Genomic DNA, 57,671 nt, shown 5'->3' on the forward strand with positions numbered 1-57,671 from the left:
AGTTTCTCGCTTACTGGTGGAGATTCACCGCTCTTTTAGTTTCTCACTTACTGGTGGAGATTCACCGCTCTTTATACTGATTTATAATCATTATATTCTATATAATATATTATACCATTCTGCATATAAATATTCAACTACATTGTACTTTTATTTATGCCTTTATATAAAGATAACCAATGATCCTAATAACTAATGATTTTTGTATAAGATTAATTTATCTCTCTTTTTCTTTCTCTTTAGTTAAGTCGATTTTTTCTTGTATTATATTTTCTATTTTACTATTAGCCTTTCTTATACTTTCTAATCTTTTTTCTATATTTTTAAATTCATTACCTAATAATGAAATTTCTTCTTTTTGTTCAATTATTTTTTCTTTTAACTTATCTATACTAACGTTTGTATTTATACCCAAGTTTTCTAGTTTTTCTTTAGCATGAAGGAACATTAATATCTCATTTTCATGTTTTTTATATCCCCCAAATATAGTTTTCTTATTTCCATGTTTCTCGTAAATTTCTTTATAATTATTGTATGTTATCAAATATTTAGATACTTGATTAAATTTAGCGTTCTTATTTTCTAATTCTTTAATAATATTAATTAATTCATCTTTCTTATTTAATACTTCTTGTACTTTACCATCAAATTCATTTCTATTTGATATATTTTCTTTTCTTAATAGAACTATTGCATTTGCAAGCTCTTTAACATCTCTTATCTTATTTCTTCTGATAGTAAATACATTTTCATCAATTTTAACATCTTCAACTTTAATATCATTAGATTTTTTATCTTGACTAGTAAAGTAATTATTTATTTCTTTACCAGTTAATATTTCTTCTTTTTCCCCTGAAGAATCTATAAATTTATATTCATTTTTTGATAATGTTACTTTACATTCAAACTCATTAATCCAATTACATTCTGATTTATTTATAAATATATAGTTTTCACTTCCTGGCACTCTAACAAAATAATTATTTTCATTTTGATTAATAATAATATCTTTATTAATTATTATCTCTTTAGCCTTGTGATTTTCATTAATTCTATTTTCTATAGCTTCTTTAGTATATTCTTCACCTATAGTTTTTCCTCTGCAAAATCTTTGCTGATTAGGTGCTTTAAATGCTATATATTTTCCTTCCTTTATTTCAAAACCTCTATTAATCATTTCAGTTTTTAATTCATCAAATGACTTAACTTTATCTATTAATTCATCAAGAGTATCTTTAATGTAAGCTTTCCAACTTGTACCCTTTTTATTCTCCAACCATTCTTTATAATGCTTACCTTTTCCTTTAGGATTTTCTACAATACTTAATCCATTTTCTTTACATAGTTCATCACTTATTTCTCTAATTTCTTTAAAAGTATCTTTATTGCAATTAAACTTTCTATAGGTCGCATAACTATAAGCATTAAAAATAATATGATTATGAATATGCCCTTTATCTATATGCGTTGCAACTACATACTCATATTTTTCATCTGTTAATTTCTTTGCTAATTCTTCACCAATTCTATGAGCTTCTTCAGGAGTTATTTTATCTTTTCTATCAAAAGATTGTATCATATGATAAGCTAAATTGTTTGATTTTTTACTATAATCTCCTATCACTTCTTTACAAGTTTCTTCTGTCATTTTAAACTCTAAATATGCAGTTTCAGGGGCACAATTTCCCCCACTTACTAATAATTTTCCATCAGTTTTGCTTTCATCCATTATATAATCTAATGCTTTTTTTAATGTTGACTTGATAGATTTGATTTTAGTAACTGCCATACCTGTTCAAGCTCTCCTTTTAACTCTTTTATATCATCTTCATAAATTCTATTTGTTTCATTTGTTCTTTTAGCAATTTGATTTATATTAACCCCAATTTTATTAATCTCTTTAATTAAATTTTTTATTGTAGTATAATCCGTTTTAACTACATAACCATCTATTAACATCTTTCTTGCATATGCCCCAAAGTTATCTGTTCCTAACTGTTTCATTTTTTCTTTTATCATTTTATCTTCTTCTTCGTTCACTCGAAAAAATTTCTGTATATCTCTTTTTCTATTAACCATAATTTATAATTCCTTTCTAAAAAATAAATCATATATGATTTATTCTATTCGGGGGTTTGGGGGTATCCCTCAACAAGTAATTTTAAAATTAAGGTTTCCTTATATTTTAAAATTAAAGTGATGTGGCTATCCACTCACTATGCTTGCTACCCTTCTCTATATCTCTTATTATACTTTTTAGGAAAAAGCATTTCAACAAAAAAGACTAGTAATTTTTTTACCAGTCTTTATCTTTATATTTATACTAATTGCCATACTCCTCGTTCTATATTTACGAAAATATTAGGATATATCTGCAATGTTTGTCTTATCTTAGCTTTCCAATTTGGATTATTATATGTCTTCTTATATCCTTCTAAACTCTTATATAACTTCTCTAAATTTACCCTTCCCCCTAAACTTTCAATTGTTGAAGCAACAAGGTCTTTCCAAGTAACCTTTAAACTATCTCTTAAATCCATTTTTCCCCTTTTTGTAATCATATAATCTAAAATTAAAGGCTCATCTTTTCTAAGTATTAAACAATATTCATGTGATATTTTTATAAAATTTTCATTAAAATATTTTCTATGATTGCTCATACAATTATGTTGTTCTTTAATTACTATTTGCTCTACAGTTCCTAATTTATTCATATCCAAAAGCATTGAATATAATTTATGATTCTTTTTTACATCAGCCATCAATATTGCCATTCTTCCTCCAACTTTCAAACTCGCATATTGTTTTGATAGGCAATAATTAATAGCTTTTATAAACTCTTGATAATCTTTAATATGAGATAAATCATTTTTCAAAGGTGTATCTCCATACATATGACCACTATACTTAATAATATCCCAATAAGGTGGATGCCAATATATAAAATTATTTCTTTCTTTAATATCATTTTCTATTAAATCAAATTTTGTTTCTTCTCCTTTCAATCCATTTAAATCATAACAATTAGTTATTATTCCTAGTTTTTTTCCTACATCAGCAGTTGTAAAACTTCCACTCATATAATCACTTATTTCATCAAATTTATAAATTTTATGTAGGTCAATTAATAATTTTCCTGTTGCATTTCCCCTATATTTATTATCTCCATATTCCCCTCTAGTTGGATAAGAAACTATACTATTCATTTTTAAAATCTCCTTTTATTTTTTTATTATTTAAGAAAAGGTGTTCCCGAGGAACACCTTTTTAAATTTAGTATTCTTCAGGAAGTAAGATAGTTATTAATAAACTCTTTATTGAATAATCATACTCACTCATAATCCAAATTTTATGTCCATTTATCATATAGACTCCCATAAATCTATCTTCATATTTTGAATTAGGATTTTTTAATAATTCATTTTGAAATTCTTTATCCTCATTACATAAAATTCCCCAATCATCAGAATGGAATTTTAATAAAGCTGACATTAAATCTTTGTCTTTAAATTCCCCACTTTCAATTAAATAATTAACTCCATTTGTCATAACTACTCTCAATTTCATAAATAGCACCTTTCCTTTCTTGTTGTTTGTTTTTTTTGTTGAGCCTAAGACTACATATTGGAGTGAGTTGTAAAGGAAAATGGAATAAAAAATTTTGGCTGCTATTCCTGGTAAGGATCATAGCCGACAAAAATTTTTATGGAATGGCTTTACAACTTGAACGGAAATATGATAGGCTGGTGCTTCAAAAAAAACATAAAAATAAAAAAGAAGTCCCTAAGGACTTCTTACCTTTTTGATTTATTAGACTAATAATTTAAAATCAATCCAATCACCAAACATATTACTTATATCGTCTATAGCTTCATTAATAGAATTATATTTATAACTTCTTTCATTTTTAAAATTTATATACCACCAACTGCTCTTATAATATTCAACTTCTATAAATACAAGTTCATTTTTAATAGAATTTCTTGCTCTAAATTCACAAATTTTTTTTCTCATAATATTACCTTCCTTAACTATACTTAATCTCTCCAATATTTTTTCTTATATCTATGAAGTCCTTCAAAAGTCATTGTTTCATTTACTTTATCACAATATTCTTTATAGGTTAAAAGTACATATATACTCATTTCTATTCTCCTTTACTTTAGGCAAACAATGAGTTATAATCTTATTGTGAGTAAGGGTGTAACTTCATTGTTATGCCTTTTTTTATTTATACAATTCCTTTTTCTTTTAAACTTGTATAATCATCACCAATTATTAAATGGTCTAATAATTTAATTCCTAATAAATCCCCTCCGTCCTTAATTCTTCGTGTTATTGAAATATCTTCTTTACTTGGTGTAGTGTCGCCACTTGGGTGATTATGTGCCAGTATTATACTTGCAGCATTACTTAGAATAGCAGGTTTAAAAACTTCTCTTGGGTGAACCACACTAGCATTTAATGAACCTATACATATAGTGCTTATAGATGTTATTTTATTTTTAGTATCTAGTGTTAATAATACTAAATGCTCTCTATCAACTCCATCTAAGTATTCAGATACTATTTTATAAACATCTTTAGGTGAACCAATATTCTTATTATCCACAAGCATACTTTTTACTTTTTCCATCTTGATAGTTACAATATTAATTCTGTTCAAAAAATCAATTCCTTTCTTTTTAAATTAACACCCTGGTTTAAAATCCCATGTGTTGTTGTTTTTTTGTTGAGCCTAAGACTACATATTGGAGTGAGTTGTAAAGGAAAATGGAATAAAAATTTTTGGCTGCTAACTGCAGATCCAGTTGGCCGACAAAAAATTTTATGGAATGGCTTTACAACTTGAACGGAAATATGATAGGCTGGTGCTTCAAAAAAACAATATAAAAAAAGAAGTCCCAAAGGACTTCTTACCTATTTGGATGCACTCCATCGGGTACCCGCTTATAGTAAAAATAAGTTTAGTTATTCTTTGCTTTAGCTTGGTCGCTCGGTAGATGGAACAAGCTAAGGCAATAGAATATCTTAACTTATTGAAACGTTATAAGTGGGTGATGGGATTAGTGCCAGGATATTTAAATCAAATAAAATAAAGTTGTTGCTCTTATTATACTTTATATTCGCTTGAATCTTCACTTTTAATAATGAACTGCTTTTCATCATTCTCAATTTTATATTCAAATTTCTCCATATCATCTTTAATTTCTTCTTTAGTTGAATTTCTCATATCTTCATTTTTATTAATCATAAATATTTCCCTCCATATTTTCATTTAAAATTGTGATGTTAATGCTAATTCTTGTGTTAATAACTCTCCTGATACAATGTGATTGAATAATGCAAAATTACTTTTTCCTTTTTTATCTTGAATCATCACAAATCTATTATCTTTATTTAAAGTTTTATCATAAGCTTTGTGGAATATATTTTTAACTATAGGACTATCAAAATTCATATCGCTATATTTCAATTCCAATCTTTCCAATAATGATTTATTTTCAACTTTTATATAATCTAACCATATTACACTTTCATCTATTTCTGATTTATTATATAACCTTAAATAGTTTCTAGGCTCATTATCTTTTACTGTAAATACTATTCTATCTACAGATCTTCCCTTTTTAATTTTTTCTTTTATCTTTATTTCCATGATTCCTGTAGAATTTATTTCATCAATACTTCTCTTTAGTATATTGGTTTCAAAAGAATTAAATGTTTTATTTTTATCTCCTAACTGCAACATATCTCTTAATTCTTGAACTGAAAATTCAATATCTCTTTTTGCTCCAGTCCAACTTCTCAATATTATGTAAAACCTTTGAGCATAAATACCTTTTAATCTATATATAACTTGTAAAGCATTTTGAGTATGACCTAATCCTAAGTCAAAAAGATATTTATATAGTTTAGCTGGAACAACAACTTGATAATTTCCAGTTTCTTTTTCTATATAAAAGTGGCTTATTAATGAAGCTATCATCTTAGCCCTAACTCCATCTCGTGTAACTGTGTCAAATGTAATACTACAATTACTTAATGCTGAAAAGGTTTCTTTTAAGGAGTTTTCAGTTCTATCATTTTTTCGTTTAAAAATTTCGTTAAAATCTTCAGGAGTTAATTTACATATTAAAGTTTCTATCTCACATAGACTTTTCCATTTTAATATATCATCTTCACTAAGTTCAGTTTTCCTATTTTCAGCTATTATATATTCTTTATTATCTCTTTGTATTGCATACATCAACTTTAAAAATAAGTTATTCTCTTTTTCTCCTATTGAATATCTACCCCTAGCAATACTATTAGGCGTTGCTAATATCTCATAAGACATTTATTACACCTCTTTCTATTATTTTACTTATTAATATAATTATATATATACAACATCACATTTGCAATATTAATGTTGTGTTTTGTGTTTTAAGGTATCAATTTGATGTGGTATCAATTTGATGTGGTTTAAGTATCAATTTGATGTGGTATTATATTGAGGGAGTATCAATTTGATGTGCTTTAAGTATCAATTTGAAGTGTTTTATCTTCCACAACTTACTAAAATAGCCATCTTTGAACACTCTAAATACTATACATAAATACTATACATAAATACTATAATCTTTAAATTCTGATGAAAGGATAACCTTTCATCAGAATTTTTATTTATTTTATTTCATCTTTCAAAGTTCTAAGAATTGAAGTAGCCATCATAGTTTTGTCAAGTTGTTCTAATATATCATCAGTTATAACAATTTTATTATCTTTCATTTTTCTATGTTGTTTAAGGATAGATACTAAACCTTGATATACGCTTTTTAAATCTGCTACTAATTTATAATTTTCTTTAAATTCATCAGATTTATCTTTATTCTCCTTAGACTTTGCTTTCATTTCTTCTAATTCTTTTCTATAACGTTCCTTTTCTTCTTTATTAGAATTAGCTTCATTTTTTATATTTTCAATTTCTGATAAATATTTATTATCTAAATCTTTTTTAAGTTCTTCTCTTAATTGATTTTCAAGTTCCTTTATTTCTTCCTCCGATTTATTTTCACTTTTATCTAATTCACTTTTTAATCTTAAAACTTCATCACTTATAAGTTTCTTACTTCTAAGAGCTTCGTCTTTCTCATTTTCTATTCTTCTTATCTCAACTGATTTTTCATTTTCTATTTTTCTTATTTCAACTAACTTTTCATTTTCTAACCTTTTAAGTTCATCAGCTTTTTCTTGTTCAAGTTTCTTTAGCTTTACTTTTAACTCTGTAGCTTCTTCCTTACTAATTTCAACTTTATTATTTATTATTTCTAAGATAACTTTTTGATTATCTTCACTTAAACTTGAAAATTCACTTGCATTAGCAATAGTTAAATTACCATTTTCAAGTATTTCTTTTAACTCTGGAATAAGATTTTTATTTATTCTTTCATATCTTCCTACTTGTGTTGGAGATAATTTTAAATCATTAGCAATTATTTCTCTTATCTTTCCTGGAACTTTCTCACCATTTTTCTTTTTAGTTTTATATAGTTCAGTAAGCCTTTTTACTTGTTCAAGCTTTTCTATTTCTGTTAACTCTCTAGTTTGAGCATTAGCTTGAATAAGAATTATTTCACTATCAATATCATTCGCTTCAATAACCTTACAAGGAACTAAAGCAAATATTTCGTTTCCTTGTTCAACTAATTGTGTAAGAGCAGTATATCTTCTTTCACCACTTATTAACTCATATTTTCCATTATCTAATTTTCTAACAACTAAATTATGATTTAATCCATTCATCTTAATATCTTCTGCCAGTTCATCTACATTCACTATTTCATAGAAATTTTTCTTATTTCTTTCAATATCTTTTATATCTATATATTGAACATTGAAGTTATTTTTAGCTTCAATTTCATTAGCTTTCTTAACATTTTGTGATACACTATTTAACATTCCTTGGCTTATTGAAAATTTCTTACTCATATCTATAACAACCTTTCTTTATTTAACTATTTTTTATTGGGGGTGTCCCCGAGGGACACCTACATTTTTAAAATACTTCTTTACATAAATCTCTATAATTTATACTTGCCCTAGCTTTCTTATTACCAAATACTACAGGACATTCATCAAATGTACTTTCTATTACTTTTACATTTTGCTTTATTGTAGTATTAAACATCTTATTACCTAATAAATTTTTAAGTTCCTTCTTTATAAGCTTATTTACTGTTGTTGCACTATCCATTGTTATAAAACAACCTTTAAAATTAAGATTAGGGTTAAATTCATCTTTCATATCTTCAATACTTTCAAGTAAATATTCAAGTCCATCAAGAGCGAATTTGTCTATTTTTATTGGGACAAAAACTTCATCACTAGCACATAAAGCATTAGTAGTAATCATATTTAAACTAGGAGGACAATCTATTAAACAATAATCATATTCATTATTTAGATTTTTAAGAGCCTTTGATAATCTATTTTGTTGACTTCTTGTATTATCAATAAGAATATTTCTATCAGCAAAAGTTAAATTTATATTAGCGGGTAAAATATCTATATTCTCAAAATCTGTTTTCTTTATTACCTTATGTATATCTAAATGTTTATCTAATAAAACATCTGATACAGTTAAATCGTCCATACTATAGGCTTTAAATAGCTTTGTAAGGTTACTTTGAGGGTCTAGGTCTACCAATAATACCTTTTTACCTTCTTGGCTTAAACAAGCCCCTAAATTAGCTGTAGAAGTTGTTTTTGCAACTCCACCTTTTATATTAAAAATTGATACTTTTTTCATAATTAATTCCTCCATTTTCTAATTAATATTTATTTAAAATCTCATTATATTTGTTATTGGTAGGTGTCCTTTGGGGACACCTTTTGGCTTATCTAAAAATTAGAACAAATGATGTTGCTAGGGTAACTAGTAGGTTTAATATAACTATTATTATTGAAGCAATATTTAATTTTTTTTCTGTCATTTTTATTGATACCTCCTTAATAATTTGTTATCATTAAAGAAGAATGATTTTGGAACAGGAGGGGGGTAAACCCTCCCTTGACTAGCCTACTTGCTAAGTAGTGAGATTAGATTAATAATTGCAATAACTAAATTGAGCAATGCAGTTAAAAGAATTATTAATTTGTCAGTTCCGATTTTGTTCTTCTTTTTTTTCTTTTTTTTCACCAAATCACCCCCTTTCAATAAATGAAACTATCTTTTGAAAACTTGTATATATCTAACTTTACGAGGTACTTCTTTACCTTTGATAGATACTAAATCTTCATGCCCTTGGGAAACATATAAAATCTTAAAATCTTTTAATTCTTCAATATCTTTAATTTTCATATCCCCAAAAAGGTCAACTCTCATTTTTGATTTATCAGCTATCTCTTTATCAGTAGCAGATAAGAAAATTTTGTATTGGCACATACTATCAACTCCTAAAATATAAACTTTAAATTAGCACTCCTACCGTCGTGTTGTTGTTTTTTTGTTGAGCCTAAGACTACATATTGGAGTGAGTTGTAAAGGAAAATGGAATAAAAATTTTTGACTGCTAACTGCAGATCCAGTTGGCCGACAAAAAATTTTATGGAATGGCTTTACAACTTGAACGGAAATATGATAGGCTAGTGCTTCAAAAAAACAAGATAAAAAAAGAAGTCCCTAAGGACTTCTTACCTATTTGGATGCACTCCATCGGGTACCCGCTTATAGTAAAAATAAGTTTAGTTATTCTTTGCTTTAGCTTGGTCGCTCGGTAGATGGAACAAGCTAAGGCAATAGAATATCTTAACTTATTGAAACGTTATAAGTGGGTGATGGGATTAGTGCCAATTTGTTTATTATTTTTGAATTGTTACCTATGTTAATTTTCTTTATTTTTATACTCTTCACGACATTTATTAGTACAAAAATAGCCTTCGTCATAAAAATATGTTAATTTACCACAATTTAAACACTTTCCTTTTTTATCTTTAAACTCTGGAATTCTAATTTTATCTGTATCCATAAAAATAGTTCCTCCTAAGAATATTTTTTAAATTATGCATTAAACTTTTCTTACTGTTATCGTATAACTGTTATCATAATGTATCTTTTCAAACTTTATTACTTCATATTCCACTCTTTCATAATTACAATCACTTGCATTACCTTCATATAATGTTTTGTTACCTAATTCTATAATAGTTATTTGTTTGCCTTGAAGTAGCAATATTAAATAATATAAATCTAATCCATTAATAATCATTGGCATTTTCCCTGAAAAAGTTGAACCTATTATTAAATTTTCAGTATCTATAATTGATTGGTTACTATTCTCTATTTTATTTTTTTTCTTAAACATTTTTCCCCCTTTATTTATTAGATATTTTCTCTATTATATTTGCATCAATATAAACATTAGAATATTGGCTATTTCCACGCCCTTTATATTCTCTACTTATATTTAAAACTTCAAAACTCCCTTTAATTTTTTCTATAGCAATATCTTTTTCTTCATCATCAGCATAAGTTAATCTAATTTTAATCATCTTTATTACCTCCCTTAACATTTCTATAATACAAAGCACAATAACCATTTCTTACCCTAAGAAAAGCATAAATTTCTTCACCTTCACGAACTGGCTTCTTAATTTCTTTACATCTAGTTTGAGATAATAAAACATCTTTAAATGCCCTATATTCACTTGGCTGGATCATTGGCTTTTTAGTAGTTCTGCAATATTCAGCAGTATAAAAACCATAGCTATTAAAAACTGGTACTTTCTTTTTTTCCTTCAATACTAGACCTAGTTTTTCCTTCATCTTATTTATTTTTTTCTCTAATTTAACAACCTTCTCATTTGCTTCTGTATATAACTTATAATTTTCATATCTAGCATTTCTTAATTTCTTAGTTTCTTCTTCTAATTCAGAGTTTTGTTTCTTTAATTTTTCTACTTCTTTTTGTAGTAAATCATAATCACCTTGTAAAAAACTATCAACATAAATAGATAAATATCTAGGGGTAGTATAGCTTACTTCATGTATTTTACAATCTAATAGCTCATTGTATTTAACATCTTCATAAGCTTTAATTTCACCGTAAAAATACCAATTTTTACGTTTTGCTCCTATTGGATAGATATGTAACGTAATAGATTTATTATTAACTTTTATCCATGATTCATCTAAAAATTCTTTAACTGTTTTTCCGACATATTCTTTTCCATCATATCTATCTTCTTTATTTATTACCTTGTTATAACAGTATAAAGTTGCTTTGCAATCTTCTAAACTATTGTGAGCATTATCTAAATAATAACCATAATATAAGCAACAATCATCTAAAGACTTCCAAGTATAGTTACCATAATACTCATTCCATTGCCCATAGACTTCTGCAAATTCATACATCAAATCATAAATGTTAGTATTAAACTCAACTCCATACTTCTTTAAAAAACCTACTTCAAAATCTGCATTATAAATAATAATTTCAGCAGCATTAGTTAATATATCAGTTAAAATTTCTACATAATCTTCAAAAGGCTTTTTATCAAAAACCATAGCTGGACTAATTTTATGTATTGCTTCTGCTTCTTCCCAGGTGCTAATACTTTTAGGCTTACAATACTCATTTATTAAAACATTTCCGTCCTGATCTATGGCACTTACTTGTAATATTTCATCATATTTAGAACTTAAACCAGTAGTTTCAAAATCTAAAACGACTTTTTCATACTTCATTATAAATTCCTCACCCCTTTAAATTTGACATCTATTTTAATTTTTTAGATTGTTTATTCTCTTTAATTAAAGTTTTTATTTCTAAATCTTTAGAAGATATTACATTATTTAATGATTTCAATTCAGATTCTTTTGATTCAATATCTTTTTCTAAAGATACTATATTATTATTAAGTTTAGATACTTCATTTTCAAATTCAGCTTTTAACTTATCTATCTTTAATTGATTTATTGTAGCTTCATTATCTTTAATAGCTTCAATTTCAGTTTTCTTTATAGAATTAAAAGTGTTAATAGTTCCTTGTAGCATTTCAACATTAACTTGTAAACTTGCATTTTTCCCTTCTAAAATTACTTTCTGCTCTTTTATCAACGCTATTTCTTTTTCCATATTATCAATAGTCTTAGAACTATTGATAATTTCCTTATTTTTATCTTGTATAATCTTATCCTTTTCTTTTATATCATTATTTAATTCAATTACAGTTTTATTAAGGTTTTCTATTTTTGAATCCAGTTCACCTTTTACTGTATTAAATCCAGTAACAATAGCATTAGAATTTTTTAGCTGCTCTTCGAGATCTTTATTTTTTAATTCTAATTCCTTAACCCTATTAGCTAATTCAATATTAGCTAATTCAATCTTTTTATCTGAAGCTTCTTTAATATTTTCAACTTCTCTATTTTTAGACATAAGTTCAAGTTGAGCCTTATTAACAATTTTTTCAATAGCTTTTACCAATGTTGCTGAAGCTCCACTAATAGATTGCAACTCAACACTACAATCTAATGCTTGTAGTTTTAATGCATCTTTAGAGTTCCTGGTAAACTCCCAAAACATTCTTTCAAATAATTTAGTTTGAGATATTCCTTCTTTCTCAACAAGTTCTCTAAATTTTATATCAATATAATCATCAGGTCTAATTCCTAATGGTGCTTTTTGTTTCTTTTTTTCTTTTATATTTTCTTCTTTCATCATAAATCCTCCAACATTTTTATCTATACTTATATTATACCACCATTTGTAAGAATAATATACTATTTTATAAAATTAATATACTAAAATAAATTAGTATATTAATAGTATATTTATTTTTATAATATACTATTAATAAATATTAGTATATTAATTAAATTTAACGTGTATTTAGTTTTGTTTTGCTATAAATTGAATGGAAAATAAAAAAAGGTGTTCCCCAGGAACACCTTTTTATTTTAGTTTAATTATTATTCTAAATATATTTGCTTAATAAATAAAAATTTAATATAATTTTTAACCACAATATCTATTATACCAAAAATCCTTGTCAAATTATAGACTATTATGTAAATGTTTACTGTGATAAAATTTAATCATAGATTTCAATACTTTTATTTACTTCCAAAGGAGGATTCATTTATGAGGTTTATTTTATTATCATTATTGCTCATCCCGACAATTATTGGAGTAATTTATTGCATTTATGAATTCTCCAATACACCACAAGATTTTATATCTTATGATGACTTTTGATATATATGTAAAGAATAATAATAAGAAAGTGTTCCCGAGGAACACTTTCTTATTTATACTAATTATTTATTTTTTCTAACTTACGTTTATTATTTTCTCTCTTTAATGTACTTACACTAATACCTATTAATCTCTCAACCTCATTATAACTTTTATCTCCACCATTTACAGACAACATAGATAAAGCTAAGTCTATTTGATCTTTAGTAAACTTTTTAGGTCTACCCTCCTTATACCCAGCTTTTGTCTTTGCTATCTCCTTACCTTCCCTTGTTCTTTCTAAAATCATATCTCTTTCAAATTCAGCAAAAGATAAAAATATATTTCTTATTAATTTACTAGCTGGCGTATTATCCATTACCCCTATATTTAATATATTTATCTTTATTCCTCTATCAAGTAATTCTTGTACTAGTTTAGTTCCATCTATTAAGCTCCTGGCAAATCTGTCGAGCTTAGTAACTGTGAAAGTATCTCCTTCTTTCAACTTATCCAATAATAATTTTAATTGTGGTCGATCGTTAGTTTTTCCTGAAAACTTTTCTTCTATGACTTCATCACAACCTGAAGAAAATAATTCAGATAATTGTTCTTCTAAAGAATTTCCACGACCTTGCTTTATTGTACTAACTCTTGCATATCCATAATTCATATTTTCCCTCCATTAAGGTCAAAACTTGTCCCAAAACACCAAAATTTATACCATTACTTTTGACCATGATTTTTGACCCCTTATTAAGTATTATTTTATCGTTGATTAAAAATATATGTCAAGCCAAAAATACCCTTAGTCCAAAAGTGTTAAGTTTTGACACTCTACAATAATATTAAAATAAAAAATTATCTCTACTGTACTTATGCTGTATAGTAATTCTATCTATTTTGTATATAAATGATAGAACATTAAAATCTTACTTTATCCTTACAAAAAATTTAATTAGTAATTTCTCCTAAAAAATATTTTGTTTTTGCCATTTCAATATTTTATCATTAAATTGCAAGTTATGGCGGTACCTACATATGAACAAGTTGTTTCTTTAATCAAAATCAAAGGTTTTAATTAAGTGAACCTACTGTTCTACTGGAATATAATATACAAATACCATCAATCACTCTCTACGATAACTATCTTCCTCAATATAATCTCTTAATAATTCTTTCGACAAACTTGACATATAAAAACTCCTCCTTGTAATAATTATTTATCTCAATTATTTCCAAGGAGGAGTAGTTTTTATTTAGTTTACACATTTTTTTACACTGTCTCTCTTTTAGATCGTTATATTTCCATAACTTTTATTAAAGTCATTATTTATTCTCCATTCTAAACAATTCACCCATTTTAGCCATCAACTCTTTATATGTTCCACGCTCTATTATCTTTCCATTTTTTAAAACATTTATTTCATCACACTTTTTTATTGTAGATAATCTATGTGCAATTATGATAACTACTTTATTTTCAAATTGAGAATATAAATTTTCCATAATAAGTTCTTGACAGTTATTATCCAAAGAAGATGTTGCCTCATCAAAAATTATAACCTTTGAGTCACGTAATAGTGCCCTTCCAATTGCAATTCTCTGTCGTTGCCCACCTGATAACTTAACCCCTCCTTCTCCTATTTCTGTATCTAGACCATTAGGTAATGTTTTAATAAAATCAGACATTTGAATAACATCTAATATATCATCAACTTGTTGTTTTTTTATTTTACTATTTAACATTGTAAGATTATTATAAATCGTATCATTTAAAAGTACTATTTCTTGAGTAACTATTGAAATATTCTCTCTAATACTTTTTAATGTATAGTTATTAATATCATTTTCATCTATTTTGATACTACCACTATCTTCTGTCCAATTTCTTAGTAATAAATTTATAATTGTAGATTTTCCCCCACCACTTTCACCTACAATTCCTGTTATAGCTCCTTTTGGAAATGATATTGAAAAGTTATCTAGGACAGAAGTTACTCCATTGTAACTAAATGTTATATTATTAAAGCTAACACCTTTAGTTACTGATAATAAACTTTTTTTACCATTCCTAACTTCATACTCGGTTCTTTCATTTAATATATTCATTATTTTATAAATAGAAATCTTAGCTTTTTTAAATGTGATGGTATTTTCAACAATACGTATAATTGGAGAAAACAACTTTTGAGAATATTGATTAAATGTTATTAATGCTCCTATAGTTAAATTTCCATAAATTATCTGCAATCCCCCAATTCCGTAAATAATTATAGTACTTATTCCATTTAAAAAATTAATTATATTCATTTCCTTTGAATACTCTTTATTTATTTTGATAGAATTAAGGCTATACTCTCTTTCATGATTAAAATATTTCTTCCAAAAATACTCAGAAAATCCTAATGATTTACCATATAATAACATGCGAAAAAATTCATTTACATTTTTGACCATATTAGATAGACATATTCTAGTTTCTTCTGTTAACTTAACAATTCGCTTATTGAAATGCTTTTGAGTAAAAAATACTAAAGGCTGAATTATTACTACTAAAAAAAATAATGATGGTTGTAAAAATAATAAATAGCTACACATAAAAATTGATGTAACAACTTGTATTATAGTTGTAAATAATAATTTAGATGATATACTTTCAACATTATCAATATCTCTATCATATATAGTAAATAATTCTCCCATATTTATATCAGCTTTATAGCTCCCTGGTAATCTTTCAATATGTTTTAATAAATCAATTCTTAGAGTCCTAGTAAAATTTTTACCTATTACGGCATAAAGATAACTAGTAAAGTAATCCAGTATACACTCTACTACTAATAACAATATATAAAAGATAATATATTTTAAAATAAAATTTATATCACCTTTGGCTATACCATAATCTACTATTTTCATTAATAATACTGGCTGTATTAAAATACAAATAGAATATATCACTGAGCAGATAGCAGCACCTATATGGTGATATTTGTATTTAAATATTCTATGTATAAATTCCTTAATAACAGTTTTTTCTATCATACTAATTCTCCAATGATGAAATTATACAATGTTGATAAAGATTCCACTCTGTTCATTCTTACTTCTTTCTTACTAAAATCTAAATTAAATTTAATCTCTATATTATTAAATATTTCACCAGCCTTTTCTTTTGTCATACCCCAAGTTGGATTAAAAAGACTATGTGTAAGAAGCTTTCCGTTCTCTGAATTTGTAATTTTTAATACATCAATAACAATATCCTTTAACTCCTTAAAAACGATATCCTCCTCAATAGGATGATATATTTTATCTATTTTTATAGTATAATCAAATTCACTTGTTTCCCAAAAAGATTTCTTTGAATTTTTTTCTATAATATCAATTACACTTTCATATTTGTTGTTGCTATTAATAAGATTTATTAATATATTAGTAAACTTTGCACTAGCTTTACTGTTCCCACCAAAAAATGTATATAGACCATTTTTATTTTTTACTAAAACAGGCATACAATCAGATACTATTTGAATTTTTTTATTAGGTGAGTACCAATATTCATTGCTGTGTTTTAATATATTTCCTACAACCCCTATTACCGATGGTAATCTAGCAGGATAACTTAATTTCATTGAATTACTCAAAGAAGAAATAATAATTACTCCCTTTTCTTTTAGTTTTTCACATATATGATTTAACTCTAGTAAATATTTATCTGAAACTGTTGCTAAACTAAGATTTATAATATCAATTTTTTTCTTATATAAATATCTTAGTGCTTGTATTAATCCCAGTGAATGTCCTTCATTTTTTTTATTTAAAATCTTTATAATAATGTATTCTATAGGGATATGCTCTTCATTAATAACCTGATAACAAAATGTACCGTGATAACTTTCGTCAATAACATTATCATTTATTTCTATTTTTTTATTTTTGTATAAGAAGGATTTAGAGTCAATAACCTCATTATTTTTTAGTATATCCCAATCAATCCCACTATCTATAATTGCTACTTTTAACATATTTATACTCCTCTATGCTAGTGCATTTTTAACGGTAATTTATTTGTGGTTTATTTAAATATAGATTTAGCTTTAGCTCTTCTTATATAATTGATTTCTGAAACATTTATGTATAGCTCCTTGCTGTCATTGTTATAATTGAATTCTCATACAACAATGACAGCAAGGAGCTATAATAAATGTTTGTTTATTTTATTCATTTGTAAAATTATTTTTGGTACTCTTATAGTACCCTACATATATATTGAAAGTATTGGTAATATAATGATTAAGTTAAAATATATTTATATAACTTATAATAAGTAAACTTCATTTATATTTCTTAGAACTGAATAGATTCAGCAGTATTTTAGATGTCTAAACTTAACTATAACTTATATATATTTAATTAATCTAAATCTTAGCTAAACCAATTGTTGTAAGCTGTTTTATCAAATTCACATTTAGGTGTTGTAGTATTGTTTTTCCAAATTTGACAATCATCCCAACACCCTTGTCCCTTAATATCTAATGAATCTACCTTATCCTTAATTTTCTCAATTCTTAATTCATTATTTTCTTTCATAAATAAATCCCCCTTAAAATATTAATTTCATTCTATTACCAATAGCTAACAATGGCTTAATTAGTATATTTTTTTAAAATTTTATATTTTATATTTTCAATATTACAAACAACCGGATCAGCTTCTAAGAAGTTTCCAGTCAGTGATTTATTTATTAATTTACACCTATTGCTAGTGCAAAACTCCTTATAACTACACTCATAGCATGTACTATTTTCTTTAGAGTATATCTTTTTTAAAGTTTCAACTTTTAAATAGTCTATACCTGTATAAATATCTCCAATCATTAATTTAGAATCACCAACAATTACAGAACATGGATATATATCTCCATTAACATCTATATTAAATGCTCCATATCCTCCATTGCATAATCCTGATTTTTGCTTCATAAACAAATCTTTATCTACAAGACCTACTTTTATCTTAGAATATATATTTTCTTTTCTATTTATAAATTTATCAATCTTCTTCATTTCATTTTCAATAATTTTAATTTTTTCTAAACTCCACTTCTTATCATAGTAATCAAAGGCTGGAGCTATATAATTAAAACCATTTTCTATTAAAGATAAAATATTTTCATATAATGAATCTACCGTTTCTGTGTTAATAGTCATTCTAACTCTCAAATCTGGACGTACTTTCAATAGTTTTACTGCTGTTCTTATTGCTTCATCATAACTTCCATTTCCATTAATATATTTCCGATTTAAATCATGTGTTAATTTATTTCCATCAATACTAATTGTTAATGAATACTTAAAATCATTTACTAAGGTTTTATAAATTTCATCATTTATAATTGTTCCATTTGTAGTAATCCCAAAATTAATACGCCTAGTATCGATATTTTCTTTTAATGATTTAATAAAATACTTTATTAAATCATATTCTAACAAAGGCTCTCCCCCATGAAATATTACATTTATATTTTCATCTACCTTCTTTATTGTTTTACATATAAATTCAATAGTCTTATCTGCAGTTTTTATATCCATAGATGCAGCTAACTTATTATTGCCCTCATAGCAATACTTACAAGATAAATTACATCTTCTGGTAACCCAAATTGTAAAATCCATATTATTATACCTATTCATCCCATAATATTTTTTCTAATACTTTTTTATGATTTATACATCTTTCCTTAAATTCTCTTTCATTATTTTGAAGTCTTGCAATTTCTTCAACACAACTCCAACAAAACAAATTAACATCACATTCCTTACACTTTTCATAATGATCTGGTTGTATACTTCTTAAACTGTTCCCTATTAAATACTCATCTCTAGTTCTTTTCATAGCATCCTCAAGCGTTGTAATTTCTAAAATATTAAATAATTTAAATTTTTCACTTATCAAATTGCCACACGGGTATACCCAGCCATCATAATTAATTGCTAAGTCTGAAACTCCAGCTCCACATCTAATGCTACGTAAATTCATTCTTGCATCAGATAAATCATCTATCTCAATATTATTATCTATTTCTTTATTAATCTTAATAAACTTATCTGAATTTTTTAATCCACGCCCTACCGGTGCAAATATTCTTATAACCGCCTGAGTACCAAGTTCTTTATTTAATTCTAAAAAACCTTTTTTTAACTCTTTATTATAATCACTAATAACCATAGATAAGTAAATTTCATCAAATCCTCGCTCTTTTAATAAGTTAATACTTCGAATAACTTTATTAAATACACCTTTTCCCCTAATTTCACTACATGAATCTTCATCTATACCATCTATACTAATATCTAAACGATTTACATTAGCAATAAGTCTATCTACATTAGCTTCATTAATTAATGTAGCATTTGTTGCAATATCAATTTTTCCTTTATAATTTTTTCGTGTATAATCTAAAATTTCCCAGAAATCACTTCTAACCATAGGTTCTCCACCAGAGAACACTAATTTAGGAATACCATACACCTCTATTTTATCTATTACTTTTTTTAGTTCTTCAAAACTTAATATTCTTTTATACTCGCTAATAAAATCAGCATCTACACAACAATGCTTACATTTCAAATTGCATTGATTTGTCAAATTTATATAAATAGTATCTACTTTTTCATCAATATTTAAATTGTTATCTAACAATTTCATTTTATATAATATTCTTATCAAGTTATCTATATAGACTCTATCTTCTCTATCCTCTATACACTTCAATAATTCCTCTGAATTTAATTTATTATAAATGCCTCGCTCTATTATACTAATACATTCTTTTGAAATTTTAATCCATTCTCCAGAATCTCTATTGGTCAATATTACTCTATTTCCTCGTTCTAGTTTCCTATAGTTTTCACTAAATTTCAAACATATCCCCATATATTCTCCCTCTAATCACTTATATTTATAAATATGAGTTTACCAGTGTATCTTCTACCTTGTGTATAAATTGCACTAGACTTATCCTTAGAAATAATTTTAGTTATAATGATTCCATTCACATATTATTTAGATACTATAACTATTATTTCTCCTAATTCAATAAGATTTTTCCCCTATTTTAATTAAATAATCTCAAATACTTATTTCTGCCATCTGTAATAATTCATATACATATACATTTCCATTTAATCTTTTGTCTTTATTGTCATAATTTTCACCTCAGTATTCCTATAAGTTAATATAAATATTCCTATATATAAGTATTTATATTTTAATGTAAATAAACTTTTCCAACTCCCAATTTGTTTATTTCTTATATTGTACCAAAATTTATATTTATTGTAAATAAATACCTTATTTAATTTTTAAACGATTAAAGTATTCTTTTAATATTACTTATTTAATACATCTTCATCATATATAAATAAGCATCCTCTAGTGTTACTTCTGCTCTTATACAATCTATTCTAGGTTTTTCTTCTGATATAATTTTAGTCATTATCTTACCATCTACATATTGTTTAGACGATATTGTTGCATATCTAGATAACTCTAATATTTCTTTTTCATTTGTTATTAAACAATTCCATACATGATTTTCTGCATTATTTAACAATTCGCTTATTTCTCCATTAAATATTAAATTACCTTTCTGCATAATCCCTAATTTATTGCATGTAGATGCTATATCTTCAATTACATGTGTTGAAAAGATAACAGTTCTTGTTTCTCCAAAATCAACTAATAAGTTCCTAATTTTTATCCTTTCTTCTGGATCTAATCCTGTTGTAGGTTCATCTACAATTAGAATTGGTGGTTCATTTAATAAAGCTTGAACTAAACCAACTCTTCTTTTCATTCCACCAGAAAGTTGTTTATTCTTCTTATTCTGTTTATCTATCAACCCTGTTTTTTCTAAATAATAATCTATTCTATCTTTGCATATGTTTTTTGGTATTCCTGACATTCTCCCTAAATATTCAAGTGAATCTCTAACTGTCAAGCTTGGGTATACTTCTAACTCCTGAGGTAGATATCCAATTTGTTTCTGTATCATTTCATAATTATTTTTTTCTAAGTTAATTCCATTAATTAAAATATTTCCTTTTGATACTGGCAATATTGTTGTTAAAACTCTCATTAACGTAGTTTTCCCTGCTCCATTTTCTCCTAATAAGCCATATATTCCTTTTTCAATATTTAGGTTTAGATTATCTATAGCTTTAGTACCATTATTAAATTCTACAGTTAACCCTTTTATATTAATTGTCATATCTCTTCACCTCATTTTTATAATAAATTAAGCTGCTTTTAAATACAGTCATTCCAAATAATACAATAATAGCTCCTATTAATTTTCCAATTACCCAACTATAATCTAAATCCTTAGTAAAGAACTCACAGAAAGCAAATATATTAGCACTTTTAAAAATATTCATTCCAATAGTTGAATTTAATAAGAACCAAATAAGTACAGCTATTCCTACGCCAATACCAATTTTCTTTGTAATATTCACTAATACTACAGTTAAATATCCGAAAAATGCGATACTTACTCCTGTTGCAATTAAAGTAATTATAAGCATTGATAAGTTATCCATTTTCCCTATATTATTATTGACTTTCATTAAATACAAACTATATTGAACTAATGCTAATAATTCTACAAATAACCAAGCTATAAAAAACCTTCTTTTTACTAGCCCTATTAAAACGTCTTTAGACTTTAACTTAATAACTTCATACCTTTTTTCTAAAATCTCTAAATAAAATAAATCTGAAAAGAAAAGAATAGACAAAAGTGAACTATATGGATCAATAACGCCTCCTATTTCATCAGCATATGCTAATGGAAAAATTATAGATAATAGCATTACATATATTATACAAATCCATAACTTATATTTACTAACTACAATTACTAAATCCTGCTTCATCAAAAACGTCTCCTTTTCCAAACAACAGTTGCTATCATAAAAATAAGTATTGAAACTATTAATAATGATATTTGATTAATATACATTCCTAAAGATATTTTAGTTTCAAAAAATATTTCAGGGAATCTAATAAATATACTTAAAGGATGTGTCTTATAATGAATATTACCCTCTAATATTTCTGCACCTATATTAGAATAAAGAATATATAAAATCATAATAGGTATTGTTGGCAGTGGATTTTTAAATATAACTGTTACTAAACTATGAATTGCAAGTGCCATCACTACACTTGGTAAAATAAATATTATTACATATTTAAAAATATCAAACATGGAAGAATTAAATCCCCACTTATATGCAATCTTCATAGCTAAAAAATTATAAAAAAGAGTTATCACAAATATTACTGGAATCATAGCTAAAAGCCCTGCTATAGCTTTCCCCCCAATATACTTTATAGATGATATGGATTTGGTATGAATCAATTCATATATATCTCTTTTACAATCCTTCATATATAATATTGGAAATAACGCTATCATAAAGAATATTAAGCATACTCCAAAATAATCTACAAACTTTTTAGAAAACCACTCAGTATAATTTTCTTCTCCTAGTTTTTCTCTAATATAATTATTTGCTTCTTCTATAGTTGCTTGTTTCATATTAGCATCATAAAAAGCATACTCTGCACTCTTATAGCCATAATTTTCATCTAAATATTTAGCAAAATCCTCTATACTAATTCCTCGTTTATACTCTTTAATTACCTCTTGAGCTTCATTAGGTTCTACATCTAATTCTTCAACTAAATTCTTATAAATTGTACTTAACGCCAGTTGTTCTTTTTCTTTATTATTTACAGGAATATATCCATTCATTATATCTGCATCTGAAATGCTATTTTCATCTAAGGTAACAATTTGGCTGTCATTCTCAAAATATTTTACATCTAAATATTGACATAGATTCACATATACATAGAAACAGCATAGTATTAATCCAATATAATAAAAGGGTTGTTTTATTATATCTTTAATAGTCATTTTTATTATTCCTCTCATATCCTTTGCCTCCATTCTTTATTTTAAATTTTACCCTAAACTCCAAATCCCATTTATATATTTTGCCTTCACTACTTATCTTTAAGTTTATTTTAAATTCTAAATATCAAAAAAAAATCAACTTTTGTAATTTTACAAAAAAAATTCCACCCTATTATTTAGGTGAAATTTTTTACAAATATAAAGTTATACTAACTATTGCTCCTCCATCTGCTGCATTATAAACTTTTAAATCTCCATCATATTTATCACAAAGCAGTTTAGTTATATAAAGCCCCATTCCCATATGTCCTGAAGCATAATTTCTGTTTTTTCTTATCTTTTCACTGTCTATTTCATTAATTATTTTACTTTCAAAGCCACAACCATCATCCTTAACAATTAATATAACCTGTTCATCTTCTATATTGATATTTATAGAAACTTCACTGTTAGCAAACCTAATTGCATTGGTAATAATATTTTCATAAATCTCTAAAAATATGAACTTATCAATATTAATTTCAAAATCTTCTTTAAATTGATTATGTTGAACCTTTATATCAATTCCATTTTTCTTATAAAACACTTTGTTTTCTTCTTCAATATCATAAATTATTTTTAGTGCACTTACCTTTTCATCTTTTCTATCTCGTAGTTTTACCTCATCTGCTCTTCTCATATATTCCACAAATTCTTTCAATCTTGCAATTTGAACATTACATTTATTAAGTTCCGCTAGCACCTCTTCTTTGGATATGTTGTCTTCTGGATAAAACTCTAAAATAGTTTCTACATACCCCTCTAATACCATTAGTGGAACTCTTATATCATGAGCTATTGATGCATGAAACTCCTTTTCTTCTATAATTCTATTCCACATTTTCTGATTATTATCTATCAATTGAATTCTCATCTTATCAAAAGATTTACACAGCTTACCAAACTCATCCATATAATCATACTCAATTTCAAAATCTAAATTATTGTTAAATATTTCATTTGCCCCTTTTTCTAGCAACGCTAATGGTTTTTTAAGCTTTCTCTTAAAAAATAAATATGATGTTATGCTATTTAAAGTTATCGTTATTATTAATAATGTCCATGTTTCTAAAAAGTCACATATCTCTACTATAATATTATCTGATTGACTCATAAAGCTTGAGCTAATCCTCGGTGCTTCTGTTATATATCCATAATACTTATTATAAAAATCATATATTTCCTTATACTCTTCTATGGTTTTATATTTACTCCATATACTATTTTGTATAATTCTAGCCCCATTCATAACTCCTATAGATATGATAACTGATAATAATGATGATATAACTATATAATAAATTAGACTCTTTTTAATTGATAATACCCTTTTATTTAGATATTTCCTTATCAAAGCTTTTCCACCTATATCCACTACCCCATTCTGTTTCGATAAAATTTTCATCTGTAAACTCATAAATCTTTTTTCTAATTCTTCTTATATATTCAGTAACTACTTTAATATCACTATCATTTTCCTCATGCCATAATTTTAAAAATATATGTTCTTTGCTAAATATTTGTCTTTCATGTAATGCTAATAACTCTATTATCTCATATTCTTTTTTAGTTAAATCTAATCTTTGTCCATTTATAAATACTTCCATTGAAATAAGGTCTATACTCATACTCCCTGTATAAATCATCTTATGAGAATACTTTGATCTCTCTTCTCTTTTTAAATTAGAAACTATCCTAGCTTCCAATTCCCTAACACTAAATGGTTTAACAATATAGTCATCTCCACCAACTAATAATCCATTTACTTTATCTTCTTCTGTAGCTCTTGCTGTTAAAAATAAAATAGGACTTTGAGTAAAATCTCTTATTCTTTTACATACATCTATACCATTTAGTTTAGGCATATTAACATCTAAAATAACCAAATCTGGAGTACACTTCATTTTATCTAATGCTTCTTTTCCATCATATGCTGTATATATTTCATATCCTTTTAATAAGAAATAATTTGAAAGCATATCTATTAAATCCAAATCATCATCCACAATTAATAGCTTTGCCATTTTACCTCCTATATACTTCTTTTTTAATTAAATACTTTTACCTTAACCTAGCTTATCTCTTATCCTTAAATACTTGACCTGCATGATCTCAATATCAATATACTGGAATTTATCATAAATCCAAAAATTTTAATTCATGAATTAATAAAATTTCTTTTTACTGATATTCAAAATCTCATTTTCCTATTTCTCTTAATGCTCACATAAATCCCAAAAACAAACATAATTTATCAATAGTTAAACTTCGTACAGTTAAATATTCTCTTTTATCACAAACAAGAACTTATAATTTAACAATATAACAAGAAACTTAATAAGTGGCTACCTAATGCAAATTCTAATTTAATACTAACATAAAATTGTAAATTATTCCAATTTTGATTTGTAGTTATTTAAGACAATAAAAAAAATCCTTATTTAATATTAATTGAGACTATTATTATAAAAATGAGATTAGTAAATTTGAATGTATTAGGATCAGTATCCGAAAAATTTGAATTTACAACGTTAAGCCAATATTTTTATTAATTAATTGTATAATTATATCTAAATTCTCAATTTCTATCTTATTTCCTCTAGTTGAATAATTTAAATTAGGTATTTCTTCTAATAATTTACTTATATTAATAGGCCTAAATACTTCTATAGTTGAAATATCAAGATATAATGCTCCATTATGATTAACTCCGTGCCTAACTTCAGGTATCTTAAATTTTTTAGATTTTTTTACTATTGCACTTGCAATTATTTGCCTATCAAACTTAAATAAAACAAGCGTATCTCCTGATATATTCATTCCATTTCTATAATATAAAAATTTACCTTTTTCATTAACTAAATCTTTTAAAAAAAATTCTCTTTGAACATATGCGTAAGCTTTATTTTTAAACCTTGGTTCATCTTTACTCATAGCAAATATTTTTATTTCTTTACAACTTAAATTTTCATCTATCATTTTTTCCCTCCAATTAATATTATTTAAATATAAGTCTATATAGGTTTAACTTGTACATAATACCTTTTACCTAAAGTTATATTTTTATGAACTGCTAGTTCTGATTTTATGTATCCTAACTCTTCAAGTTTCTTTAATTCCCTTGATACTGTTGTTTCAGTTATAACCAGCAAACTACTTAAATATTTAACTTTAATTATCCTATTTTCATAATACTTATTTATATATAACAACAAAAATAATATAAGCTTCATATTACTATTCAAATCTTTATCAAAAACATATAAATTAGGAACATAGATCCCTTTAAATTTAATTTTAGATACATCTTCTAATAAACATTTATTTAAATTATCTTTTTTTGTCATAACCTAAACCTCCTAAATCCTAGAATACTTTTATAACATAGTTCCTTAGTAGTAAATAAAAAATATATAAGAATAACCAACAACAAATTATAGGAACCCTATATAAAAATATTATATTTAAATGTCTAAAAATAAAATATATATCAAAGCTAGTAATTTCAATGGTTTAAGATGTTTTATATTTATGAAATTATTCATGAATACGAGAAAATTACTTATTTTGGAAATTACCTTCATTAGTTTTTTACCTCCTTTACTTATTTTCTTTTAAATCTTATTTTTAGAATTTTTTATAGCACTTTAATATTCTAATACCTGTTAAATTTACTCTTCTTATATAGGCTTATAGACAGCTTGTACATTATTAATATCAATTATATTTTTATTCGTATTTCTATTAAAATTATCCTGGAATATTTCTTTAAAAGTTTTATGGCCATGAAACTTCTAGCCATAAAACACGAACATTAATTTTTTATCATGGTGGTGAACCTCTATTAATCTCCTTATTATTTTCAATTCTGTTGAATTTATAATTTTCAAAATTTATTTGTTGCAGATTTGTACCAGCTTCTATTTTTTCAAATTCAAATTTTAATTGTAATCCATTTACTACTTTAGTTCCTTCTATAACTCTTGCATTTTCTTTTCTATTTGTTCTTTCTTCTTCTAAATTTACTACTTTTCTACTCTTATAATATAATGTTATTCCATTTTTATTTTTAGTTAAAAATCCTAACTTCTCTAATTCTTTTAAAAAATTATATACACTTCTTTCATTTTTAAAAGCTAAATATTCAGCAATTTTTACAACGCCTAAACTTATAAATGCTCCATATGAGTTGCTTGAATATGCTTTAACTATTAACATTAGTACCTTTCCTATTTTTTGATCTAATATATCAACTGCATTTTCTATATAATTAAGTGGTAATCTATATATTGCCTTTCCTCTCTTTACAGTTAACTTAAATAATCCCTCTTTCTTTTCTAATGTTCCATTCACTTTCTTTGCTAGTTCTTTTAAAGTTGCTACTTTTATTCCAACTTCAGCTATATTAAAGTATCTACCAAAAAGATTTTGTTTTTCTAGTTCTAAATAAGCTCTATAATGGCGTACTGATCCCTTGTTGTTATAAATAGATTCAACTATATTTCTTGCAATATAGATGCTATTTATTGCCTTTTTACAGACATTACAACCAAGGCTTAATCCTTCTTCTTCAAAAAGCATTTTTACTTTATCACAAGAAAAATTAGTCCCATTTCTTTTCAATGATTTATACTTATTTTCAACTGCTCTTAAACTTTCATCATGTTTCCATTCTATAGCTTTTGTTCTTAGGACTTCCTTAATTTCATTTTCACTATAATTAGCTTCACTTAGTCCTAATGCTATGCTTACTAAGAAATTATTTCTGTTCCCTTTATCCATTATTGGCATATTTATTAGTGCTTTCACACACTCTCTAGTACATTCCATTCCTGGTAAATTTAAAACTTTAGTGCTTTTATTTTTATATTCTTTTATAGATTTTTCAACTTTCTTTTTTGCCTTTTCATAAAGCCTAGTCATTGCAATTGATTGAATACCAGGTAACATTAATTTTCTTATGTCCCTTTGTTTCTTAGTTAATTTTACTCTTGTTAAATGACCTGTCATTAAGTGCATAAATTCATCTACTGAAACATAATTAACATATCCACCCTTATAATAAGATCCTGGAGTTTTTATTAATCTGTAGCTTGAATTAACTACGCTTTCATCTACGAATTTTAAGCCCAGTTCTTCTTTTATTCTTTTATACATTTCTGTATAAATTCTATGTACATTTTTACTTGGCTTTAATCCAAATACTTTTGGATTAACCATTATATAAACTGACTTTGAATTATTTATTATAATAGTAAAATCTTCTTCATTTACATTTAATTCCTTCATTAAATACTGAAGGTATTGAGCTACTTCAAATAATACATCAAAATTTTCCTTCTTTTTTGATGATTCAAATTCAAGTGTAAATGGATAATATCTATCATCTAATTCTTCAGTTCTTAAATTTCTATTTTGTTTATTTAAGAAGGTACAAAAACTTTGAAGGCTCATATGACTAAGTTCTTTATTCCATCTATTTTTTATTGGATATTCTAATACTTTTTCTATATGTGTTTCATATTTTTTTTCAGCTCTATTTTGAGAAAATTCTCCTGAAACTACTTCATTAATCCCAAAATAATTTTGAACTTCGCCATATTTATTTATCAAATTATATATAAACATTTGCTCTATAAAATTACCTTTATCCTTCAAAGTTTTTCCCTCCTTTCATCTGATAAATTATGATTTTTGGTATAGTTTCCCCCTCCCCACAATCTATCTATTTAAATTGCTCCGTAATATTTTCCGACAATAAAAAAACTCTTAGGTATTTCTACCTAAGAGTTATATATCAAAACTTATGTTATGCTCTTTAAAATCAAATTGAAAATTATCCCAAAACTTCTTTTGGTTTCCTCCTGTCAATTTGTTATTTTTTATATTGCACAAATTTTCACCTTATGCTAGAATATAAGCATAAAATGAATTTAAAGTTCCAACACTCTGTTTTTTGGTAGTTGCTTTACCAGTTTCAGTTATATAAATTAAGATGTTTGGCGACATTTTAATTTATCGTTCGGACTTGAAATATGAAGAAGAAATTCTTCTTTTTTCTAAATTATATTACATTTTTAGAATTAAAACAATATAATTTAGGCAAAAAGTAGCAGTAAATTTTATTTACTGCTACTTTTAAATTTTATATATCTTCTTCAATTTCTATAATATTTTTAAAGTCAATTTCTTTAAAGTCGTCATCCGTCATACCTTTAAGCTTTATTACAATTTCATTTATTTCAGATTCAATCTCAACTTCATCTACATTTTCTACTACAGATTCCAATTGATTAATTAATTTAATTCTATCATCACAATTATAAAAACTCATAATAGTTAATTCTTCTTTATTAAAGCTCTTTTTCATTTACTTTTCCCTCTTTCTTTTCTAATTTATTATTATAATCATCAGCTTTTTTACTCGCATCTTCAACTATATCTTTTATATCTTTACTATTATTTTTATCTAATTTCATATTATCATTTATTAATTCTTTTCCTCTTACTAAATCTACTGTCTTATTTAAATCAAAATATCTTGCTATTTCTTCTCCACTAAAATAATACCCACTTCCTTCTCCATCATTAGGAATATATGTATTATCTTCTCTAGCTTCAAAGTGAACTTCAAACTCTCCTTTTTTAAATCCTTCAACAAAAAAAGATGTTCCTCCCTTTATAAAAGAACCATCCTCTAATTTCAAGTCATCTTTCATTGTATATTCTTTAGCATTATATTCTAGCTGCTCTATTTCACTACCAACAACTTTATTTATCTCTTTACTAAGAAAATCATTTAACTCTCCATATAATTTTAACTCATTTTTTAACTCTTCAATAGATTGATGTTGACTTTCTTCTGAAGAATATTTTATATCTTCTTTTAAGTCAATAATTCTCCCTTCAATATATCCCTTCTCTTTTTGTAAATCTATAAAATTTTGATCTCTTTTTAAATCTAACTCTGAATAACCTGATAATTCTATTTTTAAGAAATCATCAAATGAAAATACTGCACAATTTCCTTCTATAAAATCATGATCATTTAATTCATCTTTAAATCTTTCTACAAAAGTATCTAACTTTAATCCTTGCTTCTCCATCAACATTTTATCTTCTTCTGATATTTTTTTTTCATATAATTCAACTAATTTTGGAGTATTAATACTTAAAAATTTCTCTTTTTCTTCATTATCCATTATACAAGTTCCTATGTTTAGTTTTTCTAACTTACTTTCTTCACTTATATTAAAATCAGTTTTTTCAGTTTTATATTCTGATTTTTTTAAGAATATTTCCTTTAATTTCTCCAATATATTAAATTTCATAACTACGCTCCTTACTCTCTTTATTCTCCAATTTATTGTTATGATCTTCAGCTTTTTTACTAGCTTCTGAAATTATCTCTTTAATATCTTTATTATCATGGTCTATTTTAATTTCTTTATCTTTAAATAACTCTTTATAATTAATATCAATTTTATCTATTAAAGAAGCAGCAGTTTTTTGAATTGTATCTAAAGATTTCTTAAGTTCCCCTAACTCTTTATCACTACTCCATCCAGCTAAGTATCCAAAACTATAATCAGATGTATCTATTCCATAATAATTACTAACTATAAATGCAATACTTTCAGCTTCAACTTCTTTAGTTTCTCTACTCTTTCCATCTTTTATTGTATGTAACTCTGCATGAGCCATTTCATGAAGAAGCGTCTTTATTGTTTGAACTTCTGACATATTTTCTTTAACCATAATTCTTTTTAAAGCAGGTGTGCAATATCCTTTTGCTTCTCCTTTTATGCTTCCATATGCAACATTAAAACTTGTACTATTTTCTAATGCTTTCTTAAAATTACTATAATCATTTACACTCCCTTTTAACTCTTCAGTCAAGCTTGGTAATGGCTCTCCACTAGTCTGACTTATATCAAAAACATAGGTTATTTTATATTTAGGAATTATTTGCTCTACTTCTTCTATAACTTTTTTGCCATCTACGTATATGAAATTACCTTTTTCATCTTTTTTATATTGTTGAACTTTTTTCTTAATTGGAGATGGTGCAAAAATTTTTATTCCTTTTTCACCTTTATTGACTTTTCTTTTAAATGTATTCCACTTATTAAATCCAGCTACATAAGTTGCTTCTGGTTTCTGCATCATTATTAATATAGAATTTCTAAACGAATAATTATGGAACTTAGACATTACTTTTAAAAAGTTTTTATATTTATCACTCTCAAACAAATCCTTTATTCCATCTTCAAGTTTTTCACTTAATTCTTTTACTTTATCTTCATTAGAAGATTTTATATTTTTTTCATATACCATATTTTCATCACCTACTAGTCTTTTTTTAGTTTTATAAAAAAACTTATCCTCTCTTAACTGCTGACTATTATCCATAACTTCATACTCAACACTATTTAAAAAGTAATTACCGTTTTTTTTTAATCCCTCATAAATTTTCACTACATTTTCTTTCACATTTATAAGATAATTTATTTCATCATTCAAATTCAATTTATCAGATATCCTTTCTAAATTCTTGATATCCTGCTTTAGTTTGCTTATATCTTCATCAGAAAAATTTATGTCATTCATATTACTTATATCAAATTTCAATTCATCTAAATTTATTCCATCTAATCTAGCTTTATTATAAATATCAACCTTTTCATTTAATTCATCTTGAAACTCATTAAAAATTAACTCATAAACAAGTAGATCTTTATAATTATCACAATTAATATATTTTATAAAAGCATCTATTGTATTTTTTCTGTATTCATATAAAATAGGTAACGCTTTATAATCTAATATTCTATGATAAGCCTCTATATCCACATTAGCTAATTCTTGCATAGATATTTCAAATTTTTCTTCAAGCTTTTCAATTTCCTCTATTGATTGTTTTTCTAAATTAATATCTAAATTCTGTATAGCTCTTTTAGAAAAAATCCCTATACTTTTAAATTGATTAAATGTAGGAAATACAGATACTTTTTCTGTAGTATATTCTTGCTCTATGCCAAACCTTTCTCCTAAAATCAATATTGCTTTCCCTTGATCTACTCCTTCTATTTCACTTACCAAGGAAATTACATCTCCCCCTTTTGAAATTCCCCAATCTCTCCATATATTTTTACTTGGATTTATTGAAAAAGATGGTGTCCTATCATTTTCTCTAAGTCGTCCCCACCAGTTCTCACCCTTTGCTTTTAAAACTATTCCATAATGAGAACATACATCTTGTATCGGTATTGCTTTAATTTCATCAATCTTATAATACATTCCTCCTTCTCCCTCCTAAAAAAAACAATAATAAAACACCAGGTATCTTCCTGGTGTTAATTATCCTTCTAATTCCATTTTGTATATATATATTTTCTCATATAGCCAAGTTAGAGTACTCAATATAAGTTCTGCTCCTATTTGCATCAAAATTACAAATATGATTCCAAATATATATGCTGAAAAAGTATAATAATCTTTTTTAAACAAAGTCCAAATAGTAGGTATAATAAATAATAAAAGAAAAAATCCTCCAATACGTTCTATTATTGATTTCATACCTTCAAATACTATTATTATTATTTTTAAAACTATTAATGGTATGCTTAAAATAGTTTTTAATAATATACTTCTCATTTCTTCCTCCATAGTTTTTTATTTTATTATATCATCAAAACTCTAACTTGAAATTAATAAATTTCCCTGTATCTTCTAAAACTACAGTTGCATCATATTTCTTATCTTTTTTTACTGAATATAATCCTTTAACTTCTGCTTTACCATCTTTAAGCAATTTTTTTGCAATACTTTTATTTATTTCTTTCTTTGCATTAGTAAAAAATTTATCTTGCTTCCAAAGTGTAAATCCACATTCTTTTCCACCTTCGCAATAAAAATTTAATTTCCCTTCATAAACATTCTTATTGCATCTAGGACATTTACCTATAATTTCTCTTTCTTTACTTTTAACAAATTCCTTATTTAAATTTCCTTTAGCATTATTTATTAGGCTATTTATATATACTTTTATTTCTTCTAAAAACTCACCTTCTGATAATTCACCATTATTTATTCTCTCTAGCTCATATTCCCACTTAGCAGTTAATTCAGGTGATTTTATATCTTCAGGTAAAATCTTCATCAATTCTTTTCCTTCTATTGTTGATATAAGCTTTTTGCCATCCCTTTTTACAAAACCTTTCTTTATTATCTGCTCAATTATTCCCGCCCTAGTTGCTGGCGTTCCTAAACCTTTGCTTAAAGATTCTTTAAGTTCTTTATCATCTACCAATCTTCCCACATTCTCCATAGCCGATAATAACGTATCTTCAGTATAATATTTAGGTGGTTGAGTTTTCTTAGCTTCTGAAGATAATTCAACATTTTCAAATCTCTGTCCTACATTCACCTCACCTTCAAAACTATTTTTATCTTCTTCTATTTCTATACCCAATTTTTCTTTCATTAATTTTTCTATCAACTTAAAACCATTATCTAATATTTGTTTTCCTGAAAACTCAAATATTTCATCTTCTATTCCCAAATCTATTTTTATATTAGTCTGTTTTATAGGCTTATAAACGCTTTCTAAGAGCTTGTACGCAACTAGGTATAATATCTTCTCTTCACTATCTGTAAGGCTTAAATCGTGCTTTAAAACTTCGTTAGTAGGTATTATTGCATGGTGATCACTAACCTTTTTGTCATTTATAATGCTTTCTAATTTAACTGCTTCAATTTCATACTTTTCCCTTAAATTTTCTCCTAAAAGATTTGAATTTACTAAATTAATTATTAAATCTTTTGTTTCATTTTTCATATCTTCCGTCAAAAATTTACTATCTGTTCTTGGATATGTTATAATTTTCTTTTCATATAAACATTGAGCTAAATCTAATGTTTGTTGTGCTGAAAAACCTAGCAATTTATTAGCTTCTCTTTGCAGAGATGTTAAATCTAATAAACCGCTAGGTTTTATATTTTTTTCTTCTTTAATAACATTTTTTATTATTGCATCTTTACCATTACACTTATTTACTATACTATAAGCTTCAGTTATTCCATCAAATTTTTTAGCAGCTATAAATAATCCAGTATCAGCCTTTACAACAAAATATTGTTTAGGTTCAAAATTTTTAATTTCTTCATCTCTTTTTACAATTAAATTTATAGTTGGTGTTTGAACTCTACCTACATTAAGCATTTTATTATATAAGCCTGTATATAATCTTGTTGCATTTAACCCTACCAACCAATCTGCCTTACTTCTGCAAAAAGCTGACTTATAAAGACTTTCAAACTCTCTCCCATCTTTTAATTTACAGAAACCTTTTTCTATAGATTCTCTAGTCATAGAACTTATCCATAATCTTTTAATAGGTTTATTACTTCCTATTTGATTATATACTAGCCTAAATATCAGTTCTCCTTCCCTTCCAGCATCTGTCCCACAAATCAACTCTTCTACATCATCTCTATTAGCTAACTCTTTTATAACTCTAAATTGATCTTTGGTTTTACTTGATACTTTTGTTTTCCATTCTTCAGGAATTATCGGCAATGTTTCTAAATTCCACTTTTTATACTCAACACTATAATCTTCAGGCATTGCATTTTCAACTAAATGCCCTACACACCATGTTACTAAATAATTATTACCTTCATAATAACCATTCTTTTTTTCACTTGCTCCAATGACTTTGCTTATCTCTAAAGCTACACTTGGCTTTTCAGCTATTACTAATTTCACTCCCAATTTCTCCTTTCTTATCTATGTATTACATGTAATATTACATTATACTCTTATTTTTGATTTTAAATTTCTACTGCAATATAAGAACAGCTCTGAGCTGGCTTATTATCAGTTACATCAAATAATTCTAAATTATTTAACAGAATATCATTAAACTCTTCTCTATCTATATTTTCAGGTTCTAAAATTACTTTCCTTACTTCTATATCTTTCGTATAACTATGAATCTCCATAGCAATCCTACAGTTACTCATTATTACATTCATTGTTGGACTAAAATCAAAAGTTTGATTCTCTTTAAACAACTCTTTATCAAAAGAACAATAAAATAACTCACTTAAATAACATTCTTCACCGTTTTTTAATTTTATTGTCTGCTCTTTCAACTCTTCACCTTTTGTTTCAAATAAAATCTCGTTACCATTCACATCATAAATTTTAAATAAAACCATTATGCTAATTCCACCTATTAAATCCCCTTTATACTTAAATGTTCTTTTAGGTAAAAATAAATAATCATATCCTAATCTATATTTTCTAATTCCTTTAATAGCTTTTTTCTTTTCAACTATCTTTTCATTTTGATTATCCTCTTTTGATTTTACATATTCTTTTAACTCTTTTAACATTATATCCACCATTTCGGAATTATGAGCCAATATCTCTTTTTTCATGCAAAAAAACACCTCTTTAATTATTTATAATTAAATTTAATATATTACCTTGTTCATCAAATTTTGAAATATCATCAAAAATTACTCCTGAATTAACCATACTATCAATATTTAAATCTAACTTTATATACTCTGTTTTTTTATACTGATCTATTCCTTGTACTAGATACTCACAATATAAGTATTTTCCTTCAAAGCTTTTTCTTTTTATTACTTCTGTAGATAATGTATATGATTCATATATTTGTCCATCAATAGGTTGTCCCTTCTCATTAATATTTTCTGAAATATACCATTGAAATTTTGTAGTTTCATTTGGTAGTGCATGGAATATTAATATATCATTGTTATCTTTAGATTTAATACCATACTTCTTCATCAAACTCTCTCCCATAATCTATTTTTAGTTGTTATTATCTTTCCTTTAACTATAAAAATATCCTGGATAAAATTTAATTTATCCAGGAATAGTCTTGCTATTAATTTTTTAATTCCTTTATCATTTTTACCAACTCTTCATATGGAATATCTACTTCATTTATTAATCCTTTTATTTCTAGTGTTTTTAAGTTTTCTATTTCTTTTTCTAATTTTTTTATACCTTCTTCCTCTTTTTTTATTTTTTCTCTTTTCTTTAATATTTGTTCTTCTTTAGCTTTTATCTTTTCTTGAATACTCATATTAAACGCTCCTTATTTGTAGTTTTAATAGCTAAACTTCTAATTTGCTATTCAACAACCCTTCTAACAGTACCATTAAAGGCATTTTTCCAATATCCTTCTAAATTATTCACCCATACTCCATTAGTGGATGCATCATGTAAAAATTTATTATCTCCTAAATAAATACCAACATGATTATTAACAACTCCTTCTGTATTGAAGAAAATTAAATCTCCCCTTTGCATCTCTTCAGTTTTAACTTCTCTTCCCATAGTAACTAATGTCCAAGTTACTACGCTTCTATAATCTCCTAAATTAAGACCAGCATTTGCATAACACCAATGTACAAAAGAACTGCAATCAAACCGTAAAGCTGCAATATCTTCAGGATTTCTTCCTCCTCCAAAAACATAAGGTGATTTTCCTACAATACTCATACCCGTTGTGATAGCTCTTTCAACTACTTTATTTCCATCGCCTACTTTAAAATCATAAATATTTAATGAATATGACTCTATAATATTACAAATTAAACTTGCATATTGTGGATCTGTTGCATATCCAGCCATTCTAATTGCATAAGCTTGTTCCTTATAATCTTTGGCTTTAAAAACCCCTGATTGCTCATATCTTGGATTTTCCTTTAAGAACTTTCCATGATCCTTTACTGAATCCTCAAAACTATCATATTTCCTCCACTTTGCCATTACAGTAATATTACTTCCATTTATATGTTCTTGTGTTGGCATATCAATAGTTTGTCCCTTCCAACTACTATCAGCTTTTACTCCAAATAAATTATTAGCTTTTACTGAAAGGTCAGATTTTCCCCACGCTGATTCATGTATAGCTTGTGCTATTGTTACTGATGGAAAAATCCCGTAATCATTGTAATTATCTTGAGCTATTGGAACTAATTTTAATATAAATGCTCTTTGTTCTTCATTAGGAACTGCAAAATCTATATTTGAATTTTCTCCAATAAAAATACTTATAAACCCTATAAATATACTTCCTATTAAACTTAATGCCACTACTACTGCTCCTAATACAGCTAATACCTTCAATACTACTGGATTAGAGAAAAGTTTTGTAGCCATAATAGTTAGTTTTTTTCCAGCATCATAACCAAACTTTGTGAATTTCTTTACCTGTTTTATTCCTCTTGCTCCATAATCAAAAGTATTTTTAGTTAATTTAGTTGCTTTCTTAGTAGCTTTCGCACTATACCTTAAAGTATTTTTAGTAGTAACTAATGTATCTTTAGTTTTTACAATGCTTTGTATTCCTATATTTTCATTTCCTTTTAATGAATTAACCTCATTTATTAAGCTAGTTGTTATTCCTTTTCCAACAATTCTTTTTAGTTTAATTGACTTTATGTCAGAAATGTTTTTTAAATTCTTTGATACATCTTTTACATACCTTGCTCCATTATAAGCTCTCTTCAAACTTCTTCCAGCTCTTATTAAATCTCTTGGAGCTGATACAATTCTATACATTTTTTCTTTTGCTAAAGTATTTCCATAATCATTATCTGAACTATTTAAATTATCAATTCCATTGTCTACTATTGTCCTTATATACCTAGCTTTAAAGAACTCCTTTTTTACTCTTGAAAAATTTACACTTCTAGTATATTTTAAATCCTCTATTAAATTAGTATATCTTCCTTTTGCTTTTAATTTATCATTTCTTACTATATTTAAACTCTTTCTTCTATTTCCTTGTATATCATAATTCTTTATATTAGGTATATTGTTTTTTATTATTGTTTCAGATATATCTCTTTTTATTATTGTTTCAGATACTCTTTCTTCTCTTACTCTTATTATCCCATCAAGCTTAGAATTTACATAGTTAGCACTATTTTTAAATCCATTTTCTCTTATTACTGATTCACTTCTTTTAGTAATATTACTTGTAATATTATTTTTTCTTAAACTATTACCTCTTGTATCAACTTCCTTTATTTTTATTATAGAATCTATTCTTTTATCATCTATAAGACTATTTTTTCTTGCTTTATAATTATTTTCTTTTCCATTCAACAAAGAGTAAGTTCTATCATTAATTCTTTCTTCTCTTTTTATTGTTGCTCTTGTATATTGACTACTTTTATATGGGTATTCAATCCTACTTATTAGTTCTCTTCTACTACCAGTATCTCCATATCCATTTTTAAAATATTGAGGTTTATTTAAAGATTCATTATTCCCTTTATAAATTCTTTCATTATTTATAACTTTATCTAAAGATTGCTCACTAGTAGATCTATTAACAAAAGACTTATTTATTTCCGTATTATACTCACTATCTTTAATAATACTTTTTCCTTCTAATTTAAAAGAAGCACTTCCATATATAGAAGTGCTTTCTTTATTCTTAACTAAGTCCCTTGAACCATTTTTTATTATACTCATTAAACACCCGCTGTTACTTCTTCAATCTTAGTAGTAAGCATTTTGTAAAGTTCTGTTTTCTTAGGGAAATCATCTTCAAATGGTATTATTGCATTTCCTGCAAATATCAATCCATGTCCTGGATCTGAATTAGTAACATAGTTTAATTGTTGGTCTGATATATTTAATAAATGTGCCAGTTCATCTCTATCAGAAGAAGCCTGATTTAACATATATATAAACTCACTATTGGATAACATACTTCTTGCATTATCACTTCGTAATAAATCTTCAACATTTTGAGTTATTCCAGTTGGAATGGCTCCCCACTTTCTTGCTCTTTTCCATAATTCAAATAAATAGTTATCTGAATATTCATTTTTGAAAAGTAAGTATATTTCATCTATATATATCCAAGTTCTTCTACCTATTTTTCTATTTTGAGTTATCCTATTCCATATTTGGTCTAACACCACTAACATTCCTATAGTATTTAACTGCTTACCTAAATCTTTAGTATCGAATACTACAAATCTATTATTAATATCTATATTGGTATGATGTGAAAATACACTTAAACTACCATTTATATAAATCTCTAAAGCAAGTGCTAAATCATTTGCTTCAGGCTCTGGTTGTTCTACTAAATTACTATAAAATGTTTTTAATGTTGGTACATCTTCCTTCTTAGGGTTATTAAAATATTTTTCATAAGTTAATAAAACAGTTCTGTCTATTATAGTTTTATGAGCTGAAGATAATCCATATCTTCCCCCTATAAGTATTTCACATAAAGATAATATAAACTCTGATTTTAATGATATTGGGTTATCATCGTCTGCATAATCTAAATTTATATCAAATGGATTAATAAAATTATTACTTCCAGCAGATATTTTTATTACTTCTCCATAAAAACCATTAGTTTTAACATCATTATCAATTCCCTTAGCTAATGGAGTATATTCTCTTTCAGGATCTATTACTATTACATCATCATTTGTACTTAAAAGTACATTTGCAATTTCTCTTTTAGCTGCTAAAGATTTTCCCGAACCTGAAGAACCTAAAATAAATCCATTTGCAGTTTTAAGATTTTTTCTATTTACTAAAATCAAATTCTTACTTAATGAATTACACCCATAATAAGTCCCATTATTATGGAACAATTCTTGAGTGGTAAAAGGAACAAATATACCTGTAGAAGCAGTAGTTAATGTTCTCTTTATATCAACATAATTTTTCCCTAGAATTAAAGTTGAATTAATCCCTTCCTCCTGAAGATAATCTAAATATCCTATTTTACAATTGTTCTTTCTGCAAATTGATGATATTTGATAAATATTTTCTTCTAACTCTTCCTTTGTTTTTCCTGAAGTAAATATTAAAATTGTATTTTTAAACATACCTTGATTTTTATTTAATAAATCATCTAATAATTCATTAGCTTCAAGTAAACTAAATTTAAGTTCATGCGGTATCATCTCGGGATCATATCCAGCTTTTATAGCTTTTTTCTGTTCATCTATTTTTTGTTGTTCCATAAATGCAATTTTACTCTTAACTAAATCCAAAGCTTTATCTTGTGAAACTCTATTTATATGTAGATTAATTGTTAAATCGCAATTTAAGTCTGAAAGTTCACTTAATAGCTTATCAGATAAATCAGAAGGTAAATCTTTTAAATATACAACTTGTCCATATCTATTGCCAAATTCAAAACTTCTCTTATCTTTAAAGTCAAAACTATCGGGTGCTATAAAATCTTTTGTACTTAAACTATTTTCAAGTAAGTATTCATATTCAAATTTATATGGTTCATCAGGATTAAAAATAGAGTGTATAAATTCACATCTTTCACTTCCTGAAAGAACCGAGTTTATACACCCTAATCTTTTCATGTTTGCTTGTACATCAGCCTCTATTCTTGATAAAACTTGTACTCCCTGTTCATAGTTACTTGCTTCGCAAGAGAAAGTAAGATATTTCTCTCTTATTATACCATTTTGCCCTTTTAAAGCCTTATCTATAAGCATCTGATTATACTCATACCTATATTTATTCAATCCATCATCCTTTTTAGGCGTATATAATAAAATTCTCTTTTTAAAATCCTCCTGGTCTATTCTTCTATTATTTATAGTAATTTGAACATTAATACTTGGATCAAAATAATTTAAGAACTCACAGTACCTAGAGAATATATCTATTTGATCATCTCTTTTAGCAATTTGATAATTTATATCTGAAAATTTTATAGTTTTTGAATATATTCCACCCTCAACATCACAAACTCCATCTTCAAACATTCTATTATATCTTATAGTGTTTTGAACTGTTGCTGGAACTTTTAAAGATTTAAGAAAGTTTTTATCTACCTTTCTTTCTCTGTCTGAAATCTCGTTTTGCCCCTTTAATTTGTTTCTTAATTTCTTTGAATTTTCTTTCTCTATCTTTTTTGCTTGGTTCAAAGCCTTTATATTCTCTTTCTTCTTTAACCTTTCTTCTAATTGACTTTTGGGTTGTTTTTTTCTTAATATCACTTTCATATCCTCCTTCCAATAAATCAACTTGAACTACTGTCTTGTAATTCCTTTTTGATTTTCCAAATTGATGTTTCAAAAACATTATCAAAACTTTTTCAAATTTTAATCCTTTTGGTTTCAAGTAACCTATTGCTATTAATGGCACAACTTCTATTATTACTATATATCCAGTTAATTCTTGTCCTATTTTATTCATTAAAAAAATATAACTTGGTACACTTATAACAATTGCAATAAGTGAACATACCAACTGTCTAACACTTAAACCAAACATTATTTTTTCTTGATATTCTGTTATCTCTTTAGGTATTCTTACTTCTACTGACATTCTAGTTCCCCCTTACATAGCATTGCAAATTGACTTAGCCCATTTACCACTACTTAATAATGCAAATACTGTTATAATTGAATATCCAGTACATTCCCATAACAAACTCAATAAATTTGTTGAATCTATATTTGAAGGATCTATTGTTACTATTCCACTAAATAAAATTCCCATTATTGCAATTGAAATACACATCAAAACTCCTTGTATAGATACCGCAGTAAAAGATTTTAAAAAGTTTTTTGCAATTGAACTCTGCTCTGCATTAGGTATAGTAGCCATAGGTAATGGTGCTATTCCTATAAAGACATACATTTCTATCATTCTTCCATATATTATTGCAGTTATTAATATATTGCTAATAAACGAAATAGTATTTATTATAACTACATTTATCATAATTAAAACTTTCTCTAAAAAATCTGCATTACTAACCAACTGCTCTATTGTTTCTCTAGCACTTCCAATATCAAGTCCTCCACTCCCTGAAAATATTCCGTTTATACCTACAATAATTTCTTGCGATACATTGAATATTGCTGATAAAATTAAAGGTGTCATATCTAACGCAGTTTTACATATTATAAACTTAATCATTATTTTAAAGGGGATTTCAAATCCCCTTTCACCCATAGTGTCTGTTCTTGTGGTTATACTTTGCAATTCTAGCAATAAAAATATTGCTAGAATTACTAATGCTATTGGAGTTATTATATTTTTTTGAATGTTTAAAATCCCTGTATAGATTGTGGCATTGAATTCTTCAGGAGTTTTTATTAGATCACTCCCAACAGATGTAACATTCGTAATCATGTTTATTATCGTATTTACAATCCATTCTTCCATAATATCCTCCTATTAAATACTTTTAATTTTTTTAGCCAACAACAGATGAAAATAATTGTGCAGCTACAACTATCATTCCTCCACCTACTATTTGCCATATCCCACCTTGTAAAGCTGGTCCATTTTTATCCTTTAATGCTCCTGCTAAAACAATTACTCCCCAAACACACCAAAGTCCTCCACCTATAGTACAGAACTTAATTATTATTTGTAAAACTTGATTCATTACGTCCATTTTTATCTCTCCTTTTTTATACTAAATTATTTATTTCTTCAGTTAATTCAATTTCTTTAATTTCAGTTTTTTCATCTAAAATATCTTTATTTTTTTCTTTTAAAACATCATATCTATTATCTTCACTATAATCAGCTAATTCCTTATATCTTTTATGCTTTTCTATTTTAAATTTCTTTGATTTAAAAGGCTTTACTCCTCTTATAAAAAGTAAACATTCATCTGTCTTTAGCAACCCAACTTCTGCTGGCGTTATTAAATCCCTTGCTATAATTTGATTATTTAATGATAAACTTCCTGATTGCCCTTTACTTATATTTATTGCAGTATGGTCAATAGTTGTTTTACCTACTCTAGCTGATATAGATTTTTGTGTTTCTTCTTCCCCACTTCCTAAGAATAGGGTAGTATCACAGTTACCTACAATAGTTCCCGCTTGTTCTTTATACAATCCTTTTATTTGAGCCATATTTTGAACTATAGGAACTACTGATATCTCTCTACTTCTTACAGTTGCTATTAATTTTTCAAATGAAGGAATTTGACCTATATTAGCAAACTCATCTAAAAGACATCTAACATGAACTGGTAATCTTCCTTTATACTCGTTATCTGCTTTATTACATAGGACATTAAACATTTGAGTATATAAAATAGCAACTAAAAAATTAAATGTACTATCTGTATCATCTATAATAATAAATAAAGCTTGTTTGTTATCTCCCAAAGTATCTAGTTCTAGTTCATCATACTCTGTTATTTCTCTAAGCTCTTTAATATCAAAAGGTGATAACCTAGCACCACAACTAATTAATATTGATTTAGCTGTTTTACCAGCAGCTTGTTTATATTTTTTATATTGTCTTACTGCAAAATGACCTTCATCTTTACTTTCTAAATCTTCAAATATTATATCTATAGGATTTTTAAATTCTTCATTATCCTCTTTAGCTTCCATTTGATTTAATAAATACAGTAAAGTGCTAAAATTTCTATCTTCTTTGGGTAATTCATAATATATATATCCTACTAAAGCTTGATATAACAATCTTTCAGCTTTTATCCAAAAGTCCTCTTTGCATTTTTCACCTTCTCCACTAGTATTTAATATTATTGTGTTTACTAATTTTAAAATATCTTTTTCTTTTCTTATATATTCAAACGGGTTATAGTGCATAGATTTAGAGAAATCTATTGTATTGAAATACTTTAAATTATAATCTGCATCCAATAACATCTTTCCACATTCAGGTAATAAAGTCCCTTTAGGATCAGTTATTACATAAGATGTGTGTAACTGCATTAAATTAGGTTTAACAAAAAATCTTGTTTTCCCCGAACCTGAACCACCTACAACAAGAATATTATTATTTCGCAATGTTTTTCTTGTATCTATTGATATTCTTTCACTTTCAGTTAGTAACATATTTTTTTCATAATTCTTATCTATAAAAGGTTTTATATCAGTCGCACTTCCCCATTCTGCTGAACCATGCTCCTTACCTTCTAATCTATTATTTCTTGTAAAAGAATTATATAAAACCACTAAAAAAACACCTATCAATCCAACTAGACCTATCAATATGGATTCTGGTGTTTTATCTATAAAAAATATGTTTTCCAGGATAGATTTACTCAAATTATCCATAATAAAATTAATTTTGGTAAGTATATCCCCTTCTAAACTTTGATACAAAAAAGCTATTCTATTAAATATATAAAATACTATTATTGATGCTATAGAAGTGAATATTAATTTTTCTTTTTTCATTATCTATCCCCTCTATCTTTAACAAATTGTTTTTCATTTTTATTAAGCTCTACTTCCTTATTATGCTCTTCAGCTTTTACTTTAGCTTCTTTTACAACCTCCTTAACTTCCTTTCTTTCATCTCTCTTAAAATCCTTAAAATTTTTACTTGCATAATCCTTAAATATTTTTTCAATTTGGCTGATGTCTTGCCCCTTAAAATATAGGTTGAAAACTTCATTATAAGAATCCTTTTTTATTGCAAAATCAATTCCATCTTTTTTTAGCTGCCTTTGAATTGCTTTTAAATCAGCTTTATCTATATTTACATTTTCTAAAGCTTTTCCCTTTTTGTTCAACTCTTTTAAACTCTGCTTTCCATTAACAACCTTATATTTATCATTTGCTATAGATCTAATCACCTCTAATACTAATTTAGCTGTAATCTGTGATGCTTTTACAGTAACCCCTATTGCTTTATTTCCTACTTCATCTCCTAGCATACACTCACCTCCTCTCGCAAAAAAACTCTCGGCTATTGCCTGTCAGAAGTTCTTTTGTAAAATATTTATAAAAAGATGTCCTTCGGGAACACCCTTTACACTTTGAAAAATTTTTCTAATATTACTATACCTTTGATAAATTGCTTGTAATATTACAAACCTATTTTAATTCATCTAATATACTTAGTGTTCCTTTATTCTCTAAAAATTGTAAAATTATATTGTATATTAGCACGTTAACAGATGAACACTCTCTTATATATTCTTTAACATATATTTCGTAAAGTTTAATATTTTCTTCCTCTAAAAGTTTTACTGTTAATCTACTTATCTTAGGCTCATTGTTAATTCTTCCATATATCAATTTAGATTTATCTAAAATAGGTTTATTTAACCAATCCTTTACAATCATTGTTGCTACTTGTGAAGGTTTTATCCTATATCTATGCAATCCTTCACTTACTATATATCTCTCTAAGTCAATTAATGTTTCCCTCATTAATCTTACTCCTATTGAAATTTCTGTTCTATCCACTTCAAAAACCTCCATAACAAAAGTGTTCCTCGGGAACACTTTTAAAATTATCTATAATATTTTTTAACTTCCATACATCTTATAATAATAAATAAAATAAATTTATTTTACTTATTTGACCCCTATCGTATATCCTTTCTAAAAAAATATTAATTAATCGTATCGCCTTTTACCAGCTCTCGTTCCAACAATTGCACAAGCAAATGCTGAAAACCCTAATAAAAATAAAACTACCAACATTAAAAACATACAAATCCTCCTTTTTTATATTACTTTGATTGAGTAAATTAAATAAAATAAGCATTAAAATACTTGCTTTATTTAATTTACTGAATAATAAAAAGGTGTTCCCAGGGAACACCCTTATATTATTATTTATCTTATTTTTTCTTCTTCTACTATTCCATTTACAACTAATCTTTCAGTTGTACCTTCAGCTCCATAACAAGTTATTAAGTTAAATATTTGGCTTGTTGAATAATTAATACTTGATTCCTCTAAACTATATTCACTATACTTATTTCTTTTATTTAACTCTTCAATTAACGATACATACTCTACCGTTCCAAGTTCATATTCTCCATTAAATATATCATCATTTTCATTTGTTATAAAAATTGAAAATATATCACACTTCATAGCTTTTCTTTCCGTATAAATATATAAATATCTATGCTCTTTCAAAAAATCTTTATCTATATATTTTCTAAGTTCACCGAACATTTGACTACTAGCCATATTATGCCCAAAAATAAATGTATTCCCTTTTGTAAAGTTTGTTCCACTATAAGAAAATATTGAACCTAAAGGAGTATATTCTTTATTCATATCATTATATAGATATTCTTCATCAGACTCTCCAACCAATATAGGATAATCAATTTTTGTTCCAGGAACATAAATCCATGCCTTTATATCTTTATTTATACTGTTTAATTTCTCAAAGTCTATAATTCTATCTAATGGATCATTAACAACTTCACTTGTTGCTACTTCTCTAAGACTTTGATTTTTAGCTTTATTTGATATCATATATCTAAATTCAACAAACCCCTTATATAGAAACACTATTGATACTATTAATAATATACTTGCTATTACTTTTCGCATTTTTTCTTTTTCTTCCCTACTCCAAAAAATAAAATACTGCTACCTATTAATAAACAAGTCCCTACCCCTAGATATAAATAAGCTTTATTATCATATCCTGTTGCTGGTACTTTAGGTTTTTCTTCTTCTATAATCTTAGTATGTTTGGGAATAACATTTATGTCATAAGACATAGTTTTATCAGCTTCATTCCAAGATGGAATTGATACTAAAAATGGTGTTATGTTTTCATAGTTTGAAATATCTGTTGCATATAGCAAATATACTCCTACATCTAAATCATCTATAGTACATTTTCCATTTTTATCAGTTGTTAATATATTATCTGTACTTACTACCTTCTTAAATAAGTTAGCTGCTAATTCCAAATCTGTAGCAGTTTTTATATTATTTAAATCTATATTTACTGCTTCATATTGAGTTAATACTTTATATTCTCCATTTATAACATCAGCTACTTTAGATAATCCAAATTTCACATTACCTTTATCTCTATTATCTTCAGTATCAGATAAAGTTATTGTAATACTACCAGTTCCACTTTTTACTTCTTCAAGTATATCTCCTGGCACTAATGTACTTCCACTATCTTCTTTATCTATTACAACAGAATCAGTTATTATAGCTCTACTATTGATATTATTAATAGTATCAGCATAAACATTAACTGCTGATGCTGATATAGAAGATACTAATAAAGCCATAGCTAATATATAATTAATCTTCCTTAACTTCATGCCCTTCTCTCTCCTTTCTTCTTTTATCACTTAGTTTTAAAACTACTGCTAAAGTTAAAAATATAAAAGGAATACTAGCAAATAGTATTTCTCTATTAGACATTCTATTTGATTCAATACTCTCATATTCAGATGGTTCATAAGGAACTCTTTCACCCGTAACAACTAATCTGTGAGTGTTAATTCCATAAGGAGTACACGTTATTAAAGATACTAAATCTTTACCTTCAATAATATTTACTGCATCTATATCTTCAGGCTCAATAACTTCAATATTATTCACTTTATAAGCTAATGTTTTATCTTGTATTCTAACGAAGAATAAATCGCCTTCAACTATTTCATCTAAACGAGTGAATAATTTCGCATTAGGAAGTCCTCTATGCCCTGTTAGAACGCTTCTAGTATTAATTCCCCCTATAGGTAAACTACTGTTGTAAACATGTCCTACGCCTACTGAAAGCACTTCATCAGATGTCCCATGATATATAGGAAGATTAACATTTATTTTAGGAATTTCAATGCTTCCCATTATTCCATTTCCCATATCAAGAATATTATTATAGCTTTCTTCACCTAAAACACTAATTGAATTAGTATTTAATATATTATTTTTGTAATTAAATAAAGCTGAATTATATTCTTCAGCTTTATTGTACTCTAGTTCTAATTCTGCTCTATCTATATTATTAACTGCATTTTCGTAAGTTGCTATAGCTTCTCTCTGATAAAAACTTTCTATAATACTACTACCTAAAGGATATATACATATTAGAAATCCAATTATAAATATTATCTTACGAATAACATTTCTCCCATCCATATCAACACTCACTTTCCATTGTCTTTATTTATATAAGCTTTTTTACTTTTTACTCTTTTTTCTTGATACTGCTAATGCTCCTGTCATTAATGTTGAGCCTAAACCAATTAATGCTATAGTTGCACCCGAACCAGTTACAGGTAGTTTGCTACCAACCTTATTTATTACAGTTATGTTAAGAGATCCATCATCAACATTAGTATCTAATGGTTGATTATTCTCATTAAATATTCCATCCCAAAAAGTTTTTATATTGGCAGTTGCTTCTAAAGTTTTAAGAGTTTTATCAGTTGCTCCATCACCTTTTACATAAACATTTCTGTTTTCTGTGAAAGTAGGAATTATATTTATTTCTATTGGATCTAATATTGGTCTATATCCATCAGGAGCACCAGTTTCCTTTAACCAATAAGTACCTTGGTCTAATCCAATAATTGTGAATACCCCTTCTGCATCAGAAACCATTTCTACTGCATCACTTGGTACACCACCTTGAACACTATCTCTATTGATTACTATATATCCACTTTCAGCTTTCTTTACATATACTTCATTTTTGCACTCTTTATCAGAGTATAATCTAAATTTAGCATTTTCTAGTTTTAAATCATGGTCATTTATCTTTAAACCATTGATTTTATAAGTGAAGCAAACTACAGTATCCCAAGGAGTTTCCCCTCTATCAGTTTCTCCATCACCATCAGGATTATTTGAAAACTCTAATTTAACATCATTTTCAAATCCTGGTCTACCAGTATCATTAGCTGCTTTATCATTTAAAGTAGCATTGAATGTTAATTCTACTTTTTGCCCATAAACATTTTCATTTAAATCATTCTTATTATTAAACTCTCTATCAACTATTGCCTTTAAATCAACAATTTCTACCTTGAAAGTTTCATCTTTTCCTGGATTTTCAACTACATTAAACTCACTATTTTGTAATGTATATGATTTTCCTGTAGAATCACTTATTTTAATACCTACTGAATTATTATTAAATGTTAAAGCTTCGTCCATTTTATCATGCCAAGCATAATAATAAGTATGATAACCATTCATATTTGGTACATTTGACTCAAATTTGAAAGGTACAGTTTGTCCTATTTCATAATCCCCTATATCGTTCCAACCATCATTTCCAACTGCATCTACATTATCATCTTCTTTTATCTTCTTGATAACTGATGGATAATCAGATTTTACTTGAACTGATGCATTAGGATTAGCCGTATTTACCATACATAAAGATCCCGCTGAATGAGAACCTGAAACATTAGATACTTCATCTACTATATAATATCCATAATCTAACCCTGTTAATTCTATACTGTTATTTGACTTAACTTCTGTAACTGTTACAACATCAGATTTAATTTTTAATTTCACTATCTCGTTTCTTAACTCTTCAACAAAATATCTAAACTCACTATATCTTCCTTCTAAAGTTTGTTCAGCATTAGCACCTTCAACTTTATTGTTGTTTAAAGATTGAATATAATCTATAATTTCATATTCTGTTACTTTACTAGCTTCTTTGTTTAATTTCTTACCAACAACATTTTTTAATGCTGGTGCATAATCTGGATTCATTGTATAATTTATAGATTCTAAACCAGTAGAATTTTGAGCATTGAATAGCTTGTACACATTGAACTTTTTACCAACTAAAGTTTGACTTGTGTTATTACCTTCAATAGTAATTGAAGCACTTCCACGACCAAAATTTGCTACACCTCCTGGTGTATTTTTATTTACAAAAGCATAAGTTGTAGCAGCACTTTCATTTCTAGTTTCTGCATGAGCCATTACACTTGGTAATGTACTCGTTGCTAAAACTCCCGCAACTAATGCATATGATAATACAGATTTTAATATTTTATGTCTTGCCATTTGACTATCCCCCTATAACCTATCTCTTATTTTCTTTCTTAGATTTTCTACTCATTATAATTGCAACCCCCATTAAAGACATACCAACTACTAATATAGGTATCATCATTCCTGATCCTGTACTTGGTAGTTTCATAGTTATGTAATTAACTACTTTAACGCTGATTACTCTATCATTTTTATTTCCTTCTATATGAATATCACCATTTGTAGAATTAGCATTATACTTAACTCCATCTATTGTAAAGTTAAAAATACCATTTGATGGTTGAGATTCAGTAACTACTTCATATACATGAACATTTCCATTTGAATCTACAGGTATTCTATAACCTTCAGGTGCTTTTGTTTCTTTAAAGTAATATTGAGTTCCAACTTTTAACCCATCAAAGAATAATTCTCCTTTTTCGTTAGAAACTGCCTTACTTATTTCATTTCTACATTCTCTATCAGAATATAAAGTAAATTCAGCACCTTTTAATGGTGTATTCTTATCATTAACCTTAACTACTTTTAATTGAAAAGGTCTTAAACTATTTTCTACTGTCAATACCCCATTGCCTTCTGATTCTACATAGCTCATTCCCATATTAGTAGTATTAGATATTACTCTTATTGTATTACTTGATGTAACTTCAAAAACAAACTCATTTGGATTTACTTCAAATCCTTCAGTAGTTGATATTTCTATTATTTTATGTGTTCCTTGCTCTAACCCCTTAATTACTATTTCTCCATTTGGATTAGTTGTTAATTCTTCAGTTGTTCCGTTAGGTTTTGTATGTCTAAACTTTACATTAGGTAGTAATATATGTGTTCCTTCTTGTACTTTTCTTATAGTAAAATCTAAGGAATCTTCTTTTATTACTGGTTCATTATAAGTATTTACCCCTTCTGCTGTTCCATTAGGAGTTATTCTTCTAACAAACACTTCAGGATTTAGCTTATAACCTGTAGGAGCTTTAGTTTCTTGTATTGTTAAAGTTCCTAGTGGTAGAGCTGGAGCCCCAAAACTTGTATACCAAAAAGCATCACCTGATACTTTATGAGCATCATTGAATAAAGCAACACCATTGCTTCCTGTTTTCATAACCCAACTTCTAGTAGGAGAAACCCCTAAATCTGATGGATTAACTCCATCTGCATACTCACCTGCATAAAATTTAAATGTGAAATGTGCATCTTCTAAAGAACCACTACCTTGAGGTCTATCTGTACCTGTATCAGCATCCACCTTTCTAAGAGCAACCACAACTGGGTCAAGCTGAGGTCTATCTGTAAATGCTTTAGTTGACTTACTACCCGAATTAACTGTTATCGGATATATATTTCCATCTAATGCATATCCCTTAGGTGCTTTGGTTTCTTTAATATAATAAGTTCCTGAATCTAATTGAATTTCTTGTGACCAACCATTAGAACCTATAACAAGAGTTGCTACTTGACCTGTAGCATTAGATCCTGTAAATACCCCATATTCTGCACCAGTTATATTATAATAATTATTTCCATTCGTTATTGATGGATCGGCAGATGATTTAGATATTTGTAATGAACCTTTTGGATTATACATCCAAAATGCTAAATCTTGATAAGAGCTTCCTTCTGTATCAGCAATATATGCAGTAAATGAAGATGGTGGTTCAGGTAAACCTCTTACTTGATTAAGTAATCTTCTACCTAAGTTTTTACCATCACCATGTCTTACTTCAGAAATAGCCATTGCAGTCGCAATTCTTAAACCATTAGATGCCCAACCACCTATTTGTCCTGGTCCTTCAAAACCATAATACAATATCTTTCTTATATCAGAATTACCTTCAACCGAAGTGCTAAGTATTCTTACCCCAGTTCCTGGTGATACCTTAGAGTGATCAGCACAAAAAGCTGTACGTCCATTTATACTAAACATATCTGACCTACCCATAAGAATCCCACCCTCATAGTAAGTTAAGTTACCATGATTAGTAACAGTCATTCCAGTTCTAGCTGCCATAAAAGATAATGATCTTCTCAATCTAGTTCTAATAGGATTTAAATTATTCAGACTTTCTAAAATTGGATCTACATTTTCATCTTGAAGATAATCTAAAGCTAAATCTTTCTTTGATATATCTACTAAAACAATACAATCACCTATAGTTTCTAAATCAATAAGCTTGTTTATATATTCATCTTTAAAAAAGAAGTTTTCATCTACCTTATCTTCTAACTTATGCTTAGAAACAAGTTCTTTTCTAAAATTCAAAGCTTCTTCAGAATCATATATACCTTCAAGATACTCATTAAGTATCTTATCTACTTTATTCTCTTCTTGTGGCTTTTTCTCATTAGTATCTATTTCATTTGATGTATCTTGTATTTCTTCTTGAATCACATCTGATTGAACTATTTCATCTTTAATTTCTTCTTTTGGATTTTCTGTGAAATTAATAATTATAGAATTAGCATTTTCTTTTAGATTAACATCATAAATTTTACTATTTCCATTTATTACTCCATCATTCTCTATACCATCAATAGATGATATAAAATATCCTTCATTCGGTGTAGCAGTTATTCTTAAATTAGTATCTACTGTACAATCTGCTCTAAAAACATCTTTATTTCCTAAAGAATATTTAGAACTTCCATCATCAATAATAACTTCACCTTCCCCTTTAACTTTTATTTCTAGCTTCGTTATATTAGATGCTTCTGCTGGTATGGCTTGAACATTTCCTACAACTAAAATACTCACTAAAAACAAGCTTAAAATTCTTTTGAGTTTCCTCACTAAGTTTCCCTCCTTAACTTTTTATTTCAGATAAAAAACTGTAATTAATTTTTCTCCCCCCCATCAACTTTTTAAATTATGCAATTAAAAAACTCCAACTATTTAATAGTTGAAGTTCTTTATGTTACATAATTAGATTTAAAAGTGTTCCTCGGGAACACTTTCTTTATTTAATCATTTAATAGTCTTAATATTTTATTTATAGCCTTTTCTTTACTAAGGTTCTCATATTTCATAATATTGGCTACATCAAAATTTAAGTAATAATCAGAAATATTTTTATTATTATAAGCCATTCTCAATTGTTGTATATCACTTTTAGATAAAATTATATTCCCCCTATCATTTTTCATTAATAATTGCTCCTTTACTAAAAAATAACAATTAAAAAGTGCCTAGTTTCTAGGCACTTTAATAATACATACTATAAATTTTTTTATATTACTTAGTTGCTCCACAACTACAACTATGACCAACTGTAACTGTTTCTGTCCAAGCTGCTTTATCTACTACCCATTTCTTCTCTGTTACTGCTGGGTGGTTAACATTGTTTGTACCTACTTGAATTTGCTTGTAGTCTGTATGCCAACCAGTACAAGCCATATTACCTGCTAATATATTATCTGTCATATGCTTGTCTATATTACTTGTTATATCTGCACCACAACCATTACATATAGCAACTTCCCTTTCCTCATAAACTGGGATACTCTCTGTCCAAGCTGGTGTTACAACTACATCTTCCCAATGACCTACCTCATCATGGTGAACTTGTTCAATTATAGGGTTCCAACTATGAGTATGAGTACTTCCATTTGAAGTGTTACTATTAGTGTTACTGCTAGTATTACTATTAGTGTTACTGCTAGTATTACTATTAGTGTTACTGCTAGTATTACTACTATTGTTATTGCTAGTATTACTATTAGCATTGCTACTACTAGATTGGCTATTATTTTTATTAGTATTATTGATATTTATATCATTACTGCTTGTACTATTTTCAGGCATATTGATATTAGATTCAGTTTCTTTCACTTCCTCTTTTTTATCTTCAGCATTATTATTTTCTTTTGATACTACTGATTCATCTTTATCTTTTTTATTATCTTCTTTTTTATTATTGATAACTGGTTTGTTATTTTCTGCTATATCATTTGATTTACTTGCTCCATTAACTAACACTCCACCAATAATTCCAATAACTATAGTTCCTACTATTACTCCACTTGCCACAATTCCTTTTTTACTCTTTAATATTTTTTTTATTTTTTCTAAATTCATCAATTTACCTCCTTATAAATTTGTGTTCCTCGGGAACACTTTTTTACCTTTATTTCCTCAATATCTTTAATTTATCCTCTGTTTTAGCAATATTATACCAAATTTATTTTTATTTTGTAATTCTTGTAGGCGTATCAAATGTAACTACTGGTGCTACTTTTCTATCTAGTATTAAATCTCCATTCCTTGCTTGTTTATAAATAGATCTATTAAATTTTGCAAAATTACTATTTGAAATTTCTTGCGAACACTCCCACTTAGTTTTTCTTAAAACCTATCTTGTTCTTTCCTTTTCAGCTTCATGTTTTTCTTTTAAATCTTTTAAATTTCTCTGTATATATTTTCTAATAGCATCAACACTCTTGCCAATTCTACGAGATATTTCTTTAGCATCTACTCCAGCTAAATATAATTTTTCAATCATAATTTTATCTCTCAAATCCAATACCATAATTAATACCTCCAAATATATATAGTTGCCCCAACCCATTTAGTTGGACATTTTTATTTTCAATTACCATATTTAACTAATTTAAATATATATTATCATTTGACAAGTATTTTGTCAACAGAAGTTTTGACGACAAGATTATTTTCTTGTCATGCTATGAATATGCTTTATTTTTATGTCTAAATAAATGTATACACTATTATGAATGAGGTGATTATATGAAATCTACTTTTGCTAACAATATAAAAAGCCTAAGAATAGATAATGATTATAGCCAAAATGATCTATCAAAAGCCCTAGGCATAACAAGATCTCGCTATTCAAATTACGAAAATGGAATAAGCGAGCCAAATATTGAAATTTTAATAAAAATATCTAGTTTTTTTAATTGTTCAATTGATGATCTTTTAAAAAGTAGAATTAATACTGTTGTCAAAAGTAAAATAGATACTATTATATCTGAAGAACCAAGAATTAGTGTAAATTTAAATGAATTTAACTATTCTGACTTAAAAGAAAAACTTTTAAAAAATAAAAGATTTTATGAAGAAAAGAAAAAAACTATATTAAGTGAAATTGATGTTAAAATATCTGAAATAGATTCTCTTTTAAATTTTATAAACAATATTTATAATGAAGATTTAACAAATGAAATTTCACACAACAAAAAAGATGAGTAATAATTTTCATATCACTCATCTTTTTTATATTTTCTTATATTAAATCTATCCATTATTATTTCATGTCCCCTGGGAACACTTTTCTTTTAACATTTCTTCAAGTCTTTCCTTTTAAATTTTCTCAAAACACCTCTAAACTTTTACATAGTTGCCCCAACCCATTTAGTTGGACAAATTTAATTATCTACTTATATTTTTGTCTTATTACAACAATATAATATCAATTTCAACATTTTATGTCAATATGAAACGTTTATCTTTTTGTTATTTTATTCATATTGAAACTTTTTCTGTTTTTTGTTCTATTTTGCTATTATTCTATTGATAGAAAGGAGTGATTTTTTTTTGAAAAAGAATTACTTTTGTGAAAATCTAAAATATATAAGGAGTTCTTTAAATATCAGCCAAAAAGAAATAGCAAATCACTTAAAATTAAATCCTAGCTCATATTCTAACTATGAAAATGGTCGCCGAGAGCCTGGTATAGATGTTTTAATAAAAATTTCCGATTTCCTTAACGTTGAAATAGATAAACTCTTGACTGAAAACCTTAGCAACAATGATAAATTTTTGAAGGATATTCAAAACAAAATTTCAAATGATATTAATTATGATGAAAAAATTAAGGATATTAATTTAGATATGCGTAAAAATATCTTATTTGAATTGGAGAATAAAAAAAGAAAATGTTTATCCCTAATTAATTATGAAATTCCAAAAAAAATTAAAGAAATTGATAATCTAATTAAGTATATAAATCTTTATACTGATCAAGATGTAGAGATTAGTGATGAAATCTCACCTAATACTAGTGAACTTAAAACTAATGAAAAAAGTATTGACTATAGATCTATAAACCTAATTGGAAAAGTATCTGCTGGGAATCCTTGTTATGCTTACGAAGAAATAATAAACACTTATAAAATCCCTTCCAATATCCTATGTCCTTCTAAAAATTATTTTATTCTTGAAGTTAAAGGAGATAGTATGAATAAAATCTATCCCCCTGGTGATTTAATATTAATTGAAAGTACAAATTTAGTTAATAATGATGATATTGTTATTGCTGTAATTGATGATGAAGCTACTTGCAAAAAAATCAATTTCTCTCCTAATGAAATTATTTTAACCCCTCAAAGCACTAACCCAATACACCAAGTTCAAATATATAAAGATATTAATGTTCATATATTAGGTAAAGTTCTTGGTAAACTTTCTGATTATATAAGAAAAGATGAGTAATAGTATATATTACTCATCTTTTTATATTTTAACTAATCAGGTATATCATTTAATAACTCATTAATAGAGTTCTCATAATCAGTATTTTCCTTATCTACAGATATTTCTTCACATTTTTTTTTATTATCTTCTTGTAACCTATCTAGTACTTTTTCTACTATTTTATTAATATCTATATTGGAATGTACGTTACTTGTTCCATTATTATTCCCTTTTAGAACTGCCCATTCTAATACTATTCTTTCTAAACTAGCTGAATCACTTGAAAGGTTTCTATCCTCTTTATTTTCCCTAACAATGTTTAAAGTTTCTTCTTCTATTGTATAGGTCTTACTTATCTTCGCCATTTTAGTATCTCCTTATTTAAAGACTTTTGTACCCACAATGTAAAGACCTTTAGCAGTTGCCATTTGTGGTGCTTCTACTAAAGTACCATTATATATTTTCATTCTTTGAGTAGTTCCTCCACCAAAATAAATATCCATTTCTTCAGTATTAACCCAATAACTATCAACTTCTTGAGCTACTTTTTCTGAAAGTATTCTGTATCCTTTTTCCTTTAATTTATCATAATCACCAGTATTACTATCTATTTCAAATAACTCTTTAGATAAATTATATTTATCATTTAATTCTCTTTGCACATATTCAAGAGCTGTCTTATTTCCTAATTCAAGCGATTTAGATTTTTTATCATTAAACTTCATTCCCTTATCAAAGTATGTAAATTCTGTAGTTCTAAAACCTACAGTTACCATTCCAATAGGTTTATTAGTAGTTGTTCTATCTCTTAATTCCCAAAATAATGCTGCATCTGACTCTCTAAATATTGATATATCTTCTATGAAAACTTTCTTATAACATTTAGTTATATTATTCATTATCTTTACTGTTTTACCCTTATAAGCTTCTATCACTTCTGTTAAAGTTCTTTTATTATAAGATTTATTTGGAACTCCTAATACAAGTTTAACACTATTAGCTACTGCTAACTTATCTAATAATGCATATAATAATTTTTCAGCAGTTAACGTAATCTTAGATTCCATATTATTAGAAGTTGGAGAATAACCTTCTACTTCAGCTAATATACCAGCAAAATATTCTTCTCCTTCAACTTCTAAATATATCGGATCTTTATAGTCATCAAAATCTATTTCTCTTC

The 57,671-nt window shown here is 26.5% G+C and carries 58 protein-coding genes (1 of these 58 running past the window's edge); 2 read left to right on the forward strand and 56 right to left on the reverse strand.

Annotation, left to right across the window (positions count from 1 at the left end; translation table 11 throughout):
* Positions 1–217: 217 nt before the first annotated feature.
* From ABUA17_RS10130 to ABUA17_RS10395, 54 genes are all read right to left on the reverse strand, one after another.
* Positions 218–1,789 carry a relaxase/mobilization nuclease domain-containing protein gene (locus ABUA17_RS10130; RefSeq protein WP_052330683.1) on the reverse strand — a complete coding sequence of 524 codons (1,572 nt, stop codon included), beginning with the start codon at positions 1,787–1,789 and terminating at the stop codon, positions 218–220.
* Positions 1,750–2,079: a MobC family plasmid mobilization relaxosome protein gene (locus tag ABUA17_RS10135; protein ID WP_042398908.1), complete on the reverse strand. Its 330-nt coding sequence runs from the start codon at positions 2,077–2,079 to the stop codon at positions 1,750–1,752. Before ABUA17_RS10135 ends, ABUA17_RS10130 begins: the two co-directional genes overlap by 40 nt.
* A 239-nt stretch (positions 2,080–2,318) precedes the next feature.
* Positions 2,319–3,206 carry a DNA methyltransferase gene (locus ABUA17_RS10140; RefSeq protein WP_042398912.1) on the reverse strand — a complete coding sequence of 296 codons (888 nt, stop codon included), beginning with the start codon at positions 3,204–3,206 and terminating at the stop codon, positions 2,319–2,321.
* A 67-nt stretch (positions 3,207–3,273) separates the two neighbouring features.
* Complete coding sequence (locus ABUA17_RS10145) at positions 3,274–3,567, reverse strand: hypothetical protein (RefSeq protein ID WP_042398914.1); 294 nt, start codon at positions 3,565–3,567, stop codon at positions 3,274–3,276.
* Positions 3,568–3,810: 243 nt separating this feature from the next.
* On the reverse strand, positions 3,811–4,014 hold the full coding sequence (locus ABUA17_RS10150) for a hypothetical protein (protein ID WP_042398917.1): 204 nt from the start codon (positions 4,012–4,014) through the stop codon (positions 3,811–3,813).
* 217 nt (positions 4,015–4,231) lie between these two features.
* The gene (locus ABUA17_RS10155) at positions 4,232–4,636 is read right to left on the reverse strand and encodes a JAB domain-containing protein (protein WP_042398985.1); all 405 of its coding nucleotides are present in this window, start codon (positions 4,634–4,636) and stop codon (positions 4,232–4,234) included.
* 477 nt (positions 4,637–5,113) lie between these two features.
* A complete protein-coding gene (locus ABUA17_RS10160; protein ID WP_156327505.1) occupies positions 5,114–5,254 on the reverse strand; it encodes a hypothetical protein in 141 nt (46 codons plus the stop codon).
* A gap of 24 nt (positions 5,255–5,278) precedes the next feature.
* On the reverse strand, positions 5,279–6,340 hold the full coding sequence (locus tag ABUA17_RS10165) for a replication initiation protein (RefSeq protein WP_042398924.1): 1,062 nt from the start codon (positions 6,338–6,340) through the stop codon (positions 5,279–5,281).
* 329 nt (positions 6,341–6,669) lie between these two features.
* On the reverse strand, positions 6,670–7,974 hold the full coding sequence (locus ABUA17_RS10170; RefSeq protein ID WP_042398927.1) for a ParB/RepB/Spo0J family partition protein: 1,305 nt from the start codon (positions 7,972–7,974) through the stop codon (positions 6,670–6,672).
* Between the two features lie 67 nt (positions 7,975–8,041).
* Positions 8,042–8,794, reverse strand: coding sequence for a ParA family protein (locus tag ABUA17_RS10175; RefSeq protein ID WP_042398930.1), 753 nt, complete (start codon positions 8,792–8,794; stop codon positions 8,042–8,044).
* 417 nt (positions 8,795–9,211) lie between these two features.
* Positions 9,212–9,430 (reverse strand): hypothetical protein, encoded by a 219-nt coding sequence (locus ABUA17_RS10180; RefSeq protein WP_042398933.1) that lies wholly within the window; start codon positions 9,428–9,430, stop codon positions 9,212–9,214.
* Positions 9,431–9,869: 439 nt separating this feature from the next.
* Entirely contained in the window at positions 9,870–10,013 is a 144-nt protein-coding gene (locus ABUA17_RS10185; RefSeq protein ID WP_156327494.1) for a hypothetical protein, read from the reverse strand.
* A 39-nt stretch (positions 10,014–10,052) separates the two neighbouring features.
* Positions 10,053–10,349: a hypothetical protein gene (locus ABUA17_RS10190; RefSeq protein ID WP_042398935.1), complete on the reverse strand. Its 297-nt coding sequence runs from the start codon at positions 10,347–10,349 to the stop codon at positions 10,053–10,055.
* A gap of 10 nt (positions 10,350–10,359) precedes the next feature.
* The gene (locus ABUA17_RS10195) at positions 10,360–10,536 is read right to left on the reverse strand and encodes a hypothetical protein (RefSeq protein WP_156327495.1); all 177 of its coding nucleotides are present in this window, start codon (positions 10,534–10,536) and stop codon (positions 10,360–10,362) included.
* A complete protein-coding gene (locus tag ABUA17_RS10200; RefSeq protein WP_052330684.1) occupies positions 10,529–11,734 on the reverse strand; it encodes an exonuclease domain-containing protein in 1,206 nt (401 codons plus the stop codon). Before ABUA17_RS10200 ends, ABUA17_RS10195 begins: the two co-directional genes overlap by 8 nt.
* A gap of 31 nt (positions 11,735–11,765) precedes the next feature.
* On the reverse strand, positions 11,766–12,713 hold the full coding sequence (locus tag ABUA17_RS10205; protein WP_349818134.1) for a hypothetical protein: 948 nt from the start codon (positions 12,711–12,713) through the stop codon (positions 11,766–11,768).
* Between the two features lie 592 nt (positions 12,714–13,305).
* Positions 13,306–13,899: a recombinase family protein gene (locus tag ABUA17_RS10210; protein WP_042398942.1), complete on the reverse strand. Its 594-nt coding sequence runs from the start codon at positions 13,897–13,899 to the stop codon at positions 13,306–13,308.
* 656 nt (positions 13,900–14,555) lie between these two features.
* Positions 14,556–16,274 carry an ABC transporter ATP-binding protein gene (locus tag ABUA17_RS10215; RefSeq protein ID WP_042398945.1) on the reverse strand — a complete coding sequence of 573 codons (1,719 nt, stop codon included), beginning with the start codon at positions 16,272–16,274 and terminating at the stop codon, positions 14,556–14,558.
* Complete coding sequence (locus tag ABUA17_RS10220) at positions 16,271–17,257, reverse strand: S8 family serine peptidase (protein ID WP_042398947.1); 987 nt, start codon at positions 17,255–17,257, stop codon at positions 16,271–16,273. Before ABUA17_RS10220 ends, ABUA17_RS10215 begins: the two co-directional genes overlap by 4 nt.
* 400 nt (positions 17,258–17,657) lie before the next feature.
* Entirely contained in the window at positions 17,658–17,822 is a 165-nt protein-coding gene (locus tag ABUA17_RS10225) for a hypothetical protein (protein WP_156327496.1), read from the reverse strand.
* Positions 17,823–17,878: 56 nt separating this feature from the next.
* Complete coding sequence (locus ABUA17_RS10230; RefSeq protein ID WP_078061335.1) at positions 17,879–18,925, reverse strand: radical SAM/SPASM domain-containing protein; 1,047 nt, start codon at positions 18,923–18,925, stop codon at positions 17,879–17,881.
* Positions 18,918–20,168, reverse strand: a complete 1,251-nt coding sequence (locus ABUA17_RS10235) for a radical SAM/SPASM domain-containing protein (RefSeq protein ID WP_042398950.1) — start codon at positions 20,166–20,168, stop codon at positions 18,918–18,920. Before ABUA17_RS10235 ends, ABUA17_RS10230 begins: the two co-directional genes overlap by 8 nt.
* A gap of 463 nt (positions 20,169–20,631) precedes the next feature.
* The gene (locus ABUA17_RS10240; RefSeq protein ID WP_042398951.1) at positions 20,632–21,504 is read right to left on the reverse strand and encodes an ABC transporter ATP-binding protein; all 873 of its coding nucleotides are present in this window, start codon (positions 21,502–21,504) and stop codon (positions 20,632–20,634) included.
* Positions 21,494–22,168, reverse strand: a complete 675-nt coding sequence (locus ABUA17_RS10245) for a hypothetical protein (RefSeq protein WP_055277900.1) — start codon at positions 22,166–22,168, stop codon at positions 21,494–21,496. Before ABUA17_RS10245 ends, ABUA17_RS10240 begins: the two co-directional genes overlap by 11 nt.
* Complete coding sequence (locus tag ABUA17_RS10250; protein ID WP_042398831.1) at positions 22,168–23,235, reverse strand: ABC transporter permease; 1,068 nt, start codon at positions 23,233–23,235, stop codon at positions 22,168–22,170. The genes ABUA17_RS10245 and ABUA17_RS10250 overlap by 1 nt, the downstream gene beginning before the upstream one ends.
* A gap of 172 nt (positions 23,236–23,407) precedes the next feature.
* Positions 23,408–24,610, reverse strand: a complete 1,203-nt coding sequence (locus ABUA17_RS10255; RefSeq protein WP_042398834.1) for a HAMP domain-containing sensor histidine kinase — start codon at positions 24,608–24,610, stop codon at positions 23,408–23,410.
* Positions 24,588–25,280 (reverse strand): response regulator transcription factor, encoded by a 693-nt coding sequence (locus ABUA17_RS10260; protein WP_042398837.1) that lies wholly within the window; start codon positions 25,278–25,280, stop codon positions 24,588–24,590. The genes ABUA17_RS10255 and ABUA17_RS10260 overlap by 23 nt, the downstream gene beginning before the upstream one ends.
* A 499-nt stretch (positions 25,281–25,779) precedes the next feature.
* Positions 25,780–26,235, reverse strand: coding sequence for a hypothetical protein (locus tag ABUA17_RS10265; protein WP_042398840.1), 456 nt, complete (start codon positions 26,233–26,235; stop codon positions 25,780–25,782).
* Positions 26,236–26,270: 35 nt separating this feature from the next.
* A complete protein-coding gene (locus tag ABUA17_RS10270) occupies positions 26,271–26,603 on the reverse strand; it encodes a cyclic nucleotide-binding domain-containing protein (RefSeq protein ID WP_042398844.1) in 333 nt (110 codons plus the stop codon).
* A gap of 478 nt (positions 26,604–27,081) precedes the next feature.
* Positions 27,082–28,914 (reverse strand): hypothetical protein, encoded by a 1,833-nt coding sequence (locus ABUA17_RS10275; protein ID WP_042398847.1) that lies wholly within the window; start codon positions 28,912–28,914, stop codon positions 27,082–27,084.
* Between the two features lie 487 nt (positions 28,915–29,401).
* Positions 29,402–29,626, reverse strand: a complete 225-nt coding sequence (locus tag ABUA17_RS10280; RefSeq protein WP_042398850.1) for a transposon-transfer assisting family protein — start codon at positions 29,624–29,626, stop codon at positions 29,402–29,404.
* Positions 29,610–30,587 (reverse strand): hypothetical protein, encoded by a 978-nt coding sequence (locus ABUA17_RS10285; protein ID WP_042398853.1) that lies wholly within the window; start codon positions 30,585–30,587, stop codon positions 29,610–29,612. The genes ABUA17_RS10280 and ABUA17_RS10285 overlap by 17 nt, the downstream gene beginning before the upstream one ends.
* Positions 30,577–32,556: an ArdC-like ssDNA-binding domain-containing protein gene (locus ABUA17_RS10290; protein ID WP_052330673.1), complete on the reverse strand. Its 1,980-nt coding sequence runs from the start codon at positions 32,554–32,556 to the stop codon at positions 30,577–30,579. Before ABUA17_RS10290 ends, ABUA17_RS10285 begins: the two co-directional genes overlap by 11 nt.
* 60 nt (positions 32,557–32,616) lie before the next feature.
* Entirely contained in the window at positions 32,617–32,913 is a 297-nt protein-coding gene (locus tag ABUA17_RS10295) for a hypothetical protein (protein ID WP_042398856.1), read from the reverse strand.
* 34 nt (positions 32,914–32,947) lie between these two features.
* Complete coding sequence (locus tag ABUA17_RS10300; RefSeq protein ID WP_042398858.1) at positions 32,948–35,026, reverse strand: type IA DNA topoisomerase; 2,079 nt, start codon at positions 35,024–35,026, stop codon at positions 32,948–32,950.
* Between the two features lie 65 nt (positions 35,027–35,091).
* Positions 35,092–35,703 carry a hypothetical protein gene (locus ABUA17_RS10305; RefSeq protein ID WP_052330674.1) on the reverse strand — a complete coding sequence of 204 codons (612 nt, stop codon included), beginning with the start codon at positions 35,701–35,703 and terminating at the stop codon, positions 35,092–35,094.
* A gap of 16 nt (positions 35,704–35,719) precedes the next feature.
* Complete coding sequence (locus ABUA17_RS10310) at positions 35,720–36,082, reverse strand: hypothetical protein (RefSeq protein ID WP_042398860.1); 363 nt, start codon at positions 36,080–36,082, stop codon at positions 35,720–35,722.
* Positions 36,083–36,182: 100 nt separating this feature from the next.
* Entirely contained in the window at positions 36,183–36,383 is a 201-nt protein-coding gene (locus ABUA17_RS10315) for a hypothetical protein (protein ID WP_042398862.1), read from the reverse strand.
* A gap of 47 nt (positions 36,384–36,430) precedes the next feature.
* Entirely contained in the window at positions 36,431–38,788 is a 2,358-nt protein-coding gene (locus ABUA17_RS18815; RefSeq protein WP_052330675.1) for a glucosaminidase domain-containing protein, read from the reverse strand.
* Positions 38,788–41,238: a VirB4-like conjugal transfer ATPase, CD1110 family gene (locus ABUA17_RS10325; protein ID WP_078061333.1), complete on the reverse strand. Its 2,451-nt coding sequence runs from the start codon at positions 41,236–41,238 to the stop codon at positions 38,788–38,790. Before ABUA17_RS10325 ends, ABUA17_RS18815 begins: the two co-directional genes overlap by 1 nt.
* Positions 41,138–41,641, reverse strand: coding sequence for a PrgI family protein (locus ABUA17_RS10330; RefSeq protein WP_052330676.1), 504 nt, complete (start codon positions 41,639–41,641; stop codon positions 41,138–41,140). The genes ABUA17_RS10325 and ABUA17_RS10330 overlap by 101 nt, the downstream gene beginning before the upstream one ends.
* Before the next feature lie 12 nt (positions 41,642–41,653).
* A complete protein-coding gene (locus ABUA17_RS10335; protein ID WP_042398866.1) occupies positions 41,654–42,487 on the reverse strand; it encodes a VirB6/TrbL-like conjugal transfer protein, CD1112 family in 834 nt (277 codons plus the stop codon).
* Between the two features lie 31 nt (positions 42,488–42,518).
* Positions 42,519–42,722 carry a hypothetical protein gene (locus ABUA17_RS10340; protein ID WP_042398870.1) on the reverse strand — a complete coding sequence of 68 codons (204 nt, stop codon included), beginning with the start codon at positions 42,720–42,722 and terminating at the stop codon, positions 42,519–42,521.
* Between the two features lie 16 nt (positions 42,723–42,738).
* Positions 42,739–44,493, reverse strand: a complete 1,755-nt coding sequence (locus ABUA17_RS10345; protein ID WP_042398874.1) for a VirD4-like conjugal transfer protein, CD1115 family — start codon at positions 44,491–44,493, stop codon at positions 42,739–42,741.
* Positions 44,493–44,975, reverse strand: a complete 483-nt coding sequence (locus ABUA17_RS10350; RefSeq protein ID WP_042398877.1) for a PcfB family protein — start codon at positions 44,973–44,975, stop codon at positions 44,493–44,495. Before ABUA17_RS10350 ends, ABUA17_RS10345 begins: the two co-directional genes overlap by 1 nt.
* Before the next feature lie 160 nt (positions 44,976–45,135).
* Positions 45,136–45,510: a hypothetical protein gene (locus ABUA17_RS10355; RefSeq protein ID WP_042398880.1), complete on the reverse strand. Its 375-nt coding sequence runs from the start codon at positions 45,508–45,510 to the stop codon at positions 45,136–45,138.
* Positions 45,511–45,885: 375 nt separating this feature from the next.
* Positions 45,886–46,620 (reverse strand): class B sortase, encoded by a 735-nt coding sequence (locus ABUA17_RS10360; protein ID WP_052330677.1) that lies wholly within the window; start codon positions 46,618–46,620, stop codon positions 45,886–45,888.
* Positions 46,608–47,357: an LPXTG cell wall anchor domain-containing protein gene (locus ABUA17_RS10365; RefSeq protein WP_052330678.1), complete on the reverse strand. Its 750-nt coding sequence runs from the start codon at positions 47,355–47,357 to the stop codon at positions 46,608–46,610. The genes ABUA17_RS10360 and ABUA17_RS10365 overlap by 13 nt, the downstream gene beginning before the upstream one ends.
* The gene (locus tag ABUA17_RS10370; RefSeq protein WP_042398885.1) at positions 47,338–48,180 is read right to left on the reverse strand and encodes a class C sortase; all 843 of its coding nucleotides are present in this window, start codon (positions 48,178–48,180) and stop codon (positions 47,338–47,340) included. Before ABUA17_RS10370 ends, ABUA17_RS10365 begins: the two co-directional genes overlap by 20 nt.
* Positions 48,181–48,222: 42 nt before the next feature.
* Positions 48,223–50,073 carry an isopeptide-forming domain-containing fimbrial protein gene (locus tag ABUA17_RS10375; protein WP_042398887.1) on the reverse strand — a complete coding sequence of 617 codons (1,851 nt, stop codon included), beginning with the start codon at positions 50,071–50,073 and terminating at the stop codon, positions 48,223–48,225.
* Between the two features lie 19 nt (positions 50,074–50,092).
* Positions 50,093–52,849 (reverse strand): SpaA isopeptide-forming pilin-related protein, encoded by a 2,757-nt coding sequence (locus tag ABUA17_RS10380; protein WP_042398890.1) that lies wholly within the window; start codon positions 52,847–52,849, stop codon positions 50,093–50,095.
* A gap of 170 nt (positions 52,850–53,019) precedes the next feature.
* Positions 53,020–53,202, reverse strand: coding sequence for a hypothetical protein (locus ABUA17_RS10385; protein WP_042398892.1), 183 nt, complete (start codon positions 53,200–53,202; stop codon positions 53,020–53,022).
* Positions 53,203–53,290: 88 nt separating this feature from the next.
* Positions 53,291–54,133, reverse strand: a complete 843-nt coding sequence (locus ABUA17_RS10390; RefSeq protein ID WP_055277597.1) for a hypothetical protein — start codon at positions 54,131–54,133, stop codon at positions 53,291–53,293.
* Positions 54,134–54,407: 274 nt separating this feature from the next.
* Positions 54,408–54,584 (reverse strand): hypothetical protein, encoded by a 177-nt coding sequence (locus ABUA17_RS10395; RefSeq protein ID WP_349818229.1) that lies wholly within the window; start codon positions 54,582–54,584, stop codon positions 54,408–54,410.
* Positions 54,585–54,802: 218 nt separating this feature from the next.
* On the opposite strand from ABUA17_RS10395, the gene ABUA17_RS10400 reads away from it, so the two are divergent.
* Positions 54,803–55,264 carry a helix-turn-helix transcriptional regulator gene (locus ABUA17_RS10400; protein ID WP_052330680.1) on the forward strand — a complete coding sequence of 154 codons (462 nt, stop codon included), beginning with the start codon at positions 54,803–54,805 and terminating at the stop codon, positions 55,262–55,264.
* A gap of 345 nt (positions 55,265–55,609) precedes the next feature.
* A complete protein-coding gene (locus tag ABUA17_RS10405) occupies positions 55,610–56,506 on the forward strand; it encodes a helix-turn-helix domain-containing protein (protein WP_166484796.1) in 897 nt (298 codons plus the stop codon).
* Between the two features lie 32 nt (positions 56,507–56,538).
* Here ABUA17_RS10405 and ABUA17_RS10410 read toward each other — a convergent pair whose 3' ends face one another.
* Together ABUA17_RS10410 and ABUA17_RS10415 are read right to left on the reverse strand one after the other, a co-directional pair.
* Entirely contained in the window at positions 56,539–56,853 is a 315-nt protein-coding gene (locus ABUA17_RS10410; protein WP_042398897.1) for a hypothetical protein, read from the reverse strand.
* Positions 56,854–56,865: 12 nt separating this feature from the next.
* Positions 56,866–57,671 carry the 3' portion of a ParM/StbA family protein gene (locus ABUA17_RS10415; RefSeq protein WP_042398900.1) on the reverse strand. It continues 130 nt past the right edge of the window, so 806 of the gene's 936 nt are visible here — the last part of the coding sequence; the start codon falls outside the window, past its right edge; the stop codon is at positions 56,866–56,868.

It is taken from the genome of Clostridium sp. RTP31139st1_H3_RTP31139_211217 (assembly GCF_040227035.1).
In the GTDB taxonomy this organism is placed as follows: domain Bacteria; phylum Bacillota; class Clostridia; order Clostridiales; family Clostridiaceae; genus Clostridium; species Clostridium saudiense.

Coding starts and splice junctions, on each gene's coding strand:
- ABUA17_RS10130 (WP_052330683.1), bottom strand. CDS start 1,789: ATGGCAGTTACTAAAATCAAATCTATCAAGTCAACATTAAAAAAAGCA.
- ABUA17_RS10135 (WP_042398908.1), bottom strand. CDS start 2,079: ATGGTTAATAGAAAAAGAGATATACAGAAATTTTTTCGAGTGAACGAA.
- ABUA17_RS10140 (WP_042398912.1), bottom strand. CDS start 3,206: ATGAATAGTATAGTTTCTTATCCAACTAGAGGGGAATATGGAGATAAT.
- ABUA17_RS10145 (WP_042398914.1), bottom strand. CDS start 3,567: ATGAAATTGAGAGTAGTTATGACAAATGGAGTTAATTATTTAATTGAA.
- ABUA17_RS10150 (WP_042398917.1), bottom strand. CDS start 4,014: ATGAGAAAAAAAATTTGTGAATTTAGAGCAAGAAATTCTATTAAAAAT.
- ABUA17_RS10155 (WP_042398985.1), bottom strand. CDS start 4,636: ATGGAAAAAGTAAAAAGTATGCTTGTGGATAATAAGAATATTGGTTCA.
- ABUA17_RS10160 (WP_156327505.1), bottom strand. CDS start 5,254: ATGATTAATAAAAATGAAGATATGAGAAATTCAACTAAAGAAGAAATT.
- ABUA17_RS10165 (WP_042398924.1), bottom strand. CDS start 6,340: ATGTCTTATGAGATATTAGCAACGCCTAATAGTATTGCTAGGGGTAGA.
- ABUA17_RS10170 (WP_042398927.1), bottom strand. CDS start 7,974: ATGAGTAAGAAATTTTCAATAAGCCAAGGAATGTTAAATAGTGTATCA.
- ABUA17_RS10175 (WP_042398930.1), bottom strand. CDS start 8,794: ATGAAAAAAGTATCAATTTTTAATATAAAAGGTGGAGTTGCAAAAACA.
- ABUA17_RS10180 (WP_042398933.1), bottom strand. CDS start 9,430: ATGTGCCAATACAAAATTTTCTTATCTGCTACTGATAAAGAGATAGCT.
- ABUA17_RS10185 (WP_156327494.1), bottom strand. CDS start 10,013: ATGGATACAGATAAAATTAGAATTCCAGAGTTTAAAGATAAAAAAGGA.
- ABUA17_RS10190 (WP_042398935.1), bottom strand. CDS start 10,349: ATGTTTAAGAAAAAAAATAAAATAGAGAATAGTAACCAATCAATTATA.
- ABUA17_RS10195 (WP_156327495.1), bottom strand. CDS start 10,536: ATGATTAAAATTAGATTAACTTATGCTGATGATGAAGAAAAAGATATT.
- ABUA17_RS10200 (WP_052330684.1), bottom strand. CDS start 11,734: ATGAAGTATGAAAAAGTCGTTTTAGATTTTGAAACTACTGGTTTAAGT.
- ABUA17_RS10205 (WP_349818134.1), bottom strand. CDS start 12,713: ATGATGAAAGAAGAAAATATAAAAGAAAAAAAGAAACAAAAAGCACCA.
- ABUA17_RS10210 (WP_042398942.1), bottom strand. CDS start 13,899: ATGAATTATGGATATGCAAGAGTTAGTACAATAAAGCAAGGTCGTGGA.
- ABUA17_RS10215 (WP_042398945.1), bottom strand. CDS start 16,274: ATGATAGAAAAAACTGTTATTAAGGAATTTATACATAGAATATTTAAA.
- ABUA17_RS10220 (WP_042398947.1), bottom strand. CDS start 17,257: ATGTTAAAAGTAGCAATTATAGATAGTGGGATTGATTGGGATATACTA.
- ABUA17_RS10225 (WP_156327496.1), bottom strand. CDS start 17,822: ATGAAAGAAAATAATGAATTAAGAATTGAGAAAATTAAGGATAAGGTA.
- ABUA17_RS10230 (WP_078061335.1), bottom strand. CDS start 18,925: ATGAATAGGTATAATAATATGGATTTTACAATTTGGGTTACCAGAAGA.
- ABUA17_RS10235 (WP_042398950.1), bottom strand. CDS start 20,168: ATGGGGATATGTTTGAAATTTAGTGAAAACTATAGGAAACTAGAACGA.
- ABUA17_RS10240 (WP_042398951.1), bottom strand. CDS start 21,504: ATGACAATTAATATAAAAGGGTTAACTGTAGAATTTAATAATGGTACT.
- ABUA17_RS10245 (WP_055277900.1), bottom strand. CDS start 22,168: ATGAAGCAGGATTTAGTAATTGTAGTTAGTAAATATAAGTTATGGATT.
- ABUA17_RS10250 (WP_042398831.1), bottom strand. CDS start 23,235: ATGAGAGGAATAATAAAAATGACTATTAAAGATATAATAAAACAACCC.
- ABUA17_RS10260 (WP_042398837.1), bottom strand. CDS start 25,280: ATGGCAAAGCTATTAATTGTGGATGATGATTTGGATTTAATAGATATG.
- ABUA17_RS10265 (WP_042398840.1), bottom strand. CDS start 26,235: ATGATAGATGAAAATTTAAGTTGTAAAGAAATAAAAATATTTGCTATG.
- ABUA17_RS10270 (WP_042398844.1), bottom strand. CDS start 26,603: ATGACAAAAAAAGATAATTTAAATAAATGTTTATTAGAAGATGTATCT.
- ABUA17_RS10280 (WP_042398850.1), bottom strand. CDS start 29,626: ATGAAAAAGAGCTTTAATAAAGAAGAATTAACTATTATGAGTTTTTAT.
- ABUA17_RS10285 (WP_042398853.1), bottom strand. CDS start 30,587: ATGAAATTTAATATATTGGAGAAATTAAAGGAAATATTCTTAAAAAAA.
- ABUA17_RS10290 (WP_052330673.1), bottom strand. CDS start 32,556: ATGTATTATAAGATTGATGAAATTAAAGCAATACCGATACAAGATGTA.
- ABUA17_RS10295 (WP_042398856.1), bottom strand. CDS start 32,913: ATGAGAAGTATATTATTAAAAACTATTTTAAGCATACCATTAATAGTT.
- ABUA17_RS10305 (WP_052330674.1), bottom strand. CDS start 35,703: ATGAAAAAAGAGATATTGGCTCATAATTCCGAAATGGTGGATATAATG.
- ABUA17_RS10310 (WP_042398860.1), bottom strand. CDS start 36,082: ATGAAGAAGTATGGTATTAAATCTAAAGATAACAATGATATATTAATA.
- ABUA17_RS10315 (WP_042398862.1), bottom strand. CDS start 36,383: ATGAGTATTCAAGAAAAGATAAAAGCTAAAGAAGAACAAATATTAAAG.
- ABUA17_RS18815 (WP_052330675.1), bottom strand. CDS start 38,788: ATGAGTATAATAAAAAATGGTTCAAGGGACTTAGTTAAGAATAAAGAA.
- ABUA17_RS10330 (WP_052330676.1), bottom strand. CDS start 41,641: ATGTCAGTAGAAGTAAGAATACCTAAAGAGATAACAGAATATCAAGAA.
- ABUA17_RS10335 (WP_042398866.1), bottom strand. CDS start 42,487: ATGGAAGAATGGATTGTAAATACGATAATAAACATGATTACGAATGTT.
- ABUA17_RS10340 (WP_042398870.1), bottom strand. CDS start 42,722: ATGGACGTAATGAATCAAGTTTTACAAATAATAATTAAGTTCTGTACT.
- ABUA17_RS10345 (WP_042398874.1), bottom strand. CDS start 44,493: ATGAAAAAAGAAAAATTAATATTCACTTCTATAGCATCAATAATAGTA.
- ABUA17_RS10350 (WP_042398877.1), bottom strand. CDS start 44,975: ATGCTAGGAGATGAAGTAGGAAATAAAGCAATAGGGGTTACTGTAAAA.
- ABUA17_RS10360 (WP_052330677.1), bottom strand. CDS start 46,620: ATGCGAAAAGTAATAGCAAGTATATTATTAATAGTATCAATAGTGTTT.
- ABUA17_RS10365 (WP_052330678.1), bottom strand. CDS start 47,357: ATGAAGTTAAGGAAGATTAATTATATATTAGCTATGGCTTTATTAGTA.
- ABUA17_RS10370 (WP_042398885.1), bottom strand. CDS start 48,180: ATGGATGGGAGAAATGTTATTCGTAAGATAATATTTATAATTGGATTT.
- ABUA17_RS10375 (WP_042398887.1), bottom strand. CDS start 50,073: ATGGCAAGACATAAAATATTAAAATCTGTATTATCATATGCATTAGTT.
- ABUA17_RS10385 (WP_042398892.1), bottom strand. CDS start 53,202: ATGAAAAATGATAGGGGGAATATAATTTTATCTAAAAGTGATATACAA.
- ABUA17_RS10390 (WP_055277597.1), bottom strand. CDS start 54,133: ATGAATTTAGAAAAAATAAAAAAAATATTAAAGAGTAAAAAAGGAATT.
- ABUA17_RS10395 (WP_349818229.1), bottom strand. CDS start 54,584: ATGGTATTGGATTTGAGAGATAAAATTATGATTGAAAAATTATATTTA.
- ABUA17_RS10400 (WP_052330680.1), top strand. CDS start 54,803: ATGAAATCTACTTTTGCTAACAATATAAAAAGCCTAAGAATAGATAAT.
- ABUA17_RS10410 (WP_042398897.1), bottom strand. CDS start 56,853: ATGGCGAAGATAAGTAAGACCTATACAATAGAAGAAGAAACTTTAAAC.